34 protein-coding genes, 1 tRNA gene and 2 pseudogenes are annotated in these 47,766 nt (G+C 64.5%); 17 read left to right on the forward strand and 20 right to left on the reverse strand.

The genetic code is table 11. The annotated features are described in order from the left end of the window. Positions 1–39: 39 nt before the first annotated feature. Both NLI84_RS16620 and NLI84_RS16625 read right to left on the reverse strand, forming a co-directional pair. Positions 40–1,233, reverse strand: coding sequence for a carbohydrate-binding protein (locus NLI84_RS16620; protein WP_255991841.1), 1,194 nt, complete (start codon positions 1,231–1,233; stop codon positions 40–42). A 171-nt stretch (positions 1,234–1,404) separates the two neighbouring features. Further along, positions 1,405–4,674 carry a putative Ig domain-containing protein gene (locus tag NLI84_RS16625; RefSeq protein ID WP_255991843.1) on the reverse strand — a complete coding sequence of 1,090 codons (3,270 nt, stop codon included), beginning with the start codon at positions 4,672–4,674 and terminating at the stop codon, positions 1,405–1,407. A gap of 774 nt (positions 4,675–5,448) precedes the next feature. Here NLI84_RS16625 and NLI84_RS16630 point away from each other — a divergent pair. Continuing rightward, complete coding sequence (locus NLI84_RS16630; RefSeq protein ID WP_255991845.1) at positions 5,449–6,918, forward strand: hypothetical protein; 1,470 nt, start codon at positions 5,449–5,451, stop codon at positions 6,916–6,918. A 69-nt stretch (positions 6,919–6,987) separates the two neighbouring features. On the opposite strand, the gene uvrB is transcribed toward NLI84_RS16630, so the two are convergent. The 7 genes and pseudogenes from uvrB to glgB form a co-directional block, all read right to left on the reverse strand. Beyond that, on the reverse strand, positions 6,988–9,006 hold the full coding sequence (gene uvrB, locus NLI84_RS16635) for an excinuclease ABC subunit UvrB (RefSeq protein ID WP_255991905.1): 2,019 nt from the start codon (positions 9,004–9,006) through the stop codon (positions 6,988–6,990). A 484-nt stretch (positions 9,007–9,490) separates the two neighbouring features. Beyond that, positions 9,491–11,941, reverse strand: coding sequence for a glycogen/starch/alpha-glucan family phosphorylase (gene glgP, locus NLI84_RS16640; RefSeq protein ID WP_255991847.1), 2,451 nt, complete (start codon positions 11,939–11,941; stop codon positions 9,491–9,493). Between the two features lie 40 nt (positions 11,942–11,981). Further along, positions 11,982–13,469, reverse strand: coding sequence for a glycogen synthase GlgA (glgA, locus tag NLI84_RS16645; RefSeq protein WP_255991849.1), 1,488 nt, complete (start codon positions 13,467–13,469; stop codon positions 11,982–11,984). Positions 13,470–13,531: 62 nt separating this feature from the next. After that, on the reverse strand, positions 13,532–14,806 hold the full coding sequence (gene glgC, locus NLI84_RS16650) for a glucose-1-phosphate adenylyltransferase (RefSeq protein ID WP_255991851.1): 1,275 nt from the start codon (positions 14,804–14,806) through the stop codon (positions 13,532–13,534). Between the two features lie 92 nt (positions 14,807–14,898). Next, a complete protein-coding gene (locus NLI84_RS16655) occupies positions 14,899–16,539 on the reverse strand; it encodes an alpha-D-glucose phosphate-specific phosphoglucomutase (protein WP_255991853.1) in 1,641 nt (546 codons plus the stop codon). Next, complete coding sequence (glgX, locus tag NLI84_RS16660) at positions 16,536–18,599, reverse strand: glycogen debranching protein GlgX (protein ID WP_255991855.1); 2,064 nt, start codon at positions 18,597–18,599, stop codon at positions 16,536–16,538. Before glgX ends, NLI84_RS16655 begins: the two co-directional genes overlap by 4 nt. A 2-nt stretch (positions 18,600–18,601) precedes the next feature. Beyond that, positions 18,602–20,764 (reverse strand): annotated as a pseudogene (gene glgB / locus NLI84_RS16665) (1,4-alpha-glucan branching protein GlgB); the annotation flags it as partial. Positions 20,765–20,958: 194 nt separating this feature from the next. Here glgB and NLI84_RS16670 point away from each other — a divergent pair. From NLI84_RS16670 to NLI84_RS16725, 12 genes are all read left to right on the forward strand, one after another. After that, the gene (locus NLI84_RS16670) at positions 20,959–22,590 is read left to right on the forward strand and encodes an alpha-amylase family glycosyl hydrolase (RefSeq protein WP_255991857.1); all 1,632 of its coding nucleotides are present in this window, start codon (positions 20,959–20,961) and stop codon (positions 22,588–22,590) included. 73 nt (positions 22,591–22,663) lie between these two features. Beyond that, positions 22,664–23,416 carry a serine O-acetyltransferase gene (gene cysE, locus NLI84_RS16675; RefSeq protein ID WP_255991859.1) on the forward strand — a complete coding sequence of 251 codons (753 nt, stop codon included), beginning with the start codon at positions 22,664–22,666 and terminating at the stop codon, positions 23,414–23,416. A gap of 120 nt (positions 23,417–23,536) precedes the next feature. Then, positions 23,537–24,019 (forward strand): Fe-S cluster assembly transcriptional regulator IscR, encoded by a 483-nt coding sequence (iscR, locus tag NLI84_RS16680; RefSeq protein ID WP_255991861.1) that lies wholly within the window; start codon positions 23,537–23,539, stop codon positions 24,017–24,019. 24 nt (positions 24,020–24,043) lie between these two features. Further along, complete coding sequence (locus NLI84_RS16685; RefSeq protein WP_255991863.1) at positions 24,044–25,252, forward strand: IscS subfamily cysteine desulfurase; 1,209 nt, start codon at positions 24,044–24,046, stop codon at positions 25,250–25,252. A gap of 152 nt (positions 25,253–25,404) precedes the next feature. Next, a complete protein-coding gene (gene iscU, locus NLI84_RS16690; protein WP_255991865.1) occupies positions 25,405–25,785 on the forward strand; it encodes a Fe-S cluster assembly scaffold IscU in 381 nt (126 codons plus the stop codon). Between the two features lie 78 nt (positions 25,786–25,863). Continuing rightward, positions 25,864–26,187 carry an iron-sulfur cluster assembly protein IscA gene (iscA, locus tag NLI84_RS16695; RefSeq protein WP_255991867.1) on the forward strand — a complete coding sequence of 108 codons (324 nt, stop codon included), beginning with the start codon at positions 25,864–25,866 and terminating at the stop codon, positions 26,185–26,187. Between the two features lie 54 nt (positions 26,188–26,241). Then, complete coding sequence (gene hscB, locus NLI84_RS16700; protein ID WP_255991869.1) at positions 26,242–26,772, forward strand: Fe-S protein assembly co-chaperone HscB; 531 nt, start codon at positions 26,242–26,244, stop codon at positions 26,770–26,772. A 44-nt stretch (positions 26,773–26,816) separates the two neighbouring features. After that, complete coding sequence (gene hscA / locus NLI84_RS16705; protein ID WP_255991871.1) at positions 26,817–28,670, forward strand: Fe-S protein assembly chaperone HscA; 1,854 nt, start codon at positions 26,817–26,819, stop codon at positions 28,668–28,670. Positions 28,671–28,677: 7 nt separating this feature from the next. Then, entirely contained in the window at positions 28,678–29,016 is a 339-nt protein-coding gene (gene fdx, locus NLI84_RS16710; protein WP_255991872.1) for an ISC system 2Fe-2S type ferredoxin, read from the forward strand. Next, on the forward strand, positions 29,016–29,498 hold the full coding sequence (locus NLI84_RS16715; protein WP_255991874.1) for a YbaK/EbsC family protein: 483 nt from the start codon (positions 29,016–29,018) through the stop codon (positions 29,496–29,498). The genes fdx and NLI84_RS16715 overlap by 1 nt, the downstream gene beginning before the upstream one ends. Further along, positions 29,495–29,689 carry a Fe-S cluster assembly protein IscX gene (gene iscX / locus NLI84_RS16720; RefSeq protein ID WP_148716876.1) on the forward strand — a complete coding sequence of 65 codons (195 nt, stop codon included), beginning with the start codon at positions 29,495–29,497 and terminating at the stop codon, positions 29,687–29,689. The genes NLI84_RS16715 and iscX overlap by 4 nt, the downstream gene beginning before the upstream one ends. Positions 29,690–29,946: 257 nt before the next feature. Further along, positions 29,947–30,963 (forward strand): HD-GYP domain-containing protein, encoded by a 1,017-nt coding sequence (locus NLI84_RS16725; protein WP_255991877.1) that lies wholly within the window; start codon positions 29,947–29,949, stop codon positions 30,961–30,963. 4 nt (positions 30,964–30,967) lie between these two features. Here NLI84_RS16725 and NLI84_RS16730 read toward each other — a convergent pair whose 3' ends face one another. After that, entirely contained in the window at positions 30,968–31,483 is a 516-nt protein-coding gene (locus tag NLI84_RS16730; RefSeq protein ID WP_255991879.1) for an EF-hand domain-containing protein, read from the reverse strand. A gap of 102 nt (positions 31,484–31,585) precedes the next feature. Here NLI84_RS16730 and NLI84_RS16735 point away from each other — a divergent pair, with 102 nt between their 5' ends. Continuing rightward, positions 31,586–31,897: a DUF2322 family protein gene (locus tag NLI84_RS16735; protein WP_255991881.1), complete on the forward strand. Its 312-nt coding sequence runs from the start codon at positions 31,586–31,588 to the stop codon at positions 31,895–31,897. Positions 31,898–31,953: 56 nt separating this feature from the next. Next, positions 31,954–32,029 (forward strand) — tRNA-Thr (locus tag NLI84_RS16740). 468 nt (positions 32,030–32,497) lie between these two features. Here the strand turns inward: NLI84_RS16740 and NLI84_RS16745 are convergent. The 7 genes from NLI84_RS16745 to NLI84_RS19180 form a co-directional block, all read right to left on the reverse strand. Continuing rightward, positions 32,498–32,935, reverse strand: coding sequence for a PRC-barrel domain-containing protein (locus tag NLI84_RS16745; RefSeq protein WP_255991883.1), 438 nt, complete (start codon positions 32,933–32,935; stop codon positions 32,498–32,500). 78 nt (positions 32,936–33,013) lie between these two features. Further along, positions 33,014–33,220, reverse strand: a complete 207-nt coding sequence (locus NLI84_RS16750) for a ChaB family protein (RefSeq protein WP_255991885.1) — start codon at positions 33,218–33,220, stop codon at positions 33,014–33,016. A gap of 524 nt (positions 33,221–33,744) precedes the next feature. Next, on the reverse strand, positions 33,745–35,349 hold the full coding sequence (locus NLI84_RS16755; RefSeq protein ID WP_255991887.1) for a M30 family zinc metallopeptidase: 1,605 nt from the start codon (positions 35,347–35,349) through the stop codon (positions 33,745–33,747). A 194-nt stretch (positions 35,350–35,543) separates the two neighbouring features. Next, positions 35,544–36,650, reverse strand: a complete 1,107-nt coding sequence (locus NLI84_RS16760; RefSeq protein ID WP_255991889.1) for a BamA/TamA family outer membrane protein — start codon at positions 36,648–36,650, stop codon at positions 35,544–35,546. Between the two features lie 40 nt (positions 36,651–36,690). Further along, a complete protein-coding gene (locus tag NLI84_RS16765) occupies positions 36,691–39,147 on the reverse strand; it encodes a hypothetical protein (protein WP_255991891.1) in 2,457 nt (818 codons plus the stop codon). Positions 39,148–39,197: 50 nt separating this feature from the next. Continuing rightward, complete coding sequence (locus tag NLI84_RS16770) at positions 39,198–39,809, reverse strand: DUF4136 domain-containing protein (RefSeq protein ID WP_255991893.1); 612 nt, start codon at positions 39,807–39,809, stop codon at positions 39,198–39,200. Between the two features lie 61 nt (positions 39,810–39,870). After that, positions 39,871–41,649: an ATP-binding protein gene (locus NLI84_RS19180; RefSeq protein WP_255991895.1), complete on the reverse strand. Its 1,779-nt coding sequence runs from the start codon at positions 41,647–41,649 to the stop codon at positions 39,871–39,873. Positions 41,650–41,838: 189 nt separating this feature from the next. Between NLI84_RS19180 and NLI84_RS16780 the strand changes: the two genes are divergently transcribed. Continuing rightward, on the forward strand, positions 41,839–46,170 hold the full coding sequence (locus NLI84_RS16780) for an autotransporter outer membrane beta-barrel domain-containing protein (RefSeq protein ID WP_255991897.1): 4,332 nt from the start codon (positions 41,839–41,841) through the stop codon (positions 46,168–46,170). 255 nt (positions 46,171–46,425) lie between these two features. Further along, a complete protein-coding gene (locus NLI84_RS16785) occupies positions 46,426–46,605 on the forward strand; it encodes a hypothetical protein (RefSeq protein ID WP_255991899.1) in 180 nt (59 codons plus the stop codon). 109 nt (positions 46,606–46,714) lie between these two features. On the opposite strand, the pseudogene NLI84_RS16790 reads toward NLI84_RS16785, so the two are convergent. The 3 genes and pseudogenes from NLI84_RS16790 to NLI84_RS16800 all read right to left on the reverse strand — a co-directional run. Further along, a pseudogene (locus NLI84_RS16790) lies at positions 46,715–47,066 on the reverse strand (IS3 family transposase); the annotation flags it as partial. A gap of 8 nt (positions 47,067–47,074) precedes the next feature. Then, entirely contained in the window at positions 47,075–47,350 is a 276-nt protein-coding gene (locus NLI84_RS16795; RefSeq protein WP_255991901.1) for a hypothetical protein, read from the reverse strand. Positions 47,351–47,452: 102 nt separating this feature from the next. Next, positions 47,453–47,766, reverse strand: a 314-nt coding sequence (locus NLI84_RS16800; RefSeq protein ID WP_255991903.1) for a hypothetical protein, incomplete at its 5' end; no start/stop codon positions are given.

The following is a 47,766-nucleotide window of genomic DNA, read 5'->3' on the forward strand; positions in this document are numbered from 1 at the left end:
GGCGGGCGTAGCACGCTCACGCCCATCAGGGAGCGTAGATCAGCGGGCGTAGCTATCGAGCAGGCCGGCGGCGGTGGCCGCTTGCTCATAGGCATGCTCGTGATCGAGCCCTTCCAGCACGGCATAACCGAGCGGCAGCTGCTTGGTCCCCAGCAAGGCGGCGAACGCGGCGGTGTCCTCGACATACGGGCTGCCTTCCGCGCTGCCGGTGCTGACGAACACGCGCTGCACGTTGGCAAACGCCGCTGCGGGCCTGGTCTGCGTTTCGGCGGTCAGCGCGTAGTTCTGGTACCACAGCGACGGGCTGTTGATCAGGTAACGGCCGAAGCTGTTGGTGTCGTTGACCAGCACATGCCCGGCGAACAGGGCGCTGAACGAGGTGCCGTGCAGGCCGCGTGCCGCTGGCGTGGTCAGGTAGCGCCGCTCCACGCGCGGGATGACCTCGCTCTTGAGGAAAGAGAGGAACGCCGCCGCGCTGCCGGTGATCTGCGCATCGGGCGCGCCTTGCAGCTCGAACACGTAGCGGAAGTAAGCGTCCTCGTCGGCCGAGTGGCTGGGGGTGAAGTCCCGGGCGCGGCGAACCTGGCACGCAAACGCATCCTGGCCGCAACCGACGCCGACCACGATAAACGGCTGCAGCCGGTTTGCATCGCGCAACGGCTGATATTGCGCGAGGAAAAAGTCCCGCAGGCCAGACCAGTCGAGCACGTACAGCACCGGGTAGCCCGTATCGGGCTGGAAGTCCGGCGGCAGGATCACTTCGATCGGGTAGTCGTTGCCGAGCGTGAGGTTGTCGAACTGCACCACCGGCACCTGCGGTGCGGTCAACGTGTAGGTATAGGCGGATACGTAGTTGCAACTGCCCAGATCGCGCCACACCTCGCGGCTGCCGGCTGCTTGCGGGTCGTTCCCGCGCGTCCACCAGTTGGCGAGGTAGTTGCGGCCCAGCCGGCTCACCACCGCCTTGCCGTTGTAGGCGGTCTGGCTGCGCCAGACATCGCCGCACGCCAGCGGCGGTTGGTTCGGGTCCAGCACCAGCCAGGGCTGGCCGCCACCGATAGGGCCATGGTGGGCTTGCGGATCCTGGCCTTGCGTCCACCACTGGGCGCGGTAGTCGAGGCCGGCGATGGTGACGGTCTCTCCCGCCTGGTAGATATCGCCGGCTTGCCATGCCGGTGCGGCGAAGACCGCGCTGCTGGCGAGGGTGAATGCGATTGCTGTTTTTGCTTTCATCGTGACTCCATCCTTCTGTCGCGCGTATTGCGCGCGCCCATGATGCCGAAGGCATGGATGGAACACGGAGGACGCCAGTCGGCGATGGTTGGAGGTCAACAAGGCATAGGGCCCATCATCGTTCGCAACGAAGCAATCGACGGCAGGCCCCCGGCGGAACCGGATCACGTTTCAGTGGAACAGCTCGGACGAGGCTCCACTGCCGCCGCCGCCGACGACCAGCACTTTGCCGTTGGGCAGCAGGACCGCATCGTGTTCGCTGCGCGCCCATCCCAAACTGCCGGTCAGCGCCCAGGTGCCCGTTGCCGGATCGTAGAGTTCCACCGAGTGCAAAACGCCTGCACTCTCCCGCCCACCAGTAGCGATTACCTTGCCGCTCGGCAGCAGTGTTGCCGTGTGGAAGATGCGTGTCACGCTCATATTGCCAGTCGGCGTCCAGGTGCCGGTGGCGGGATCATAGAGCTCGGCCGTGGCCAGGTAGGAGCCACCGTATCCCCCGTTGACGAGGACCTGCCCGCTGGGCAAGCGCGTCATGGTATGGAGCACGCGCATTACGCTCATGCTGCCGGTCAGCGACCAGGTTCCCGTGGCCGGATCGTACAGTTCGGCGGACGACAGCCAGTCCGCAAGTCCGGACCCTCCCGCCACCAGCACCCTGCCGTCGGCTAGCAGGGTCGCGGTGTGCTGGGTGCGCGCCTGTACCAGACTGCCAGTCGGCGTCCAGCTTCCCGTCGCCGGGTCGTACAGTTCCGCCGAAGCTTGCGGGCTGCCACTGGTGTTGAAACCGCCGACCACCAGCACCCTGCCATTGGGCAGCAGCGTCGCCGTGTGGCTGTCGCGAGGCTGGTTCATGTTGCCAATCCGCGACCAGGTTCCCGTTGCCGGGTCGTAGAGTTCGGCGGAAGTCAGTTGTGTACCACCGCCGCCTGAGACTCCCCCCGCAATGAGCACCTTGCCGTTGGGCAACAAGTTGGCGGTGTGATGGGCTCGGATCTGGTTCAGGCTGCCGGTATGCGACCAGTCTCCCGCGACGGGATCGTAAAGCTCGGCCGAAGACGAGGCTTGCGCAGGTAATCCTGCGGCGACAAGCACCCGGCCATCCGCCAGCAGCGTGGTCGTATGCCGATAGCGCCACTGATTCAAGGAGTCCGTCGGCACCCACTCCCCGATCATCGCGTGATCCACCTCAATGGTGATTTGCGCGCTCACACTGCCGACGCGGTTGGTGCCTGTGACGGTGAAGATGGTCGGTGTCAGCGCCGTGGTCGGCGTGCCGCTGATCACGCCGGTAAGCGTGTCGATGCTCAAACCGTCCGGCAATGCGGGTGTCACTGAGAAGTGCGTGATTTCACCGCCGGACGAATGAGGCTCGTTGGCCACGATCGAGCGCCCTATGATGTACACGGGAACCCGATCCGAATAGGCCAGACTCGTTGGCGGCATGAGTTGCGCCGCCACTTCGATGTTGATCTGCGCTTGGGCGGCGCCTGCCGCGTTGGTACCCGTGATGGTGTAGGTCGCCTGCGCCGTTGGGCTGCTGGGCATGCCACTGATCACGCCGCTCAACGTATCCAGGCTCAGGCCCGCAGGCAGCGCTGGCGCTACGACGTAGTGGGTAATCGCCCCGCCCGAGCTGCCGGGCGTGTTCGGTGTGATCACCTCATGGGCTGTGTAGACCACGGTGGAATGGAGGTAGTGCAGACCCGACGGCTCGACGACCGCCGCTTTGACCTCAATCACCCCACGCGCGGTTGTGCTACCAGCGGCGTTGCGCCCCGTCACCGTGTAGGTCTTGGCGTGCGTCACGGTTGTGGGGGTGCCGCTGATCACGCCAGTCAGCGTGTCCAGGCTCAGACCCGCCGGCAGCGCCGGCGTCACCGAGAACTCGGTGATCTTGCCACCGGAATACTGTGGCGCCTGACTGACGACGGTTTCACCGACGGTCAGGACGACGCTGGCGTTGGCATAGTTGAGCCCCTCGGGTGGCAGCACTTGCGCACTCACGCGGATATGCAGCAGCGCGTGCGCCGAGCCTGCGCTGTTGCTGCCGGTAACGGTGATGAGGTAGGTGGTCTGTGCTGTTGGGGCCAGCGGCGTGCCGCTGATGACACCCGTTTGCGCATCCATGGAAAGGCCCGTCGGCAAGGCCGGTGACACCGAAAAGTGCGTGATCTCGCCCCCGGAATATTGCGGGATGTTGGGTACGATCGCTTCGTTGGCCACGTAGACCACGGAGGTGTCGAGGTAATGCAGCCCGGTTGGCGGCATCACCGTATTCGTCACCTCGATCTCCAGTCGTGTCGCCGCGCTGCCCGCCGAGTTGCTGGCGGTCACGATGTAGACCGTCGGCGGCGTGAGCTGGGTCGGCGTGCCGCTCAGCACCCCTGTCTGGGCATTCAGGCTCAGGCCCGCGGGCAGCGCCGGCGACACGGCATAGCGTGCGATGAGGCCCCCCGTGCTGCTGGGCGTGTTGGGGACGATGGGTTCCTGCAGGACATAAGCGATCGACGCATCGAGGTAGTGCAGACCGACCGGTGCAACGACGACAGTGGCCACCTCGATCTGTAGTCGGGCGGTGGCGTTACCGGCGGCATTGCGGCCGCTGATGGTGTAGACGGTCAGCGGGCTTGCCGTCGCGGGCGTGCCGCTGATCACGCCGGTTCTTGTGTCAAGGCTCAGACCAGCGGGAAGCGTGGGCGAGATCGAGAACGCGGTGATCTGCCCGCCCGCGTAGTGCGGTGCATTGACCACGATAGGCTGACCGGCGGCGTAGGTGACGGCCGGCGTCGCGTAGACGAGGCCGGCGGGGGGAACCGCCTGCGCGCTGATCTCGATCTCCAGCCGCGCCGAGGTGCTGCCTGCCGCGTTGCTGCCGGTCACGGTGTATACCTTGTGCGGCATCACTGCCCCGGGCGTGCCGCTGATCACGCCGGTGCGCGCATCGAGCGCCAGACCGGCCGGCAAGTCCGGTGACACGCGATAGAGCCTGATCTCGCCGCCGCTGCTGCTCGGGGTGTTGGGCACGATCGCCTCTTGGGCCACGTAGATCACGGAGCCATCGAGATAATGCAGGCCTGCCGGCGCTACTGCCACGGCGCTCACTTCGATCTCCAGTCGTGCCGTGGCACTGCCTGCCATATTGCGCGCCGTCACGCTATAGATCGCCGCGGCCGACACCGCCGCGGGTGTGCCACTGATGACGCCGGTCCTCGCATTGAGCAGCAGGCCAGCCGGCAGGGCGGGCGACACGCTGTAATCGGTGGCGGTGCCCCCGCTGCCGGTCGGCGTGTTGGGTTCGATCGGCTCACCGACCACGTAGACGATGGAGCCGTTGCGATAATGCAGGCCGGCTGGTGGCTCGCTGGTTACTTCGTCATTGCCGCCACATCCGCCGATGAAGGCAAACAGAATCAGCAAAAGGGCTATGAGAGAACGCCTCATGTGCATGATCCAGCCTCCGGTACCCCACATTGCTGATGCGAACGGACTGCCCCATGTTGCGCCTGTCAGGCGCGCCCGCGCAACGGAGTGAATCGTGTGGATTGATGCACATGATCCAGGCGTACATCGGTCAGTCGCGTTGCTTGAAAAGCGGTGCGGTGCAAGTTTGATTTTAGCTTGCACTGACCTACCTACATGGCGCGAGTTGGTCTTTCGGTGTACGCATGGCGGTGCCGCGAATCCGAACGCAGATTCGGGCGGGGGACGCAAAAAGAGGTACGCAAGCCCGCTGCAGTTGCGACCGGGAGGACGTTCGCCATACGGGTGATAGGCACCGGCACGGGGGGCCGACGACCATGGATTCCGGTCGTGATGGTGCTGCGGGATTACTGGATGCCACAGGCGCGGAGCCTGAGCAGAGCCGGCCAGATCGCGCTGGCCGCATGGCCTTCCTGGCCCTGTGCCGAGCAGTACATTGCCTCCCGAACCGATGAAGTTTCCTGCTTAGGGCACCACGACGCCCATTCGTCTGCTGTCTTCACTGTGGTATGTCATTGACATTGAATGTTGCTCTGAAATCGCTTTCAATTTTGTTCTGGAGCTGCCAACAAGCCCTTCTGCCGTCGCTCACTTGTAGCACGCCTTGTAATGTCTGCGACCGAAGGCCGTCCGATTTATCGCTTTTCAGGACGTTCCGCGCATCAGCCAGAACCGCTGCACTGGGTTTTGTTAGCCGCATGGTGAGTAGCACTTAAAGCGAGAGGAGATTTCAGCATGGAGCGATGGAGAGCGGGGGGCTTGGTTGCCATGGTGGCAGCAACGCTGGCGGCCTGTGGCGGAGGAGACGACGCCGAAACAGCGGTGCCGAGTGGCAGTCCTAGCCTGGCGGTGCAGGCTGCGGCAGTGGCATGCCAGCCGGCGTGGAGCGGCGCTAGCGTGTACTGGGGTGGATCGGTGGCGAGCTATGCCGGGCGTAATTACACGGCGGCTTATTGGACACAGGGGCAAAACCCGGCCAGCAATAGCGGTGGCGCGGGCAGCGGTCAGCCGTGGATTCCCGGCGATGCCTGTGGTTCTGGCACGCCCACACCGACGCCGGGACCCACCCCGCAACCGACGCCCAACCCCGGCAGCGGTGGCCGCGCGGCGGCACTGCCGATTGGCATCGAGAATGTGAACGACTCGCCGCTGAAGGCGGCCAATTACCGCACGTTGCTGCGCTTCGTGCCGGTGAGCACCATCACCATCGACCGCTTCTACTTCGGCTTCAAGCTGCGTGGCGCGAACTGTGACCAACCCAGTGTCGCGGGATACGGCAAGGGCGATGGCGGCCTGCTGCGGGCCAATCTGGTGCAAATCAATGCCGCCACTGGCCTGCCGGGCACCGTGATCGCCACCGAGACCATCAACGCCTGCACCCGGCACAACGAAGCCAAGGTGGAGCTCAATGGCTCCACGCCGGTGCTGGCCTGGGTGAACACGCCGGCCACGCTGCAGGCCGGCACGATGTATGGCCTCGTCATCAGCAACGCGCACGCCAACCCGACGGCCAATTTCTTCTCGTTCAACATGCCGCTGGCCGATACGGCGCTGGCCGGGCCGCACGCGCGCAACGAGCTCAATGCCAACGCATCGGGCGCGCTGATATCACTCGACCCGCGCGAGCATGTGGCGTGGTCCAGTGACAACGGCAGCAGCTGGAAATATGGCTCGGAGAACGGCCAGTACCGTTCCTACATGAACGATCACGACCTCGCGCACCCTGCCACCCGTTTGCCGCAATATGGTTTTCGCTTGATCAACGGCACGCGCCTCGGTGGCCAGCCGTACTACGCCTACAGCGCCGATTGCGTGGGTTGCACCGTCACCTATGCCAATACCCGCTATGCCCGCACCTTCACCGAAGTCGGCGGCTTCACCGCCTCGGGCAGCAATGTGGGGGTGCTGACGCTGCGCAATACCAGCACCGGCGCACAATCGAGCTGCACGCCGAGCCAGGGCTATGGTTTGCGTAAATGCACGCTGGCGACGCCGGTCAGCGTGGCGGCCGGGCAGAGCTACACCGTGCAATCGAGTGGCAGTGTCGAGCTGATGAAGCTCGATTACTCGCAGCAGCTGTTGTTCCCGAACGTGGGCACGGCGGGTGGTGAGTTCCGCATGTATCAGGCCAGCCCGGCGCCGGGGACCAAGGCCAAGGATGTGCCCAATTTGTGGGCGGGGCCGCTCTCGGCGTACTACAACTGACGTCGCCGCGAGGGCAGGGCGGCCATGTGGCCGCCCTGTTTCACCAGCGTCGCATGCTGCGGTTGGGGCCTATTGCGCGCCGAACACGCGCTCGCGCAACTGCTTGAGTTCGTCGCGCAACTTGGCGGCCTTTTCGAACTCCAGGTTCCTGGCCGCTTCCAGCATGTCCTTTTCGATGCGCTTCAGTTCCTTGGCGAGCTGCTTCTCGTCCAATTCGTCGACGAGGCGCAGGCGTTTGGCTTCCAGCCGGGCCGCTGCGGCGTCTTCCTCGTTGTAGACGCCGTCGATGATGTCCTTGATGCGCTTGGTGACGCTCTTGGGCGAAATGCCGTGCTCGATATTGAACGCCATCTGCTTGGCGCGCCGGCGCTCGGTCTCGCCGATGGCGCGCTTCATCGAGTCGGTGATGCGATCGGCGTAGAGAATGGCGGTGCCGTTCAGGTTACGCGCCGCGCGGCCTATGGTCTGAATCAGGCTGCGGGTACTGCGCAGGAAGCCTTCCTTGTCGGCATCCAGAATGGCCACCAGCGAGACCTCGGGGATATCGAGGCCCTCGCGCAAGAGGTTGATGCCGACCAGCACGTCGAACACCCCCAGGCGCAGATCGCGGATGATTTCGACGCGTTCCACCGTCTCGATGTCCGAGTGCAGATAGCGCACCTTCACGCCGTGCTCGGCGAGGTATTCGGTCAATTGTTCGGACATGCGCTTGGTGAGCGTGGTGATCAGCACGCGCTCGCCCACAGCGACCCGCTTGTTGATCTCCGAGAGCACGTCGTCGACCTGCGTTCCCACCGGGCGCACTTCGACCACCGGATCGATCAGGCCGGTGGGGCGCACCACCTGCTCGACTACCTGGCCCTGGTGTTTTTCCTCGTAATCGGCCGGCGTGGCCGAGACGAACACCGTCTGCGGCATCATGTGTTCGAACTCTTCGAAGCGCAGCGGACGGTTGTCGAGCGCCGAGGGCAGGCGGAAACCGTAGTCGACCAGGTTCTCCTTGCGCGAGCGGTCGCCTTTGTACATGGCGCCGATCTGGCCGATCATCACATGGCTCTCGTCGAGGAACATCAGGCTGCCGGCTGGCAGGTAGTCGATCAGCGTCGGCGGCGCCTCACCAGCCGCTTTGCCGGAGAAGTGGCGCGAGTAGTTCTCGATGCCCTTGCAAAAGCCCATCTCGTTGAGCATTTCCAGATCGAACCGGGTGCGCTGTTCCAGCCGCTGCGCCTCGACCAGTTTCTGTTCCTTGTGGAAGAACTCGAGCCGGGTGCGCAGCTCGTCCTTGATCGTTTCCACCGCGCGCAGCACGGTATCGCGCGGCGTCACGTAATGGCTGGACGGGAACACCGTGTAGCGGCCGACGCGGTTCTTCACGTGGCCGGTGAGTGGGTCGAACAGGCTGAGCTTTTCCACCTCGTCGTCGAATAGATCGATGCGCAGCGCGAGCTCGGCGTTTTCCGCCGGGAACACATCGATCACGTCGCCGCGAACGCGGAAGGTGCCGCGGCCGAAATCCATCTCGTTGCGGTCGTACTGCATCGCCGACAGCCGCTTGATGATGTCGCGCTGCGGATGTTTCTCGCCTTCCTTCAGATGCAGGATCATCTGGTGGTAGTCGGACGGATCGCCGATACCGTAGATCGCGCTCACCGTGGCGACGATGATGCAGTCCGGCCGCTCCAGCATGGCCTTGGTGGCGGAGAGCCGCATCTGCTCGATGTGCTCGTTGATCGACGAATCCTTTTCGATGAACAGGTCGCGACTGGGCACGTAGGCTTCAGGCTGGTAGTAGTCGTAGTAGCTGACGAAATACTCGACCGAGTTCTCGGGGAAGAACTCGCGGAACTCGGCATAGAGCTGCGCGGCCAGCGTCTTGTTCGGCGCCATCACGATGGCGGGGCGCCCGGTGCGGGCGATCACATTGGCCATGGTGTAGGTCTTGCCCGAGCCCGTTACACCGAGCAGCGTCTGGTATTTCAGCCCGTCCGTTATGCCCTCGATCAGCTGCGCGATCGCGGTCGGTTGGTCGCCGGCGGGCGGGAAGGGCTGGAACAGCTTGTAGGGCGATCCGGGAAATTCGACGTACATGGTGCCTCTTATTCGTCGTGAGCGCTCTGGCCGGGCAGGCTGGCCAAGCGGTGTGTGGGCGTCCGGTTCGCCGAGCCAGGGTGCCAGCTGTTCGTCCAGCAGCGCCAGTGTGGCATCCAGCATGGCCAGTTCCGCTTCGGGCATGTTGCACAGCGTCTGCTGCAGCAAGCCCCGTGCCGGAGCACGGTTTTGGGCCGGCTTCGTCTGCCCCGCCTCGGTGAGCTGCAAGCGGGAGATGCGGCGATCGCCCTGGCGCCCGACCTGCTGCAGCACCGCGAGCGCGCTGTCGTGAGCGGCCGGGTGGCGGTCATGGGGTCAGTCTGGGAGCAAGCATCGATTGTAGGGCCAGTCGCAGTTAAAGACGAGCTCCGCTCCCGATCCGGCCCTATCACGCAGGCCAGGAAAACCGCGACCACGGTCGCGCCACGGCGCTTGCGGTCCGCCTGCGCCCGCGGTCGGAACCGGGGCGCGAGCGGGATGCGTGCTACAGCTTGATCGGCGCCACCTGCCAGATCTCGTCGGCGTATTCGCGGATGGTGCGGTCGGCCGAGAACTTGCCCATGCCGGCGATATTGAGGATGGCGCGGTGGGCCCATTCCTCCTTGTGCCGGTAGAGCTCGTCCACCCGGTCCTGGGTATCGACGTAGCTGCGGTAGTCGGCGAGCAGCTGGTAGTGATCACCCCAGTTCACCAGCACGTCGAAGATCAGGCGATAGCGTTCCGGATCGCCGGGGCTGAAGTAGCCGGAAGCCAGCATGTTCAGGACCTCGTGCAGCTCCTCGTCTTCCTCGTAGTACTTGCGCGGGTTGTAGCCGTCGCGGCGCAGCGCCTCCACCTGGTCGGTGGTGTTGCCGAAGATGAAGATGTTGTCCTCGCCGACCTGTTCGCGGATCTCGACATTGGCGCCGTCGAGCGTGCCTATGGTGAGCGCGCCGTTGAGCGCGAACTTCATGTTGCCGGTGCCTGACGCCTCGGTGCCGGCGGTGGAGATCTGCTCGGAAAGATCGGCAGCCGGGATGATGACCTCAGCCAGGCTCACGCCGTAGTTGGGAATGAACACCACCTTGAGCTTGTCGCCGATGCGCGCATCGTTGTTGATCTTCACGCCCACGTCGTTGATCAGCTTGATCACCAGCTTGGCCATGCGATAGGCCGAGGCGGCCTTGCCGGCGAAGACCACCACGCGTGGCACCCAGTCGCGATCCGGATGCTTGAGGATGCGGTTGTAGCGGGTGATCACGTGCAGCACGTTCAGCAGCTGGCGCTTGTATTCGTGGATGCGCTTCACCTGCACGTCGAAGAGCGCGTGCGGATCGATCACGCCGCCGAGCTTGCGCGCCACCAGCTGTGCCAGACGTTGCTTGTTGGCGAACTTGGCTTCCATCACCGCCTTGACGAAGGCGGGGTAGTCGAGGTGCTGCTTGAGTTCGGCGAGCTCGTCGAGGTTGCCGCGCCAGGTCTTGCCGATGTAGTGGTCGATCACGCTCGAGAGCGCCGGGTTGGCCTGGGCCAGCCAGCGCCGCGGCGTGATGCCATTGGTCTTGTTGCAGAAGCGCTCGGGATAGAGCTTGGCGAAATCGGCGAAGATCGATTGCACCATCAGGTCCGAGTGCAGCGCGGAGACGCCATTCACCTTGTGGCTGGCGACCACCGCGAGGTAGGCCATGCGCACGCGCCGCTCGCCGTGCTCGTCGATCAAGGAGACGCGGCGGATCAGCTCGGCGTCGCCACCCAGTGTGTCGCGTACCTCGTCGAGGAAGTTGTCGTTGATGTCGAAGATCAGCTGCAGGTGGCGCGGCAGCACGCGGCCCAGCAGGTCGACCGGCCAGGTTTCCAGTGCCTCGCTCATCAGCGTGTGATTGGTGTAGCTGAACACCTGGGTGGCGATCTTCCACGCCGCTTCGAACGTCATGTGGTGATCGTCGATCAGCACGCGCAAGAGCTCGGGGATGGCCAGCACCGGATGGGTGTCGTTCAGGTGGATGGCCACCTTGTCGGCCAGGTTGTCGACGGTGTTGTAGGCGCGCACATGGCGGCGCACGATGTCCTGCAGGCTCGCCGAGACGAAGAAGTATTCCTGGCGCAGTCGCAACTCCTTGCCGGAGTAGGTCGAATCGTCCGGGTAGAGTACGCGCGACACGTTCTCGGACAGGTTCTTTTCCTCAACCGCCGCAAAATAGTCGCCCTGGTTGAACTTGGTCAGGTTGATCTCGTTGGACGAGCGCGCCGACCATAGCCGCAGCGTGTTGGTCGCCAGCGTGTCGTAGCCCGGGATGATGTGATCGTGCGCCTCGGCGAACACGTCCTGGGTCTCGACCCAGCGCATCTTCTTGTGGCCTTCCTCCTGCACCCGGCCGCCGAAGCGCACCAGGAATTGCACCTCGGGGCGCACGAACTCCCAGGGATAGCCATTGGCCAGCCAGTAATCCGGCGTCTCGACCTGGTTGCCCTCGATGATGCGCTGCTTGAACATGCCGTAGTCGTAGCGGATGCCGTAGCCGTAGCCGGGCAGGCCCAGCGTGGCCATCGCGTCGAGGAAGCACGCCGCCAGGCGGCCCAAGCCGCCGTTGCCGAGCGCCGCGTCGGGTTCGATCTCGTCGATCTCGTCGTAGTTGACGCCAAGGTCGTCGAGCGCGCGACGCACGTCCTCGTACAGCCCCATCGCCAACAGCGCGTTGGTCAGCGCGCGACCCATGAGGAATTCCATCGACAGGTAATAGACGCGCTTCACATCCTGCGAGTACTGGGCGCGCGTGGTGCGCATCCAGCGCTCGACCAGTCGGTCGCGCGCGGCCAGCATGGTGGCGAACAGCCAGTCGCGCGGCTGCGCGGTGATCGGATCCTTGCCGATGGCGAACACCAGCTTGTTGGCGATCGAACGGCGTAGCGAAACCGCATCGTTGCCGGGGGAGTCGTGCACGAAATCGATGGTCATGGAGGTCTCCGCGTGAATGCTTGTGATGCGCGCCGTGGGCCTAGCGCCCGAGCAACACGCGATACAGGTTGATATAGGCGGCGGCCGAGGCCTGCCAGCCGAAGTCGCGGCGCATGGCCTGGCGGCGCACCGCCTTCCATTCCTTGGCCCGCGCCCACAGCGCAAAGGCGCGGCGCGTGGCGGCGGCGATGCCGGCCACGCTGAAGTCCTGAAATACGAAGCCGGTGGCGCTCTCGTCGACGAGGTTCTCCAGCGCGCAATCGACGACAGTGTCGGCCAGGCCACCGACGCGCCGTACCAGCGGCAGCGCGCCGTATTTCAGGCCGTAGAGCTGGGTAAGGCCGCAGGGCTCAAAGCGGCTGGGCACCAGCACCACGTCGGCGCCGGCCATCACCCGGTGCGAATGTTCCTCGTCGTAGCCGATATGGATGGCTACCTGGCCCGGATGCAGCTCGGCTGCGACGCGGAACGCCGCTTCCAGCCCCGGATCGCCGCTGCCCAGCAGCACGAACTGGCCACCGGCGGCCGCGATCTGCGGCAGCACCTGCAGCGCCAGGTGCAGGCCCTTCTGTTCGGTGAGCCGGCTGACCACGGCGAACAGCGGTACCTCGTCGGTGACGGTGAGGCCCATGTCGCTTTGCAGCGCGGCCTTGCACTTGGCCTTGCCAGCGGGCTTGTCGGCCGTGTAGCTGGCAGCGATCAGCGGATCGCTGGCGGGGTTCCACACCGCGTCGTCCACGCCATTGAGGATGCCGGTCAGCGTGGCGCCACGGCTTTGCAGCAGCCCGTCAAGGCCGCAGCCCTGCTCGGGCGTGGTGATCTCGTGCGCGTAGGTCGGCGACACGGTGGTCACATGGTCGGCGTAAAAGAGGCCTGCCTTCATGAACGACACATCGCCGTTGAACTCGACGCCGTTCACGTCGAAGAAATGCGCGGGCAGGGCGAGCTCGGCGAACTCGCGCGGCCCGAAGATGCCCTGGTAGGCGAGGTTGTGCACGGTGAACACGGTCCTGGCCGGCCGGCCGCGCGCGGCGATATAGGCCGGGGTCAGCCCGGCGTGCCAGTCGTGGCCGTGTACCACCTCGGGTTGCCAGAATTTATCAAGCCCGCTGGCGAGCTCGGCCGCGACCCACGCCAGCAGCGCGAAGCGGCGGTGGTTGTCGCTATAAGGCCGCTTGCCCGCGTCCTCATACGGATTGCCGGGCCGCTCGTACAGCTCGGGCGCATCGATCACGTAGATGCCGACCTGGTCCAGCCGGCCGAACCAAAGCCGCACCGCGCCGAACGGCGTGTCGAGCCGGGTCACGTCGCCTTCCTCGACAAGGCCGGCCTTGATCGCCGGGAAGCCCGGCACCAGCACGCGCACGTCGATGCCCTGCTCGATCAGCTTGGGTGGCAGCGCCCCGGTGACGTCGGCGAGGCCGCCGGTCTTCAAGAGCGGAAACAGTTCGGAGCAGACGTGCAGCACGCGCATGGCCGGGGCCTCGCTGGGTGTGGAGGTGTCTATCTTGGCTGGCTTTCGCGACATCCGTATTTATCCTCGTCGTAGCGTGCGGGCCGCCGGAGCAGGGGCGGCGGCCCACCCCCCGATTACAGCTTGGCCAGCATGTCCTTGGTGACCAGTACCACGCCGTTGTCGGTGCGGTAGAAGCGGCGCTTGTCTTCCTCAGCGTTCTCACCGATCACCGTGCCTTCGGGCAACTGGCAGCCGCGATCGATCACGCAGCGGCGCAGCCGGCAGTTCCGCCCCACCACCACCTCAGGCAGGATCACCGAGGAATCGATGGTGCAGAACGAATGCACGCGCACCCGCGAGAACAGCACCGAATTGATGACGAGCGAGCCCGAGACGATGCTGCCACCGGCTACCAGCGAGTTCAGCGTCATGCCGTGACTGCCGTTGTGGTCCTGCACGAACTTGGCGGGCGGCAGTTGCTCCTGGTAGGTGCGGATCGGCCAGTTCTCGTCGTAGACGTCGAGTTCCGGCATCACGGAGGCCAGATCGAGGTTGGCCGCCCAATACGCATCGACCGTGCCGACATCGCGCCAGTATTCCTTGCCGTCCACGTCGCTCTTCACGCACGACAGCGAGAACGGGTGCGCCAGCGCGCTGCCTTCGGTGACGGCCTTGGGGATGATGTTCTTGCCGAAGTCGTGCTCGGATTCCGGGTCGGCCAGGTCTTCGTCGAGCAGCCGGTACAGGTAGTCGGCGTTGAACACGTAGACGCCCATCGACGCGAGGGCCGTATCGGGCTTGCCCGGCATGGCCGGCGGGTTGGCGGGCTTCTCGACGAAGGCGGTGATCTTGCGTGTTTCGTCCACCGCCATCACGCCGAAGGCGGTGGCTTCCTCGACCGGCACTTCGATGCAGGCCACGGTGCAGTTGGCCTGCTGCAGCACGTGATCGACCAGCATGCGCGCGTAATCCATCTTGTAGATGTGGTCCCCGGCGAGGATCACCACGTATTCCGGGCGGTAGCTGCGGACGATGTCCATGTTCTGGTACACGGCGTCGGCCGTGCCGCGATACCAGTGTTCCTCGTCGATCCGTTGCTGCGCAGGCAGCAGGTCGACGAATTCGTTCATCTCGTTGCGCAGGAACGACCAACCCTTTTGCAGGTGGCGCAACAGCGAGTGCGACTTGTACTGCGTGACCACGCCGATGCGGCGGATGCCCGAATTCAGGCAGTTCGACAGCGCGAAATCGATGATGCGGAACTTGCCACCGAAGTACACGGCTGGCTTGGCACGGTGATCGGTCAGCGCCTTCAGTCGCGAGCCGCGCCCGCCTGCCAGAACCAGGGCCACGGCCTTGTTGGGCAATTGCCGGGCCAGCGTGGCCTTATCGATCAATTGGGTTTCCATATGCCTCTCCTAACTCCCTCGTCGTAGCGGCCGGCGGTTACTGTCGCCGCCGTGCCGGAATCGGGCCTGCCCCCCGGGCAGGAGCCCCAGGTTCAGGTCACGACCGTTGGCTCGGTGAGCCCGGTGTGCGCGGTAATCTGCGCAATCTCGTGCGCGCTGGCGATCAGCGGCGCAAGCGCCGCCTGCGTCGGCTGGCCGTGCCCGGTCGGGTCGGACACGAAGCGTTCCAGGTAGACCCGCAGCGTCGCGCCCTCGGTGCCGGTGCCCGACAGGCGGAACACGATGCGCGAGCCGCCGGCGAACACGATGCGCACGCCCTGCTGGCGTGACACCGAACCATCGACCGGATCGGTGTAGGCGAAATCGTCTGCCTCGGCCACCGTCAGGCCGTTGAGCGCCAGGCCCGGCAGGCCGGCGAGCTTGCCGCGCAGCGCCGCCATCAGCGTGTCGGCCTGCTCGGTGGCGATGCCCTCGAAATCGTGGCGGCTGTAGTAATGGCGACCGAAGCGGCCCCAGTGCTCCTGCACGATCTGTGCCACGCTCTTGCCGGTCGTGGCCAAGAGGTTGAGCCAGAACAGCACCGCCCACAGGCCGTCCTTCTCACGCACGTGATCGGAGCCCGTGCCATAGCTTTCCTCGCCGCACAGCGTGGCCATGCCGGCGTCCAGCAAGTTGCCAAAGAATTTCCAGCCGGTGGGGGTCTCGTATGCCGGAATGCCCAGTGCGCGCGCCACGGCGTCGACTGCGGTCGAGGTCGGCATCGAGCGCGCCACGCCCTTGAGGCCTGCTTGGTACGCCGGAACCAGCGTGGCATTGGCGGCGAGGATGGCCAGGCTGTCGGACGGCGAGATCAACAGCGGCTCGCTGCCGGTGCCGCGGCCGACCACCATGTTGCGATCGGCATCGCCGTCGCTGGCTGCACCGAAATCGGGCGCGTCCGGTCCGCTCATGCGCGCGATCAGTTCAGTCGCGTACGCGGGGTTCGGGTCCGGGTGGCCCTGGCCGAAGTCCGGCAGCGGCGTGCCGTTGATTACGGTGCCGCGAGGCGCGCCGAGCAGGTCTTCCAGGATGCGGTGCGCGTAGGGGCCGGAAACGGCGTGCATGCCGTCAAAGCATAGCGTGTGGCCGGCGGCGAACCAGGCGCGGATGGCCGGAAAATCGAACAGTTGCTGCTGCAGTTCGGCGTAGTCGGCGACCGGGTCGATCACCGTTATGGTTGTCTCGAGCAATTGCCGGCTGCCGACGGTATCGATGTCGACATCGCCGGCATCGGCGATACGGTACTCGGCGAGCGTTTGCGTTCGGGCGTAGATGGCCTCGGTGATTTTCTCCGGCGCCGGGCCACCGTTGGCGATGTTGTACTTGATGCCGAAGTCGCCATCCGGCCCGCCCGGATTGTGGCTGGCCGAGAGCACGATGCCACCCAGCGTGCGGTACTTGCGGATCACGCAACTGGCGGCCGGGGTAGACAGGATGCCGCCGGCACCGACCAGCACGCGGGCCACGCCGTTGGCGGCGGCCATCTTGAGGATGGTCTGCACCGCCTCGCGGTTGTGATAGCGGCCGTCGCCCCCGACCACCAATGTCTGGCCGGCCACGCCGCCCAGCGCATCGAAGATGCTCTGCACGAAGTTTTCCAGATAGTGCGGCTGCTGAAACACCGTCACCTTCTTGCGCAGGCCCGAGGTGCCGGGTTTTTGCCCGCTAAAGGGCTGCGTCGCTACCGTGGTCATGAGGTTTCCTCTTTCAAGAACGGATTGGCGAAGAGGCCTGGTTCGCAGACGTCTTCGGTCAGGATGGTGATGCTGCGCGCGGCCACCCGGCATTCGTCCTGGTAGAGCGCGCTGTCGCGGTCTTCGGTGCTGGCCAGTTTCACGCGCCAGCAGCCTGGCGGCAGGCGGAAGGGCACCTGATTGGCCGAGGCATTGATCAGGATGAGGAAGAAGGCCGAGAGCTGGATCATCAGTGCGCGACCGGCGCTATCTTCCCAATCGTGGGGCTTCAAGGGCTCGCCCGACGGATTGCGCCATTCCACGGTGTCGTGATCGCCGGTGGTATCGGCCGGCCACCATTGGCTGGCAACCAGTGCCGGGCAGGACTGGCGCAGCGCGATCAGCGCGCCGATGTAGTCCGCCAGCGGCGCGCGGCCCGAATCCCAGTCCAGCCAGCTCACGTCGTTGTCCTGGCAATAGGCGTTGTTGTTGCCGCCCTGGCTGTGGCCCAGCTCGTCGCCAGCCAGCAGCATCGGCGTGCCCTGCGACAACAGCAGCGTGGCGAGCAACGCTTTCTTCGCACGTAGGCGCACCAGCTGGATGTCGGCATCGTCGGTGGCGCCTTCGACGCCGCAGTTCCAGCTGTTGTTGTGGTTGTGGCCGTCGCGGTTGTGTTCGCCGTTGGCGAGATTGTGCTTGCGGTTGTAGCTGACGAGATCGGCGAGGGTGAAGCCGTCGTGTGCGGTGATGAAATTGACGCTGGCCCAGGGCTGGCGATCGCGCTGGTGAAAGAGCTCGCTCGACGCGGCAAAGCGCTGCGCGAACTGGCCGCGGCTCACGCCGTCGTGTAGCCAGAAGCGACGCATGATGTCGCGATACTGGTCGTTCCATTCGGCCCAGCCAGCCGGGAACTGGCCGATCTGGTAGCCGCCTGGGCCGATGTCCCACGGTTCGGCGATCAGCTTGACGCAGGCCAGCAGCGGATCCTGCGCGATGGCGGTCAGCAAGGGAGCGATGGCCGAGTAGCGCGGCGTGCGCCCCAGTACCGGCGCCAAGTCGAAGCGAAAACCGTCGACACGGCATTCGCTCACCCAGTAGCGCAGGCTGTCCATTACCAGCTGGATCACGCGTGGCTGAGTGAGGTTGAGCGTATTGCCGCAGCCGGTCCAGTTCTCGTAGCCGCCGTCATGGCCCAGCCAGTAATAGCTGGCGTTGTCGAGCCCGCGCAGTGATAGCGTGGGCCCTTCGGCATCGAGTTCGGCGTTGTGGTTGAACACCACGTCAAGGATCACCTCGATGCCGGCCGCGTGCAGCGCCTTCACCGCGTCGCGGAACTCCGACAGCGGCGTGCTGCCTTCCTGCCCGGACCAGTAACGCGGTTCCGGCGCGAAGAACGACAGCGTGTTGTAGCCCCAGTAATTGGAGAGATTCATCTGCTGCAGGCGCGGCTCGTCGGCGTGCGCATGCACCGGCAACAGTTCGATCGCGGTGATGCCCAGGCGCTTGAGGTGGCCGATCATCACCGGGTGCGCCAGCGCGGCATAACTGCCGCGCAGCTCGGGCGGAATGGTGGGATGGCGGCGGGTCAGCCCGCGCACATGCGCTTCGTAGATCACGGTCTCGGCCCAGGGCGTGGCCGGAGGCCGGTCGGTGCCCCAGTCGTAATCCTCGTCGATCACCTGCGCCTTGACCGCGAGCGAGCCGTTGTCGATCGGGTCCGGTTGCCCCGGGTTGCCGATGTCCATGCCCTCGAAATCCGGGTGGTCGCGGTATTGCCCGACCAGCGCCCGCGCGTAGGGATCGAGCAGCAGTTTCTTCGGGTTGTGGCGGTGGCCATCGCGCGGCGCCCAGGGGCCATGCACGCGATAGCCATAGACGAGGCCGGCGGTGGCGTGCGGCAACAATCCGTGCCAGACGCCATGTGTGCTGGCGGGCAGATCGTAGCGGCCGATTTCCTCGTAGCCGTGCGCGTCGTAAAGGCACAGCTCCACCCGCGTCGCATAGCCTGCATGAACGGCGAAATTGACTCCGTTGTCACGGACGATGGCGCCGAGCGGGTAGGGGAAACCAGCCTGCAGCATGCTCAGCCTCGCCGCAGGTAAACGGTGGCCAGCGGCGGGATGGTCACCACGATGGAGTGTGGCTGGCCCTGCGCCGGCACCGGTTCGCTGTCGCAGGCCACGTTGCCGGTGTTGCTGCCGCCGTAATAGGTCGAATCGGTGTTGACGAGCTCGACATAGCGGCCGGGCTCAGGCACGCCCAGCCGGTAGCCGGGCCGCGGCACGGGGGTGAAGTTGCTGACGACGATGACCGCTTCGCTGTCGGGCGCGCGGCGCAGGAAGGCGAACACCGAATGTTCGTGATCGTCCACCACCAGCCACTGGAAGCCCGCTAGGTCGAAATCCTGCGCGTGCAGCGCGCGCTCGGTCTTGTAGTTGCGGTTCAGATCGCGAACCAGCGCGTGCACGCCGACGTGCCACGGCCCGCCCTGTGCCGGGTCGAGCAGGTGCCAGTCCAGGCTCGCATCGTGGTTCCACTCGCGGCCCTGGGCGAACTCGCCGCCCATGAACAAGAGCTTCTTGCCTGGATGCGCCCACATAAAGCCGTAGTAGGCGCGCAGGTTGGCGAACTGCTGCCAGCTATCACCCGGCATGCGCGACAGCAGCGAGCCCTTGCCGTGCACCACTTCGTCGTGTGACAGCGGCAGCACGAAGTTTTCGGTGTAGGCGTAGGCCATGCCGAACGTCATCTGGTTGTGGTGGTAGCGGCGATGCACCGGGTCTTTCTGCATATAGCCCAGCGTGTCGTGCATCCAGCCCATGTTCCACTTGTAGTGAAAGCCCAGGCCCCCCATCTCGGGCGGGCGGCTCACACCGGGGAAGGCGGTCGATTCCTCGGCCAGCGTGATCGCCTCGCCGCGCTCGACGCCGATCACCTGGTTGGCGCGGCGCAGGAAGGAGATCGCTTCCAGGTTCTCGCGCCCACCGTGCTCATTGGGGATCCACTCGCCTTCGCGGCGACTGTAGTCGCGGTACAGCATGGAGGCGACCGCGTCGACGCGCAGGCCGTCGATGCCGAAACGCTCGATCCAGTACAGCGCGTTGCCGATCAGGAAGTTGCGCACCTCGTTGCGGCCGAAGTTGTAGATCAGCGTGTTCCAGTCCTGATGAAAACCCTCGCGCGGATCGGCGTGTTCGAACAAATGGGAGCCGTCGAAGTAGGCGAGGCCGAACGGATCGGACGGGAAGTGGCCTGGCACCCAGTCGAGCAGCACGCCCAGGCCGGCGGCGTGCGCTTTCTCGATGAAATAGCGGAAATCAGCGGGCGAGCCGAAGCGGCTGGTCGGTGCATAGAGCCCCAGCGGCTGGTAGCCCCAGGAGCCGTCGAACGGATGCTCGCTGATCGGCAGCAGTTCGAGGTGCGTAAAACCGAGGTCGGCGGCATACGGCACCAGCGTATCGGCGAGTTCGCGATAGCTGAGCCAGCGATTGCCGTCCTCGGGAACGCGGCGCCACGAACCCAGATGGACCTCGTAGATCGAAATCGGTGCGTCGAAAGCATTAGCGCGGCGGCGGTTTTCGGAGGGCGCGATCCAGTCGGGCATGCCGGCGATCTTCGACGCCGTGCCGGGGCGCATTTCGCAGGCGAAGGCGTAGGGGTCAGCCTTCTGGTAGATCGCGCCGTGACGGTCGGCGATCTCGAACTTGTATTGCAGTTGCGGCGGCAAATTGGGAATGAAGATTTCCCATACGCCGCACGAGCGGTGCAGGCGCATGGTGTGGCGGCGACCATCCCACTGGTTAAAGTCACCCACGACGGAAACGCGTCGCGCATTGGGCGCCCATACGGCGAATGCAACGCCACCGATGCCTTCCAGCTCGCGCCAGTGCGCGCCAAGCCGCTCGTAGGGGCGCAGGTGCGTGCCCTCAGCCAGCAGCCACAGATCCTGTTCGCCCAAGGCCGGCGGAAAGCGGTAGGGGTCTTCGTGCTCGACTTCCTGTTCGCCCCAGGTGATGGCCAGGCGATAGGCGAAGCGTTGCTTGCGGCGCGGGATGGCACCTTCGAAGTATCCGCGCGAATCGGTCTGGGTCAGCTGCGCCAGACGCTTGCCGCTGGCGGCATCAACGACGGCCACTGCGCTGGCTCCGGGTTGCAGGCTGCGCACGACCAGGCGGCCTTCGTGTTCGTGCAGGCCGAGGATGGCAAACGGATCGGCATGATCGGCGCGGAACAGGGCGTCGACGGTAGGCTGGGGCAGGGTGTGGGACATCGGATAACCTGGGGCTACGACAGCTACGCTGCCTTATGTTGGATTTATAGACGGCCCTGCGTCAGCTCGGTTGCTGCATGGCAGCATCGATGCCACATTGTGCATAAGAAACTTCTTGCTGGGCAAACACGTGATGCTGACGTGTTGCTTCCATAGTTTGGAGAGAAATAATGACGAAGACGTGGTGGCGGGGCGCGGTGATCTATCAGATCTACCCGCGCAGTTTCATGGATGGCAATGACGACGGGATAGGTGATCTGCCGGGCATACTCAGCCGGCTCGACTACCTGGCCGCGCTCAATGTCGATGCACTGTGGATCTCGCCCTTCTTCAAATCGCCGATGAAGGATTTCGGCTACGACGTCGAGGATTACTGCGATGTCGATCCGCTGTTTGGCACGCTGGCCGACTTCGACGCGCTATTGAAGGCGGCGCACGCGCGAGGCTTGCGCATCATCATTGACCAGGTGTTGTCACACACCGCGGACAGCCATCCCTGGTTCGTGGAGTCGCGCTCCAGCCGCGACAATGCCAAGGCCGACTGGTATGTGTGGGCCGACGCCCAGGTCGATGGCACGCCGCCGACCAACTGGCTATCGGTGTTCGGCGGCAGCGCCTGGCAGTGGGATAGCCGGCGTCGCCAGTACTACCTGCACAACTTCCTGACCAGCCAGCCAGATCTCAATTTCCATTGCCTGGACGTGCAGCGCGCCATCCTCGCCAGCGTCGAGTTCTGGCTCAAACGCGGCGTCGATGGCTTTCGCTTCGACGCCTGCAACTACCACTTCCACGATCGCAAGCTGCGTGACAACAAGCCAGCATCACACGCCGATACCACGACGGTGACGGCGGTGAACCCTTATGGCATGCAGCGGCATCGCTATGACAAATCCCGGCCCGAGAATCTCAAGTTCCTGAGAAAGCTGCGCACGCTGCTCGACCGCTATGGCGCGGCCAGTGTCGGCGAGGTCGGCGACGACGATTCACTGGCGCGCATGGCCGAATACACCAGCGATGGTGACAAGCTGCACCAGGCCTATAGCTTCAACCTGCTCACCGAGGAGTTCAGTGCCGCGCATATCCGCAGCCAGGTCGAGCAGATGGAGGCCGCGCTGGCCCGCCACGCCGTGCCCGGCTGGGCCTGCTGGTCGATCGGCAATCACGACGTACCACGCGTGGCCAGCCGCTGGGGCAAGGGGACCAGTGACCCGCAATTTGCCAAGTTGATGCAGGTGCTGGCGACCACGCTGCGCGGCTCGGCCTGCCTCTACCAGGGCGACGAGCTGGGCCTGCCCGAGGCGGACATTCCCTACGAATTGCTGCAGGACCCGTACGGCAAGGCGTTCTGGCCCGATTTCAAGGGGCGCGATGGTTGCCGCACGCCCATGCCGTGGCTGCACGCCGCGCCGGCCGGGGGCTTCACCCAGGGCGCGCCGTGGTTGCCCGTGCCGGCGGAGCACTTGGCGCTGGCGGTCGATACCCAGGACAAGCCGCGGGCCTCGGTGCTGAACTTTACCCGGCGTTTTCTGGCCTGGCGGCGGCGCCACCCGGTGCTGATCGAGGGGGATATCCGCTTCCTGAAGGCGCCGGAACCGTTGCTGCTCTATACACGCGGCCATGGTCAGGCCAGCGTGCTGCTGGCGTTCAACCTCGGCGCAAGAGCGCAAACGCTGAAGTTGCCCAAGGCCTGGCGCGAGGTGCGCGCGCTCGACGGTCACGGCCTCACCGGCGGGGCGATCACGGCGGGAGAGCTGGTATTGCAACCCTGGGGTGGCTATATCGGGGCCAGGGCGCAGGTCTGACGATGGGAGCTTACGCGGCGGATGAAACTTGAGTAAAATACTCGACTTTCCTCCCTCCGATCCGAGTACCCCCATGCTCGACCGCCTGCGTGAAAACATCCGCGTGGTCTTCGACCGCGATCCCGCCGCCCGTACCGTGTGGGAAGTGGTGACCTGTTACCCGGGTTTTCACGCGCTGACGCTGCATATCGTCGCGCACGGGTTGTGGACGCGCGATTGCAAGTGGCTGGCGCGGCTGGTGTCGCATATCGGTCGCTTTCTCACCGGCATCGAGATCCATCCGGGCGCGCAGATCGGCCGCCGTGTGTTCATCGACCATGGCATGGGCATCGTCATCGGCGAAACAGCTGAGATCGGCGACGACTGCACGCTGTACCACGGTGTCACCCTCGGCGGCACCTCGTGGCAGCACGGCAAGCGCCACCCGACGCTGGGTGCCGGCGTCATCGTCGGCGCGGGCGCCAAGATCCTCGGCCCAGTCATCATTGGCGACGGCGCCAAGGTCGGCTCCAACGCCGTGGTGGTCAAGGCGGTGCCGCCCGGTGCCACCGCCATCGGTATTCCTGCACGGGTGATCGAGCCCGAGATGCAGCAGGCGCGCGAGGAAAAGGCCGAGCAGCTGGGCTTTTCCGCCTACGGTATTTCCAGCGACATGAACGACCCGGTGGTGAAGGCCATCCACGGCATGCTCGATCATTCGGTCACCACCGATCAGAAGATCGACGCCATCCTGAAAAAGCTCGAACTGCTGGGCGTCGATTGCGCCGAAGAGCGTGCCACGGCCGATCGTTTCGACCCCAACTATCTGAACAAGATCGTCGATTGAAGGCGCTGCGCCGCAACTAGAAGCCCGACCGAACGAGTCGGGTTTTTAGTTGACTAAAACAGTAGGTTATTGATACCATCCGATCGACCTTCCAACCGAACCGAGAGACCGGAAACCGCGATGCGCTTGACCACCAAGGGTCGTTTTGCCGTCACAGCGATGCTGGACCTTGCCCTGCGCCAGGCAGGTGGTCCCGTTACGTTGGCCGGCATCAGCGAGCGTCAGCACATCTCGCTCTCGTATCTGGAGCAGTTGTTCGGCAAGTTGCGGCGGCGCGAGCTGGTCGACAGCGTGCGCGGTCCTGGCGGCGGTTACTGTCTGGCGCGGCCGGCGAGTGAAATCACCGTCGCCGCCATCATCTGTGCGGTCGACGAGCCGCTCGATGCCACGCAATGTGGTGGCAAGGAAAACTGCCTCGACGACAAGCGCTGCATGACGCACGACCTCTGGGCCAGCCTCAATCGCACCATTTATGACTACCTGTCCGGCATCACGCTGGCGCGGTTGGTCGAAGAGCAGCACGAAAAGCAGCGTCGCAAGACCGAATGCGTGCTGATCGATCAACGCCACAAGGAATTGACGGGCGCGGCCCCCACGCTTTGACCGGCCGCCATACCTGGAGCTGAAATGAAAACCCCGATCTACCTCGACTATTCCGCGACCACCCCGGTCGATCCGCGCGTGGCGCAAGCGATGATTCCGTGGCTGACCGAACACTTCGGCAACCCGGCCAGTCGCTCGCACGCCTACGGCTGGGAGGCCGAAGGCGCGGTCGAGGATGCACGCGAGGAAGTCGCCAAGCTGTTGAACTGCGATCCGAAAGAGATCGTCTGGACGTCGGGCGCCACCGAATCGAACAACCTGGCCTTGAAGGGCGCCGCCCATTTCTACAAGGACAATGGCAAGCACCTGATCACGGTGAAGACCGAGCACAAGGCCGTGCTCGACACCATGCGCGAGCTGGAGCGTGAAGGTTTCGAGGTCACCTACCTCGGCGTGAAGGACGACGGCCTGATCGACTTTGCCGAGCTCGAAGCCGCCATCCGCCCGGATACCATTCTCGTCTCGGTGATGTTCGTGAACAACGAGATCGGCGTGATCCAGGACATCCCGGCCATCGGCGAGCTGTGCCGCAGCAAGGGCATCATTTTCCACGTCGATGCCGCGCAGGCGACCGGTAAGGTCGTGATCGACCTTGCCACGCTCAAGGTCGATCTGCTGAGCCTGTCGGCGCACAAGACCTACGGCCCCAAGGGCGTCGGCGCGCTGTACATCCGCCGCAAGCCACGCGTGCGGCTTGAAGCGCAGATGCACGGCGGTGGCCACGAGCGTGGTTTCCGTTCCGGTACGCTGGCTACCCACCAGATCGTCGGCATGGGCACTGCCTATAAGATCGCCCGCGAGGAAATGGGCACCGAGCTCGAGCGCATCCGCATGCTGCGCGACCGGCTGTGGGCCGGGGTCAGCGATATCGAGGAAGTGCACCTGAACGGCGACATGGAGCGCCGCGTGCCGCACAACCTCAACGTGAGCTTCAACTTCGTCGAGGGTGAGAGCCTGATCATGGCGTTGAAGGAGCTGGCGGTATCGAGCGGTTCGGCGTGTACTTCTGCCTCGCTGGAGCCCTCCTATGTGCTGCGTGCGCTGGGACGCAGCGATGAGCTGGCACACAGCTCGATCCGCTTCACCATCGGCCGCTTCACCACAGTCGAGGACATCGATTTCACCATCAAGCTGATCCACGACAAAATCGGCAAACTGCGCGAATTGTCGCCGCTCTGGGAAATGTACAAGGACGGCATCGATATCAGCACGATCGAGTGGGCGGCACACTGAATGAAACGGGAAGGGCGCTGGGGGCAGGGTAAAACCGCCACTTGGTCGCTTCCCAACATCGAAACAAGTTTTGGCGGCGGGAATTGAAGAGCCGGCAGAAGATACCCTTCTCCCATCCCTCTTCGACCTTCCCGCTCCGCAAGGAGCACACAATGGCATACAGCGAAAAGGTCCTCGACCACTATGAAAATCCGCGCAACGTCGGCTCGTTCGAGAAGGGCGACGACAGCGTGGGCACCGGCATGGTTGGCGCGCCGGCCTGTGGTGACGTGATGAAGCTGCAGATCAAGGTCGGCAACGATGGCGTGATCGAGGACGCCAAGTTCAAGACCTACGGCTGTGGTTCGGCCATCGCCTCCTCGTCGCTGATCACCGAATGGGTGAAGGGCAAGACGCTGGACGAGGCGATGTCGATCAAGAACACCCAGATCGCCGAAGAGCTGGCGCTACCGCCGGTGAAGATCCACTGCTCCATCCTCGCCGAAGACGCGATCAAGGCAGCAGTGGCGGACTACAAGAAGAAGCACCAGTAACACGGTGAGGCGCTGGGGCAGAGCAGGCGATACGCCACTTCTTCTACCTTGCACCTCTCATTCCGGAGAGTAACGACGATGGCACTGACTTTGAGCGAACGCGCCGCCAACCACGTATCCGGCTTCCTGGCCCGTCGCGGCAAGGGGCTAGGTGTGCGGCTAGGGGTGAAGACCTCGGGCTGCTCGGGCATGGCGTACAAGCTGGAGTTCGTCGACCAGGAAAGCCCGGATGATCTGGTGTTCGAGAGCTTTGGCGTCAAGATCTACACCGATGCCAAGAGCCTGCCCTACCTTGACGGCACCGAGCTTGATTACAGCAAGGAAGGCCTGAACGAAGGCTTCAAGTTCAACAACCCGAACGTGAAGAACGAGTGCGGCTGCGGCGAGAGCTTCGGTGTCTGAGGCCGGCAGGGTAGCCTGCTTGGCGCGACGCGTGCAGCTGGGCTCGATGCCGCGATGAGCTTCGATTTCTCCCGCTCCCATTTCGACCTGTTTGCCCAGCCCGAGCTGTTCCAGATCGACCGGGCCGCGCTCGATGCGCGTTACCGCGAGCTGCAGGCGCAATACCATCCCGATCGTTATGCCAGCGCTGCCGACATCGAGAAGCGGCTGGCGTTGCAGATCGCCACGCGCATCAACGAGGCCTACCAGACGCTGAAGTCGCCACTGGCGCGCGGGCGTTACCTGCTGCAGCTCTCTGGCGTGGAAACGCAGGAAGAGACCAATACGGCGATGCCGATGGACTTCCTGATGGGCCAGATGGAATGGCGCGAAGCGATCGCCGAGGCCAAGGCCAGCCAGAACGTCGAGGCGCTGGAGCGGCTGAATGTCGAGTTGCGTGGCGAGACCGATGCGCTGGAAGCCGAGCTCGGGGCCTTGCTGGATCGGGCGCAGTACGAGGACGCGGCCATTGCCGTGCGCAAGCTGCGCTTCATGGAAAAGCTCGACGCCGAAATCGGCAATGCCATCGAAGCCGCGCTGTTTTGATCCACCCCTGAATACCGGGCACAAGCCCGATCCCTGACGATCCCATGGCCTTACTGCAGATTTCCGAACCCGGCATGAGCGCCGCCCCGCACCAGCACCGGCTGGCGGTCGGCATCGATCTTGGGACCACCAATTCGCTGGTTGCCACGGTGCGCAGCGGCAGCGCGGTCTGCCTGCCCGACCAGCATGGCCGCACGCTGCTGCCGTCGGTGGTGCACTACAGCACCGCCAGGGTCGTCGTCGGCCACGAGGCGCAGGCGAAGCAGAACCAGGATCCGGCCAATACCGTGGTGTCGGTCAAGCGTTTCATGGGGCGGGGCCTCGCCGATGTGGCCGATGCCGCCACACCGTACCGTTTTGTCGACGAACCCGGCATGCTCAAACTCGTGACTGCTGGTGGCGTGAAGAGCCCGGTGCAGGTTTCGGCCGACATCCTGCGCGCGCTGAAGGCACGGGCCGAGGAAAGCCTGGGCGGCGAGCTCGCCGGTGCCGTCATCACCGTGCCGGCGTATTTCGACGACGCACAGCGCCAGGCCACCAAGGATGCGGCGCAGCTTGCCGGTCTCAACGTGCTGCGCCTCTTGAACGAGCCCACGGCTGCTGCGATTGCCTACGGCCTCGATAACGCGGCCGAAGGCACCTACGTCATCTACGATCTTGGCGGCGGCACCTTCGACGTATCGATACTCGAACTCACGCGTGGCGTGTTCGAAGTGCGCGCCACCAGCGGCGATTCGCAGCTGGGCGGCGACGATTTCGATCACCGGGTCTATTGCTGGCTGCTGGAGCAGGCCGGGTTGTCGCAGCTGAACGAGCACGATGTGCGCCTGTTGCTGACCCGTGCCCGCGAAGCCAAGGAAGCGCTGACCGAACACGATCTGACCCGTATCACCGCCAAGTTGTCGAACGAGGTGGTGATCGATCTGGAACTGTCGTCCGCCACCTTCCAGGCCATTACCGCCCACCTGGTGCAAAAGACCATCAACCCGGTGCGCCGGGCGCTGCGCGACGCGCGGCTCACCGTTGCCGACATCAAGGGCGTGGTGCTGGTCGGTGGCGCCACCCGCATGCCGCATGTGCACCGCGCCGTCGGCGAACTGTTTGGCCAGCCGCCGCTGACCAATCTCGATCCGGACAAGGTGGTGGCGCTGGGCGCCGCGATGCAGGCCGACGTGCTGGCCGGCAACAAGGGCGACGACGACTGGCTGCTGCTCGATGTGATCCCGTTGTCGCTGGGGCTGGAAACCATGGGTGGCCTCGTCGAGAAGATCATTCCGCGCAACAGCACCATCCCGACTGCGCGGGCGCAGGATTTCACCACATTCAAGGACGGCCAGACCGCGCTGGCGGTGCATGTGCTGCAGGGCGAGCGCGAGCTCGTCACCGACTGCCGCTCGCTGGCGCGCTTCGAGCTGCGCGGCATTCCGCCGATGGTGGCGGGCGCCGCGCGCATCCGGGTCAGCTTCCAGGTCGATGCCGATGGTCTGCTGTCGGTGTCGGCGCGTGAACAGAGCACCGGCATCGCGGCCAGCATCGCCGTGAAACCGAGCTATGGCCTCGGGGATGACGAGATCGCGCGCATGCTGCAGGATTCGCTACGTCACGCCGGTGACGACATGGAAGCGCGCAAGCTCGCCGAGGCGCGGGTGGAAGCCGAAGCGCTGATCGACGCGAGCCAAGCCGCGCTTGCCAGCGACGGCGATCTGCTCGATGCCGCCGAGCGTGGCGCGATCGACGACCAGATCGAGCGCTTGCTCGCCGCCATGGCCGGCCACGACGCCGACGTGCTGCGCGAGCTGACCGAGGCGCTGAACCATGCCACCCAGGAATTTGCCGCAAGGCGCATGGATCGCGCGGTGAAGCGCGGCCTTGCCGGCCAGAAAATTGAAGAGCTGTGAGACCCTCATGACCCAGATCATCGTCCTGCCGCATGCCGACCTGTGCCCCGAGGGCGCGGTGCTCGACGTGGAACCGGGCATCACCATCTGCGATGCGCTGCTCGAGCACGACATCGAAATCGAGCATGCCTGTGAGAAATCCTGTGCCTGCACCACCTGCCACGTGATCGTGCGTGAGGGCTTTTCCAGCCTGAACGAGGCTGAGGAGGCCGAGGAAGACCTGCTCGACAAGGCCTGGGGCCTGACCTCCGTGTCGCGCCTGTCGTGCCAGGCTGTGGTGGCGGAAACCGACCTGACGGTCGAGCTGCCCAAGTACACCATCAACCACGCGCGCGAGCATCACTGATGAGCGAAAGCCAGGCCAGGGTGACCTCGGCGCTGGCTGCGGCCGGCGTATCGACGGAGATCCGCAGTTTCGCCGAATCGACGCGTACGTCCCAGGAAGCGGCCGATGCGATTGGTTGCACGGTGGCGCAGATCGCCAAGTCGGTGATCCTCAGGGCCAAGGCGAGCGAGCGCCACGTGCTGGTGGTGACCAGCGGCGCCAATCGCGTCTGCGAGAAAACCGTGGCGCAACTGGTCGGTGAGAAGATAGGCCGCGCCGACGCCGACTTCGTACGTAGCCACACCGGCTTCGTGATTGGTGGCGTCGCACCGCTCGCGCATGCCGAGCCGCCGATCACGCTGATCGACGAAGACCTGCTGCAGCACGCCGAAGTCTGGGCCGCTGCAGGAACCCCCAATAGCGTGTTTCGCGTGAGCCCGCAGCAACTGGTCGCGTTGACGGCCGGTCAGGTCGCACGTGTCAGAGAGGAGAATCAGGCATGAAATGGACCGACAGCCGCGAGATCGCGATTGCGCTCGCCGATACCCATCCCGATATCGATCCGCTCAAGGTGAATTTCGTCGATCTGCGCAACTGGGTGATGGCCTTGCCCGGTTTTGACGACGATCCCAAGCACTGTGGCGAGAAAATCCTGGAAGCGATCCAGATGACCTGGATCGACGAGGCCGATTAAGTTCGGGCACACCTTCTGGCGACGTCGCGCGCACCGGCCGTATGCCTTCACTGTGTGCGGCCGACGGGAGTCTGATTATATCGCCTTTCAGGGCGACCGAAGGGGGGCCGGTTCATCGCTCTTCAGGACGCATCGCGTCAGCCAGAGCCGGCGCGCTGCATTTGTTAGCGGCGCTAACGCTGGGCTTGCGCGGCAGACCGCCGGGTTTGCGGCAATTGACCACATGCTGACGTCTGGTGCATAACGACGTCATCTTCATGCCAGCCTTCGCGACCGAGATGGACGTCAGTACCGCACAATCCCGCACCGTCGAGCAGCCAGGGCCCACTGCAGGCCAACTGGTCCGCCAGGCCCGTATGGGATTGGCAGCGGCTCTCGTGGCCGCGCTCGATGAGTCGGCCAGCGAAATCAGATTCGTGTTCCGTATTGCCCGGGTGGTCGAGGCCATACAGGCCGCTTGCGATCGTCATCCCGATTTGGTGATCGGCATGATCCTGCTGTGCCAGGAAGAGCCCTACGGCGTGCGCCATGCCGCCGATGTGGCGGTGGTGATCGAGTTGGCGCTACGCCGATTGGGCCATAGCGCCGCAGATCGCCGCTCCGTCGTTGCCGCCGCGCTGACGATGAACCTGGGCATGCTCACGGTGCAGGATCAGTTGGCCAAGCAGGATGTGCCGCCCACGCCCGAGCAACGCCAGCAGATCCAGCAACACCCACAATACGGCCGCGACATGCTGCGCGCGCTCGGCGTCGCCGATGTGCTCTGGCTCGATTGCGTGCTGCAGCATCACGAGGCGCCCGACGGCAGCGGTTATCCGCACAAGCTGTCTGGTCCCGCGATTCGGTTCGAGGCGCGCTTGATCGGTTTGGCCGATCGCTATTGCGCGCTGCTCACGCAAAGTGCCTGGCGCGATGCGCAGCGTCCCGATATCGCGCTGCAGCAGACGCTGTCGGGCGATATCGACAGCAAGCTGGGGCGGTTGCTGACGCAGACGCTGGGCATCTATCCACCAGGCTCGGTGGTGCAGTTGCTCAACGGCGAGATCGGCGTGGTCAAGCGACCAGGCCTGCTGGAAAGCACGCCGCTGGTGATGGCGCTGTTCGACGCGCAGGGGCGCACATTGGCCCTGCGTTCAGAGCGCGACACCCGTCTCGAGGAACACACGGTGACCGGTGTGCTCGACGCCTACAAGGTGGCGCAGTTCTTCCGCATGACCGAGGTTTGGCAGGAAGAGGCCGCTGGCGCTCAGCTCGGCGGCCCCTCGTCGTCGTAGGCAATCAGGTGGCGGGGCGGCCCTGACGCTTGGCCTTGAACTCGTCGACGGTGACGACGCCGTTCTTGTCGGCATCGAGCGCATCGAAGCGGGTTTCGGCCTGTCGAACGAAATCGACGCGACTCACGTCACCTTGCGGCCATGGGCCCATCTTGCCGCCGTGATGCCGGCCGTGATGCTTGTGCATCGCCGCCTGGCGCTCGGCCGTCGTCAAAGTGCCGTTCTGGTCCGCATCCAGCTTTTGGAAACGTGCCCTGGCGGCATCCAGATATTGCGCCTCGGTCTGGTCTGGCAGCGCCTTGTGGTTTGCGCGGCGGGCCTCCCAGCCGTTTTTACGCTCGGCTTCGGTCACGATGCCGTTCTTGTCGGCATCGAGCGCATCGAAGCGCTCTTCGGCGTGACGCACGAAATCGGCGCGATTCATCTCTTTCGGCACGGCCGGCTTCCAGCTACCATCGGCCGCCCAGACTGCGCCCGCCGCGCAGCTCGCGGCCAGCAGGGTGATCGTCCAGCGTTTCATGGTGTTACTCCTTGGTGGGGGGCGTGAATTGCCCGGGCCCGACATCAACGCCGAGCTGAGGCGGGCGGTTGACACCTATTTCTTCACTGCACGAGGTTTGCCATGACTTTCGCCGAAACCCTGGCCACGTTGCCGACCATAGACCATCTCGCCGCGCTGGAACTGCTCGAAGGCGAGACCATCATTGCCCGCATCGAGAACAAGCCCGGCCAGGCGGGTAGCGTGCGGCTGTACCACGCGCTCTACCAGGAGTTCGGCGCCATCGACGCTGTCGCCGCCGACCGTGGCCTGGTGTTGTACCGCGAACATACGGCCGATGCGATCGCGTACCCGGGCAAGCACCCGAACATCGATCGCCTCACCGACATCAAGGCCGCCGGCAAGGCTTACGCCGTGCGCCTGATCGCCGCCTAAGGCCTTATCGACGGCAGTTGTCGCGCGGCGACGGCTCACGTAGAATGCGGCGCTTCGCCGGTGTAGCTCAGTTGGTAGAGCACCTGACTTGTAATCAGGGGGTCGCGAGTTCGATTCCTGCCGCCGGCACCAAACAAAAACGCGGGCTCCATCTGGAGCCCGCGTTTTTTTGTCCCGTTAATGGCCGCCAGGCCGAAACAGATCAGCGGGCCGACGTGCGAGTCGGTTCCTGCAGCGATTGCAGTAAGTCCAACTCCTCAGCCTGCCCCGCGCCCTGGGGGGCGCTTGGCACTCCACTAGGGTGACTTCCAGATAACAAACTTGGCGGCAGATCGACAGAGGCCTACGCACCCCAGGGCCGCTCACGGCAATGCTATCCGAAGGCTGCTTTTCTACGATTGTGGGATAAGCGCGCAATTGCACGCAGCAGGGGCGTGTTCTACACAGATAGGGCTGCTGCTTGCAGCATGGATCCAAGCTGACCTGGAGGTAGGAAATAAGCTGGCGGGGGCCGTTGCGAGGTGTACTGCGGGCCTGTGATTGGCCAGCACTAACCCCCGATGCGGGTCTCGCACCGGGGGCGGCTACAGGCCAGTTGGGTTAGTGCCAGTACGGCTCGGTGCCGTAATAGCGATGGACCTCATCGGCCCAGCTCAGGTCGGCCATGCTTGGCCAGTGATCCTTGTCAAAGCCCGGGGCATTCTTGAGGCGATCTTCGCTCACGTTCAGCACGAACTGCTTTTCGTCGGTATCGAGCGTCAATGCCTGCCAGGGAATGGCGAACAGCTTGTTGCCCACACCGAGGAAGCCGCCGAACGAGAGCACGGCATAGGCGATGCGGCCGCGCTGCACGTCGAGCATGATGCCCTTGATGTGGCCAAGATCGTCGCCTTCCGCATTCACCACGTCGTTGCCTTCCAGGCTGTCGGCCAGCATCAGATAGGGGCCGGGGCCGCTGGCCTCATCGAACGTGTCGGTCGAGCCGATGATGCGGGCGCCGCCTTGCTGCTGGCTGGATGGATTGGGGGTGGTTTGCATGATGAGTACTCCTTTTGAGATGCGAGGGTCAACGCGATGATGCCGGGTCGGCCCGGTCTGATTGTCGAGCGTGGGGACTCAGTGCTTGGCTTGCCAGTCACCACTGTCTTCGTCTTTTTCGTACTTGTTTTTCACGGCGGCCCAGGCGACGCGGTGAGCGCGCGCTTCGTCGTGCTCGTAGTCATCCCAGGCGCTGTTGAACGCGGCCCGGTAGATTTCCTGCGCGTGCCTGGGCAAGTGATCTCGCACGCTGTCGGGCAGGTCCTTGAGCGATGAGTAGGGCATGGGCGTTCTCCGGCTGGCTGGCTGCGTTGCCGTTTGCAATGCATCGGCAATGCAGGGATGGCTCATCATCGGACAAGCTGGCATGGCGGGGCATCGGCCTATGGCCGAAGTGGGCGTCGGTCTGCTCCTACGCTCGCCGCCCGGCCGGTGCTTCGTGAGCAGCAGGCCGGGCCGGATTGAGGATGCGGGTGTTTGCCGCTTTCGTTTCAGGCCCGATTCCGCTGAATCGGAAAGCGATGATGGGCCCTTTCAGAATGATCTGATGGCCCCATCTGCCGACCGAATGGGAAAGTAAGCCTGCCAGCCGCTGCATCCCGCTACACCTTATCCTCGCTGGGGTAGGGAGCGGCGCTGGCGGGAGTCGAGCGACTCTCTTGCCTGGCCCCGGCGCATGCCGGGGTTTTTTCTTGTCTGCGCCCTATGAAACCGTTGCAACGGGCAGAGCGTCTGTCCTGGCACATTGCCATGCCGTGCCAATGCGGCAGGAGCGCCGGCGGTGCTCGCGGCGCGGGTTGCCTTGGCGGCTAGCGCACCACCACCGTCAGCCTGGCTCCTGGCGGCAGCATCACCACTTCGTTATGCGTAGCGGAGAGAGTACGACGTTGCCAGAGTAGCGCGCCGTAGGGCGCCAGCGTGGCGGGCGGCGTCGTTGTCAGCCGGGGGGCGCCCAGTTGTGACACGGCAATGGCGGGCAGCGCGTAACCCGCGTCGTCCCTTGCGGGTAACCCCATTCCGGCAGGGCTATCGGCCGGCAGGTCGGCGACGGAGAGCGGCCACTGACGCAAGGCGGTGTCGAGCGATCCGCCGTGCGCTTGCAACTGCGCATCCAGCAGGGCGACGTCGTTGCCCACTTGCGCGCTGGCAAGCAGGTCGCGGTAGAACGCGACCCCATAGTGGCGCAGCAGATAGGCGCCCAGGCTGCCGCCGACGCTGTAGCTGTTGCAGGCGCTGCCCGCTGTGGCGTCATAGCGGGTGAAATCGCAGTTGAACGCACCCGTCGTCAGCCAGTCGCGCACGCGGATATCACGTACCGCATTGAAGCCGGGCGTCAACCGCGCCGCCAGCAGATCCTCGGCCATCATCGCGCTCATTTCCTCCAGCCAGGTCTCGAAGGTGGCGCTACCGTCGCCGCCTGCCTGGTAGCGCTGCACGCCGCGCCGATGGAAATTGGCGGCGTGGCTGAGCTCGTGCGCGAGCGTGCTGAGCATGGTATCGAGCGCACCGGTTCCGCCGAGGTAGAGCGTTTCGGTGTCGAGGAACACGGCGAGCGCTTCATTGCTGCGGGCATGGGCGGATCGGGTCAGGGCGTTGCGCGACCAGAAGTAGCCCAACAGGCCCCAGGGCCGGGCGTTGTGGTCGAAGTTGAGCAGGACCACGTCGAGCGGCTGGTTGGCCAGGATCAGGCCGCTGACGGCATGCCCACCCCAGATGGGACCGGCAAGGCCGGTGACAAGCTCGTAGGCGCTATCGGCCTGACCCGCCACGCGCAGCGCCAGCCGGTCGAGCAGGGTCGGGTTCATCTGGGCCGGACCGGTTTCGGAGTTCTCCAGCCACAGGTTCACGGTGCGGCCGTCTTGAGCCTCTATCTGTCGCACCAGCGTGGCAACGCGTTCGCTTTCATCCTCGTGTATCCAGCTACGGCTGCTGCCAATTTGCGCCGGTACGGCCTGCGCAGTGCGCGAAGCACGCAGGGCTACGGCATTCATATAGGGCAGAAACCCGTTGTGGTTGAAGCGGGCGATATGGCCGGAATCGGCATCCGTATCGGGCAGTCGGCTGGCCACTATCGCCTGCGCCGTGAGCGCCATCGGCGCGGCACCGGGGTTGCTCAGCGCCAGCGTGGCGGTACGCCCCCCCACGTTGCTCAGTTGCACATTGATCGTGCGCGGCGCCGTATCGGCGTTGTCATAGCGCCAGCTGGCGACGCCGTGCCCGGCGTAAACGCCGCCGGGCAGCGCGCCGCAGGCGCTGCCGCTGCAATCGACTTGGGCCTCGGCCGGGAGGGGTTCTGTTGGTGGCGTCGGGGATGCCGCGGAAGGGGGGGAGTCGCCACCGCCGCCACCGCCACCACAGGCGGCAAGCAGGCAGAGAAGCGTGGCGCTTAGGCCGCGCCGGGTAAGCACGTTCATGGATTTCCTTGGCCGTGCATGGGCACGGAAACAGGGTCATCCTCGCTGGGGGGATTGCGCCGAATCAACAACGCCGCGGAAACGGACGTGCTGGCGGGCAATATCAGATTCCTCTGATGGGAATTCAGGGAGCGAACTGTAAGCGCAACGGCCAATCCGGGCAAACGGCAGCCGACGAATGCGCACCTACCCCCTCAGCGCCAGGCGCTGCCGATCTGAAAGTAGAAGGCCTGATCGTCCTCGCTCCTGGCGAAATCCATGCCCACAGCCACACCGAGCTTGCGGGCGACGAGATAGCGGAAACCGAGACCGGCCCCCCAGGCATCATCGGCCTCGTCGAAGTCCTTCCAGCGCCCCCAAGCCCGGCCGACCCCGCCGAAGGCCAGCAGCGACCAGCGTGGGGCAAAGGTCCAGCGGCCTTCCATTTCACCGGTCAGCGTGTACTGGTCCTGGTAGCGGCCCTTGGAAAGACCGCGTAGCGAGACGAAGGGCTGGGCGTAGAACGGCACCTCGCCCTCGGTGGCGCGGCCGTCGATGCGCAGCGCCAGATTCCATTGCTGGGCGAGCGGAAGCCAGGTGTAGGCGCGCGCGGCGTAGGTTTCGAACTCTTGCGAGCTGCCGAGCCAGTCCCGGGCGATCTGGGCCTCGATTTCGGCATAGCTGCCCCGCCCCGGGTAGAACATATTGTCGCGGCTGTCATAGTCGATGACGAGGCCGGCCTTGCCGATCTGGCGATCGGTATCGAGGGCGCCAAGCTCGGTAGCGATCTCGCCGGTGAAGCGGGTTTCGGCGTCCAGATAGGTATAGCGCGGGCCGACGAACCAGCGGCTGTCACCTATCCGTATCAAGAGCTGCTGCACCAGCAAGGTGCCGTCGAGCTCGTACGAGCGCGGCCGGTCGGAGACGCCGTAGTAGTCGGTATCCAGGTTGATCTTGGCGACGGCACCCAGATAGCGATAGCGATCCCCACCCCAGGTGTGAAAGTGGAACAGGCCCGCGCCCCAGGTGCCGTTGTCGGTCATCGCGCCCCCGACGCCGGTGATATTGGGGGGCTGCATGATGCCGGTTTCCTTGGCGCGCTCGCCCGCTTCGGCCATCGATTCGGAGAAGAACAGCAACATGGCGCCGCCGCCATAGCCAATGGCAGGCTCGGTGATCACGGTGGGCACAGGCAAAAAACCCCGGTGATTGAGCAGATAGTCGCTCATGTCGAAGGCGCCGTCCTCGCTGTCGCGGAACGATACCTCTGCCTGTGCCAACGATGCGGCGGCAATCAGCAGCGTGGGCAAAATACGATGCAAGCTTGAACGAATGCGCATAGTGATCTCGCTCGGTAGTGGATCAGAGACGGAAGCGGCCACCGCCCATGCGTCCGCCAAAGCGCGGCGAGAAATTACCGCGATTGAATCTATGGTTCTCGACGTTGGGGCGGCTGGCGGTGGGGCTGGGTTGCCCGGCGCGGTTGTTGATCCGGTCCGCACCGCGTTCACGCGCCAGCCGGTCAGCATCGAGCCCGCTGGCGGCTGGCGGCGCGGCCTCGCGGGCGGCGCCCGCCGTCGTCTTCTGCTCCCAGCCCTGGCCGGGGGTGTACTGGTAGACGTTGCCGTCCCTGCCGGCATACACATGATCGTCGGTGCGGATGACACCGCCGTGGCTGATCTGTCCGGTCTCGGCGTCACGATGAATATAGCCGGCACCGGCAGCGTCCCCGCCCTGGCCCGTGGTTTCGAAACGGCCGGCGGCCGTGGTGCCCTGATCGGTGCGGGCGATGGCGCCGGCCTCGTGACTGACGCGGCCGGTCTCGGTGTTCACCTGGGTGCGCTCGCCCGCCGCCGCCGCGTTGCCGGTTTCGGCATTGCCGGCTGCGGCGCCGTGGCCCGCCACCACGCGCCCCGTTTCCGGGTTGTAGCGCACGCCGCCAGCGGCTGTGGTGGTGGTGCCGGTGTAGGCATTGCTGTTCCAGCCGGCGTAGCCCCAGCCGCGGCCGCCGGTCGCGTCGTTGTGGAAGGAGCCACGCACGCCGGTGCCGTAGTTGCCGCTCCACGGATCGGCCCAGGCCGCGCGCACACCGCTGGCCGCCACGTTGCCCCAGCGGCCATAGACATTGGTCACGGCGATGCCGCCGCCCCAATAGCCGGGCCAGTAGCCGGGGCCGTACCAGGGGCCCCACCAGGGCCCGTACCAGGCGGAGCCCCAGGCCAGGCCCCACGCGAAGCCGAAGCTCCAGCCGGCCCACGCATCCCAGCCGAAGGCCACGCCGTAGCCATAGGTGGCCGGGCAGCTGTACCACACGTCGCCAATCCAGGCGTCGCAGATGTAGCCGGTGCCATAGGCCACCACGCCGTTGCTGCCGTAGACGTAAACGTAGGTCACGTAGTGCAGCGGCGAGGCGGTCGGAATGGTGTAGATCACGGCCGGGACGCGGATGGCCACGGCCCAGGGCCCGGTGGCCGCGCGCGCGGCGAACCAGATGCCGTTCTGCACCGCGTAGTAGGCGGTATCGCTGACGCGGATCACCGGCACGGCGGTATTGAGCGCATAGGCGAGCGGGGTGCCGGCAATGGTGGAAAAGCGTGGCGCGCCGTCGTAGTTCACATTCAGACGCGCCTGCGATTTTTGCACGGTGGCGGTCTGCGGAATCGAATTGGCGATCAGCGATTCGCGCGCCTCGGGCGTGCCGGGTATCGACGCCAATACCGCGCCTTTGACGCTTTCGCTGGGAATCCGCAGGAAATCGGCGGGCAGCTTCGCGCCGTCCACGTAGGCCCACGGCCCCTTGGTGGAAGGCGCGCTGAACCAGCGCCCTGAGACCAGCACATACCAAGCGTCGCCTGCGCCGTGGTCGACGAACACGTCGGCGCCGGTGTTGGCCACGTAGCTGAGCGCCGTGCCGGTGAGCGGCTCGAACTGCGGCTCGCCGTTGATCTCGATCAGCTCGGCGGGCGCATCGCTGACGAAGATGGCCGGGGCCTTGCCGCTGGCGAGCAGCTGCTTCAACGGTTCGGCCGGCTTGTCGAGCACGTCGACCAGCTTGGCCGACACGGCGCGCTGCATGGCTTCGGTCAAGGCGGCGGGCACGTTCGCGGCCAGCGTCCATGGCCCGTTCAAGGCCGTGGCTTCGGCCCAGTGCCCGGCAAAACGCAGGTAGTAGCGCCCGCCCATGCTCAGCAGCAGTGATCGGGTATTGATCACGCGCGCCACGCCCGCGACGCCGGACGGCTTGAACACGGCCTTGCCGTCGGTGAGGATGAGCAGGCCAGGGCCGAACGAAAACAACAGTTGCGGCGGCGCGTTGTTCACCTTCTGCGCCGCCTGGCGCTGCGCGTTCTGCGTGATGGCGAGCGCCGATTCGAGCTGGTCGAGGTCCACCTTCAGTGTGCTCACCGGCAGCACCTTGCGGATCAGGTCCAGGTAGCGCGCCTCGTTGCCCTTGTCGGTGGGAAAGCTGACCCGGTCCGCAGTCACGTTCTCGAGATCGACTTCGCGGGCCGCCTTGTCGGTTTCACTGCGCGCGGAAAACCACAGCACGCCGTAGACCTGCTGATCGTGTGTCTTGCCGGCCTCGTCCCGCACCGCGCCGGTCTTGACCGCGACCGCCAGCCTGCCTTTGAGCACATTGCCCTGCCAGCTTTCCAGCTGCGGCTGGTGCAGCGTGAGCTGCCGGCCTTCGATGGTGACGCTGCGTGGCCAGGGCGGGGCGGCCTCGGTGTGCGGCTCGACGGCGGCCGCCAGCGTGGCAAGGCTGTAGCACAAGAGTGCGCACACGAAGGCAAAACGAAGCGATGCTGGCGTGTTCATGACGGTTCTCGCGTCAGTACGATCAGTGACCGGGGCGGCGCTCACGGGCATCAGGGCGTTGCTACCAGCACGCCGTCCTGCCGCATCTGGGCGATCAGCTGCCGGGCCAGGTCGACGGCGAACTTGGCGACATCATCCGGCGCGAAGCCCTCGCTCTGCGCGGACCAGATCGGTTTTTCGGCCTTGATGTCCCACAGCGTGGATTCGAGCGTGACCACGTCGTACTGGGTGATGGTCGGCGGCATGCTGGCCCAGGCCGCGCCATACCAGCCATAGAAACCGCCCATGACCGGCGCGGGGGTGATGTCGATCCGGTGCTCCACCTTGAGCAGCCGGGTGACCAGTACGGCATCTGCGTGGCTGGTCTGGATGGCCTCCACCAGTTGCGCCTTGGGGATTGCCCCAGTCTGCGGCACTTGCCGATAACTGGGGCTGGCCGCGGTGCCGGCGCCCTGGAACGCCTGGACGAATTGGTCCTCGAACACGCGGCGCGCACTTTCGCTGTCGTTGATGCCCACCACCAGCACGTGCTGCGGGGAAGGCCCGGCAAACTGAGGATCGCGCCAGTGATGGGTGAGTCGCGTACTGGCGCAGGCCGACAGCAGCAGGGCGGCCGCGAGCAGCAGGCCGTTGCGCACTATCCGTGCCGAGGCGACGGTCATGGTCGTTCTCCTGAGGTCCGGCTCGCAAGGCGAGCTGGAAGGGTTCGAAAACAGGCCGGCGTCATCCCGATTTGAGCTGGGTAAGGATGAGCCCAACCTCCATACGGGTGCCGAGGCCCAGCTCGCTTTCCAGTGAAATACGGCCGCCCATCTGGTCGACCAGCCGTTTGCATAACGCCAGCCCCAGGCCGCTGCCGCCGCGATGGATGCGCTGGCTATCGAGCACCTGGGTAAACGGCTCGAACAGATGAACCTGGTCGGTGGGCGCGATGCCTATCCCGCTGTCTTCTACCTGCAGCAGCACTTCCACCATCCCCTGACCGCGGCCATGGGCGGACAGGGCCACGGTAATACGGCCGGCGTCGGTGAACTTGATTGCATTGCCGACGAGATTGCCGATGAGTTGCTTCCAGGCATGGGGGTCGATCCACACACCGGGTTGACGAGCGAGCTCGGTATCTAGCTCGATTTGTAGCTGTTTTGCTTCGGCCTGTGGCCGCAACGCCTCGATCTGCAGCCGCAGGGCGGCGCGCAGATCGAGCGGTTCGGGTGCGAGCAGGAAGCGCCCCGCCTCCAGCCGATTGAGCGCTTGCAGGTCGTCCAGCAGGGTCAGCAGACTGGCTGCGGCGTTTCTGGCCAGCTCCAGCGCCTCGTTCCGCCCCGGGTATTGCGGCTGCTGCGCAAGATCCAGCATGGCCATGATGCGATGCAGCGGCTCGGCCATTTCGGTACCCATCGCCACCATGAACGCCTGCTTGGTGCGGTTGCCTGCCTGGGCGTGTTCGTGCGCGTTGCGCAGATCGAGCAGCAGCCGGTCGCGGTCGGTCAGTTCGACATTGCCACAGATCATGCCCAGAAAGCGGCCTTGCGCATCGACATACGGATGCCCCCAGTGGCGGAACGTACGCTCTTCTCCGCCGAGGTTGAGGACGACATCGCGGGTGTAGGGCAGCTGTCGCTCCATGGCAGCCATCAGCGTGCGATGGGCAAGCGCCGCGGTAGCGGCGTCCAGTTCCCTGGTTTCGATCATGCGCTTGCCGCGGATCTCGTCGAGCGTGACGTCAAACTGCTGTAGGTGCCAGCGATTGCAGGTAATGACCCGGCCTTCGGTATCTCGGACCACCACGGTGCAGGGCAGGGCGTCCAGCACCTTGCGCAGCAGTTCGAGTTCCTGCTGCTGTCCTGCATCGGGTTCGGCGAATGGCCTCGCCGGTTCGGTCGCGCCTTCGATCAGGCCGTGGCTGCGGGCGATGTCTATCACTTCCAACAAGGAGGCGGCGTTCAGCTTTTGCTTGAGCCTGATCTTGTAGGTGCTGATGGTCTTGTCGCTGAGTGCAAGCTGGTCGGCGATGGCAACATTGCTCAAGCCCTTGGCCAGTAGCTGCAGCACAGACAGCTCGCGGCTCGACAAGGCCCTGAGCACCGCATCGTGTCCGGTGGCGGCGTGCGCGGCCGGATTGAGTACCTGACTGGGGAAGTGCGCTTGGCCGCGCAGTACGGTACTGACCGCTGCCTTCAATTCGCTCAGGTCGTCCTGCTTGCTGACAAAGCCCGCGGCACCCGCTTCCAGGCAGCGGATGGCGAAGTATTCGGAGTTTTGCGCCGTCAGCACCAACAACTTGGGGCCTGAGTCTGCGAGTCGCTCGATCACCGCCAGCCCCCCTAACCGGGGAATGACAAGCTCCAGGATCATCAGTGCGACGTCGCCCGTACGCCCGAGCTGGATGGCGTCGATGCCGTTGTCGGCCTCCGCCACGACGTTGTGCCCCTCGGCTTCCAGCAGCAAGCGCAGCGCATGCCGGGTCACCGGTTGCTCGTCGACGATCACGATGTTGGCCACTCCCGCGCGCTCCGTCTCTGCCTGGACCCAGCGTAGAACCCCTGGCCAGGAATTAAAACGTTGGTGTTCGTTTTGGTGAGGCCAGGGCACTGATCAGAAAGCGATTACAGCCGTATCGGATCCCTACGGCATACGTGCCCGGCATGCAATTTCAGACTGTCTCCATCGTACGAGCGTTGGAGAACGGTCATGAACAAGCGAGATGCACGGCAGGAATCGAAGGCGGAGCGCCTGCGCCGCAATATGCTGGCGCAAGCCGTGGGCTTGGTCTTGGCCGGGTTTGCCGGCCCGGCACTGATCGACGCCAGGGCCGATACCACGGTGACCACTGCGGGCGGCGTCGGCGTGGATAGCAGCGGCACCCAAACCGGTGTAACGATCAAGCTTGGCGCCAGCCAGAGTACCGGCGTGGCCGCGGGTTCCGGCGAGTACATCCAATTTGATGCGGGCCGGATCGAAAGCAGCGCGATTACCGCGGCGCAGGCCAAGGACCAGGTCGGCTTGCACGCGGTGGATGGCGGCCACGTTGCCGCCAGCGGCAGCGCAGTGCTGCTGGAGCCCAAGACCGGCGCCGGCGTGGCGATCACTGCCAGCGACATGAGCGGCGTGATTGCTGAGTCGGGCGGCAAGGTGACCTTGACCGACACGCAGGTGGTGGTCGGTGGAGGCGCCAAGGGCAATAACAATCGCGGCGTGAAGGTCACGGGCACGAACTCTGAGCTCGATATGCACGGCGGTTCGGCTGGTACTTCGTCGTGGGGCGCAGTCGGCATCTCGGTCGAGAACGGCGGCGCGGCGCATTTGAGCGATGGTGCCAGCATCAGCACGACGGGCGCGCGCAGCACCACCAGCGGCGGCAGCCACGGCGTGCGCGTGACCGGCGCCGATAGCCGGCTCGATGGCAACGACCTCACCATCACCACCACTGGCGGATCCGCTTATGGCGTACACGTCGATGCCGGTGGCGCCGTCGAACTGATCGATGCCAGCGTGAACACGGCCGGCGGCAATGGCCACGGGGTACTGGCCGACGACGGCGACGTCAGCATCCAGGGCAGCACCATCCGTACCAGCGGCAAGGGCGCGGTCGGCGCCTGGGCGCGCAATGGCGCAACCATCCAGCTTTCCGGCACCGAGCTGCGTACGAGCGGTGCGGCCGTCTCGAGTGCGTCGCCGGTCGATGGCGAGAAAGCGCTCAGTCTCAGCCACGGCCTGCTGGCAACCGGTGCGGACACCAGTATTACCGCCGAAGCGGTGTCCTTGCTGATCGGCGGAAGCAGCGCCAGCGCGGCGCGTGCCGAGGAGGGGGCGCGGATTGCGCTGACGAACAGCGCGATCGACGTCGGCAGTTCGGCCACGACGACGGCGACCACGGCGGCGCTGCATGCGATCGGCGGTGGCCAGATCGACGGCACCGGGCTGAGCGTCAACGTGACTGGTAACAACGTCGGTGGCGCACGCGCCGAAGGCGCCGGTAGCGGCGTCTTGCTGGACGACAGCGTGGTTCACGTCAGCGGCGCGGGCAATGTTGCCAATCCGGCCGCCGCCGCGCGCGCGTTTGACGGTGGCCGTATCGTCATCGGCCATAGCACGCTGGTCGCAGAAGGGCAGTACGGCCATGGTGTGTCGGTGGAGGGCGCGGGCTCGCAGGCCGAGGTAAGCGATTCGGTGATCAGCGTCGGTGGCAACCGGGCGATCGGGTTCCATCTCACCGGTGGCGCCAGCGGCAAGGTCGATACCAGCCGCATTACGGTCACCGCGGTTGCCGGTGCGGTCGGCCCTTTTGCGCCAGGCGTGCTGGTCGAGGGCGCGGGTTCCAGCCTGGCGCTGGCGGGCAGCGAAGTGCGCACCACGCAACAATCCAGCTTTGGCGTGCAGGTCTCCAATGGCGCTGATGCGACGCTTAACAACAGCGCGGTCACCACCGACGGGCGCTACGCGGCCGGGATCAGTGCAGGCCATGCCACCGTGACTGCCAACAAGGTCACCGTGACCACGCACGGCGACGACAACGCCATGGGCGTGGTGGCCAACGAGGCGTCGACCATTGTCCTCAACGGGGGCTCGGTCACCACCACCGGCAGCGGCTCGCCGGTGCAGTCCAATATGACCTTCCCGCACGCGCTGGCCTCGCGCAATCCCGGCGCGCTGCTGATCGCCAATGGCACCAGCGCGCATACGCAGGGCACGCAGGCCTACGGCGCCGCGGTCGATGATGGCGGCAGCATGGTACTGAACGACCTCGCGGTGAAGACCGAGGGTGAATATTCGATCGGGCTCTACGCGGGCATAGGCTCGCTCAAACCCGCTCAGGTGCGCCTCGACGCGAACAACGTCAACGTACAAACGCTGGGTGATCACGCCGCCGGTGCGCTCGTCAGCCGGCGGTATCAGCCGGACACGGCCATCTTGAATCTGACGGATGCCACCGTGCGCACCCACGGCGTGCAATCGCACGCGCTGCAGGCGGAGTCCGGCGCGGCGCTTGGCGCCAGCAATACGGTGGTCTCGACGTCCGGCATTGGTGCGCTCGGAGCTGTGGCCAACAATACGGCGCGTATCGACCTTGATGTAGTCGGCGTGACGACCAGCGGCAACGCGGCACACGGCGTGGTCGCCAAGCAGGGCGGCAGGGTGGGCGGCAGCGATGTTGTCGTCACCACCACGGGCGATCAGGCCGCCGCGCTCTATGTGCAAGGCACCGATGCGCTCGAGGGCGTGGCTGAACTGAATCGCACCGTGCTGAGCAACCGTGATGGGGCGACCATTGCCGTGGCGGGCGTCGGCGATATTGCACTGAAGAATGCAATCGTCGGCGGCAGCGGCCTCTGGCTGAATGTGGATCGTTCGGTGGCCAGTGCCGGGACCGCGATCCCTGACATGGGCACGGGCCAATGGCAGGGCGTCGGCCAGTCGTTCGACAGCATCGGCCGCGCCACAGTCGATCTGGCGGCATCGGTCGTCACCGGCGCGGCGAGCACCGCGGCCGGCAGCCACTCCGCCGTGACGATGCGCGATACCAGCATCTGGCAACTGACCGGCAACTCGCGCTTGAGCACGCTCACCAACAACGGCAGCCTGATCGACTTCAGCGCCCCCAGCGGTGGCCGTTACAAGACGCTGACCGTCACCGACTACCTGGGCGACAACGGCACGGTGGCACTGAACACCTGGTTGTTCGACGATGCTTCGCCATCGGATCAGCTGGTGATCGACGGCGGCAAGGCGGACGGCAGCACCAATCTGCGGATCAAAAACAGCGGCGGCGCCGGCGCGTTGACGACCGGTAATGGCATCAAGGTGGTCGATGCAATCAATGGCGGCGCGACCGAACTGGGCGCATTCCGGCTGCTCAACCGGGTGAAGGCCGGCCCCTATGAATACACGCTGCACCGTGCCAGCCTTGACGACAGCAATGGCGAGGCCTGGTACTTGCGCTCGACCACCGATGCGATCTCGCCCACGCCGGTACCGCCGATCAATCCCAGCACGATCGATCCCACCCCGGTGCCGCCGACCCCGCCGCAGCAACCGAACTACCGGCCGGAAACATCGCTCTACAGCGGTATCCCGGCGCTGGCGCTGCTCTACAGCGGTGCCCTGGTCGATACCCTGCACGAGCGCATTGGTGAAGCGCGCCGCCGTACCGCCGATCCGCTGCCAGAGCAGGACCAGCAAGAGGGGCCATCGCTCGCCTGGGGCCGGGTGATCTACCGTGCAGGCGAGGATGCGTTGGGCGCGCTCGATACCGATTACACGCTGCAGGCAGTGCAGCTTGGGGTCGACCTGTATCGCCGCGAAGACACTGACGGCAGCATCGACCAGGCAGGCCTGTCTGCGCATTACGGCCGCATCGACGGCGACCTGATGCACACCGACGGCCGCCATGCCGGCACCGACGCCTTGCGCGGCTGGGGACTGGGCGGCTACTGGACCCACTTCTGGGAACAGGGCGCCTACCTCGATGGCGTCGTGCAGTTCAACCGCTTCAAGGTTGAAGCCCTGCCGGACGAGATGGCTGCACTGCAGACGCGTGGATACGGCATCACTGCCTCGCTGGAGGCTGGCAGACCCTATCTGATCAACGCGGAAAAGCGGCGTTATCTCGAACCGCAGGCACAACTCATCTATACCCAAGCCAAGCTGCGCGACACCCATGATGACGCCGCCGTGGTGCGTTTTGATGAAATCGACAGCCTGATCGGGCGACTGGGGGTGCGGCTGCACCAGGACTGGTTCCGTCTCGATGACAACGGCAAGCCCTTGCGCACCAACGGCTGGCTGCGGCCGAGTATCTGGCATGAATTCAAGGGCAAGCCCAGCACCGGCTTCTCGTCCGCCGACGGCTACATCCCCTTCGTGGTCGACATGACCGGCACCTGGGGCGAGATCAACCTGGGCTTTGATCGCCAGGTGAACGAGGACGCGACGGTGACGGGCACATTGGGCTATCAGCAGTCGCTGGACGGGGCAGAGAGCCGCAGCTATGAGGCGATGATAGGCGTGAAGGTGAAGTTCTGAGCGCTAGCGCACCGGCTTGCCGGAGACGAAAAGCCCTGGTCCTGGACCAGGGCTGCTGCATTCCAGTCTGGCGCTCAGAACGGTCCGGAAGGGATCACGTATCGCTGACATTAATGTGACGAAATTATTTCAATATTTGTTGAAAAATGATTCGGCTTTTCTGATGGAGGCTGTCTTTGTGGAACAGGTAAGTCTTTGAATAAAGGAATAAAATAAATAAAAGCCGGAGCGATGGACTCGGCGAGGGAGTAATAAATGAACGAACTGAATACCAACGCGTCGTCCGAACAGTCGGTCCACTCCAGCACCAGTGATCTACCGGCCGGCTCGATATTGCTCATCGAAGTATTGGCCCTGGCCGTGGTCGCTGTATTCGCAGCATTTGAAGTGAGACAACGGAAAAAGTGCGGCAAACGCCAACGCTTCACCAAGTGAACGGCTTGAGCCCGCAGACAAACCCGCCCTAGCAAGGCGAGGCGGGGTTTTTTTTGCGGCAAGGACAGCTTATCGCCGTCCCGGCATGGAATTTCGGGAGAAGGTCAGCCACGCGGCGCTTTGGCCGCTTGCGCCGCAGATTCAGACCTTCCTCGCAGTAAATCCGGTAGGTCTTTTTGTGATTGATCAGCCACCCCTCACGCCGCGGTAGCACATGGATACGTTGTGCCCCATAACGGATGCGCGTTGCCGCTCGGCACGGTCGTCCCGTGGCCTGGGGCGGTAGCAATAGGTGGCTTGCCGCAACCGAATCACCGCGGTGGCGCGGCGAATGCTGACGCGATAGGCGCCGATCAGGAATTTGGCCAGCTCGCGCTTGCGAGCCGGCTTCACAGCTTTTTTTGGATGACTTCCTGCAGCATCTGTTTGTCTAGGCTGAGGTCGGCAACCTTGCGCTTGAGGCAAACGGTTAGAGCGTATTTTCAACAAGCTCCATCTCATCTGGATCAAGTGCGATTGAATGGGATCTACAAGCTCCCTCTTCGTCGTTTGGCCATGATTTTCTAACCCAAGGATGGCCATACTCATCGATCTCCTCGACCTCAAAAATTTCGCCGATCAACGAAAGAATATTTTTCTTCTCATCGGCAGGGAGGTCGTCAAGCCACTGACCTGATAGGCAAATAAGGCGGACCTTTGTGCCGATATTGACCCGCCTTCCATTTTTATCAATTGCATCTGCCATCAGATTAAGCTCGGTGTTTTAATGTTTAAAATAACAGGTGAGATTTAGCTAGTCCCTATTGATTGAAGTGTTAGGTCTTGCGTGGTTGTTCAGGCTTTTGTTTTATTTGTTGTTGAAGCCGCAAATAATCCGGCGAACTGAAAATATTGTTATTAGTCCCAATATCAAAGATGCCACCAAATAGTACAAAAATGTTTTTATCCATAGGAATTGCAATTTCTTCATATTGTATTTTAGTATGTCGATACTGATTTTTGTTGAATTGGATATTTTTTGGCTGCACTCCCTGTCTGAAATTGGATCGCATTGGAAATTTTCACTATCTAGATTTATGTTGTTTTGTACCGTTTTGGCTGGCTGGACAGCATAGATGTCCAGTCCCGGACGATTAACTACGCGCTTAACAAATAAACCCG

This window comes from Chitinolyticbacter albus (assembly GCF_024437655.1).
Lineage (GTDB): Bacteria > Pseudomonadota > Gammaproteobacteria > Burkholderiales > Chitinibacteraceae > Chitinolyticbacter > Chitinolyticbacter albus.

Coding starts and splice junctions, on each gene's coding strand:
- NLI84_RS16620 (WP_255991841.1), bottom strand. CDS start 1,233: ATGAAAGCAAAAACAGCAATCGCATTCACCCTCGCCAGCAGCGCGGTC.
- NLI84_RS16625 (WP_255991843.1), bottom strand. CDS start 4,674: ATGAGGCGTTCTCTCATAGCCCTTTTGCTGATTCTGTTTGCCTTCATC.
- NLI84_RS16630 (WP_255991845.1), top strand. CDS start 5,449: ATGGAGCGATGGAGAGCGGGGGGCTTGGTTGCCATGGTGGCAGCAACG.
- uvrB (WP_255991905.1), bottom strand. CDS start 9,006: ATGTACGTCGAATTTCCCGGATCGCCCTACAAGCTGTTCCAGCCCTTC.
- glgP (WP_255991847.1), bottom strand. CDS start 11,941: ATGACCATCGATTTCGTGCACGACTCCCCCGGCAACGATGCGGTTTCG.
- glgA (WP_255991849.1), bottom strand. CDS start 13,469: ATGTCGCGAAAGCCAGCCAAGATAGACACCTCCACACCCAGCGAGGCC.
- glgC (WP_255991851.1), bottom strand. CDS start 14,806: ATGGAAACCCAATTGATCGATAAGGCCACGCTGGCCCGGCAATTGCCC.
- NLI84_RS16655 (WP_255991853.1), bottom strand. CDS start 16,539: ATGACCACGGTAGCGACGCAGCCCTTTAGCGGGCAAAAACCCGGCACC.
- glgX (WP_255991855.1), bottom strand. CDS start 18,599: ATGCTGCAGGCTGGTTTCCCCTACCCGCTCGGCGCCATCGTCCGTGAC.
- NLI84_RS16670 (WP_255991857.1), top strand. CDS start 20,959: ATGACGAAGACGTGGTGGCGGGGCGCGGTGATCTATCAGATCTACCCG.
- cysE (WP_255991859.1), top strand. CDS start 22,664: ATGCTCGACCGCCTGCGTGAAAACATCCGCGTGGTCTTCGACCGCGAT.
- iscR (WP_255991861.1), top strand. CDS start 23,537: ATGCGCTTGACCACCAAGGGTCGTTTTGCCGTCACAGCGATGCTGGAC.
- NLI84_RS16685 (WP_255991863.1), top strand. CDS start 24,044: ATGAAAACCCCGATCTACCTCGACTATTCCGCGACCACCCCGGTCGAT.
- iscU (WP_255991865.1), top strand. CDS start 25,405: ATGGCATACAGCGAAAAGGTCCTCGACCACTATGAAAATCCGCGCAAC.
- iscA (WP_255991867.1), top strand. CDS start 25,864: ATGGCACTGACTTTGAGCGAACGCGCCGCCAACCACGTATCCGGCTTC.
- hscB (WP_255991869.1), top strand. CDS start 26,242: ATGAGCTTCGATTTCTCCCGCTCCCATTTCGACCTGTTTGCCCAGCCC.
- hscA (WP_255991871.1), top strand. CDS start 26,817: ATGGCCTTACTGCAGATTTCCGAACCCGGCATGAGCGCCGCCCCGCAC.
- fdx (WP_255991872.1), top strand. CDS start 28,678: ATGACCCAGATCATCGTCCTGCCGCATGCCGACCTGTGCCCCGAGGGC.
- NLI84_RS16715 (WP_255991874.1), top strand. CDS start 29,016: ATGAGCGAAAGCCAGGCCAGGGTGACCTCGGCGCTGGCTGCGGCCGGC.
- iscX (WP_148716876.1), top strand. CDS start 29,495: ATGAAATGGACCGACAGCCGCGAGATCGCGATTGCGCTCGCCGATACC.
- NLI84_RS16725 (WP_255991877.1), top strand. CDS start 29,947: ATGCCAGCCTTCGCGACCGAGATGGACGTCAGTACCGCACAATCCCGC.
- NLI84_RS16730 (WP_255991879.1), bottom strand. CDS start 31,483: ATGAAACGCTGGACGATCACCCTGCTGGCCGCGAGCTGCGCGGCGGGC.
- NLI84_RS16735 (WP_255991881.1), top strand. CDS start 31,586: ATGACTTTCGCCGAAACCCTGGCCACGTTGCCGACCATAGACCATCTC.
- NLI84_RS16745 (WP_255991883.1), bottom strand. CDS start 32,935: ATGCAAACCACCCCCAATCCATCCAGCCAGCAGCAAGGCGGCGCCCGC.
- NLI84_RS16750 (WP_255991885.1), bottom strand. CDS start 33,220: ATGCCCTACTCATCGCTCAAGGACCTGCCCGACAGCGTGCGAGATCAC.
- NLI84_RS16755 (WP_255991887.1), bottom strand. CDS start 35,349: ATGAACGTGCTTACCCGGCGCGGCCTAAGCGCCACGCTTCTCTGCCTG.
- NLI84_RS16765 (WP_255991891.1), bottom strand. CDS start 39,147: ATGAACACGCCAGCATCGCTTCGTTTTGCCTTCGTGTGCGCACTCTTG.
- NLI84_RS16770 (WP_255991893.1), bottom strand. CDS start 39,809: ATGACCGTCGCCTCGGCACGGATAGTGCGCAACGGCCTGCTGCTCGCG.
- NLI84_RS16780 (WP_255991897.1), top strand. CDS start 41,839: ATGAACAAGCGAGATGCACGGCAGGAATCGAAGGCGGAGCGCCTGCGC.
- NLI84_RS16785 (WP_255991899.1), top strand. CDS start 46,426: ATGAACGAACTGAATACCAACGCGTCGTCCGAACAGTCGGTCCACTCC.
- NLI84_RS16795 (WP_255991901.1), bottom strand. CDS start 47,350: ATGGCAGATGCAATTGATAAAAATGGAAGGCGGGTCAATATCGGCACA.